This window comes from Streptomyces sp. NPDC042002 (assembly GCF_055588305.1).
This window is the reverse complement of the sequence record NZ_JBVJCT010000042.1, coordinates 15,449-69,870: the sequence shown is the minus strand read 5'-3', so window position 1 is coordinate 69,870 and position 54,422 is coordinate 15,449. Positions and strand designations below refer to the sequence as shown.

Genomic DNA, 54,422 nt, shown 5'->3' with positions numbered 1-54,422 from the left:
CTAGACACCCCCCCCCGCCCCCCCCCCCACCCCCCCCCCCCCCCCCCCCCCCCCCCCCCCCCCCCCCCCCCCCCCCCCCCCCCCCCCCCCCCCCCCCCCCCCCCCCCCCTCCACCCCCCCCCCCCCCCCCCCCCCCCCCCCCCCCCCCCCCCACACCGGTGTCCGCCGGTGCGCGGATGCCGTCGGACGAACCCGGTGACGTACGAGGTGAAATGGGGCCGGCGCGGTCGCCCAAGGGCAACGTCACGTACGGGGTGACCCGGCCGGCCAACGTCTCCCGTAGTCGGCGCGCTCGCTGGACCGGTCAGGCGCGGGCGAGGTAGCTGCGCACGGTCGTTCCGGAGTCCTCGGTGTGCAGACGGACGAGGTCCGAGATGAAATGCACGAGGAACAGGCCCCGTCCGCCGATCTGATCGGGGCGCACGGGATGCCTGCCGGCCAGCGGATCGCTCAGCCGCCCCCCGTCATGGACCTCGCACACGATCCGCTCGCTCTCGGCCCAGATCCGCAAGGTCCCCGAACCGCCCCCGTGCACCACGCTGTTGGTCGTCAGCTCCGCGACGACGAGATTCAGGTCCTCCAGCCGGGCCGGTGACATCCCGCGCTCCCGGGCCTCGCTCATCGCGAAGTCGCGGGCGGTGGGCAGGAGTTCCGCGTCGAAGCGGACCGTCGCCGCTCCCGGGGGATGGTGCAGCGTCTCGTTGTAGCGGGCCAGCACACCGTCCGGGTCGTAGGACGGGCTGACGCTCTGGTGCCCTCCGCTGATCACGACGGGGTGCGTGGCGTGGGCGTCGGCGATCACGTCGTGGGAGAGGGCTCGCGCGTCGTAGGGGCAGAGGATCGTCACGTCCCGTCCGTCGAACGCCGTGTTGATCAGGGCTTCGTGCTGGACGCAGGCCGGGTACTCCACCGCCGTACGGCCGTCCCAGATGGGCTCGCCGATGATCCGGACATGGACGCCCTGATGGGTGTCGGCGAACGCCCGCAGGACGGAGGGGATGATGCGGCCCGGATTGCGGCCGGCCTGTGTCATGTCGATCCAGCGGACGCCGGCGCCGAGCGGTCCCAGCGCGCCGCGGATGAGCTCCAGCCGTCGGGCGGGAACGGCCACCGCCACCGGCTCCCCGGCGGCTACGGCGTCCGACACGAAACGCGTCGTCCCTTCCACGTACTCACGGTCGCCGCGATAGATGAGCGCGGGGTGGACGAAGGGTTCGCCGCGAAGTGCCGCCGCCGTCATGCCACGACCACCGCGCCCCCGAGCCCACGCCCGTGTCCCGCGAGCGGTCCCGCTTCGGGGCACACCGAGGGGACGAGCGTCTGCGCTCGGTCCACTCGCTGCTCCATGACCACGGACTCACCCCGGAACCCATTTTACGTGGCCGCCGCCGCCTGCGATCGGGCCCCCCGGCAGCCGCGGCCGCACCGCGCCGACGGCGCCCTGCCGTCACCTGCCCGGGCGCCGCGGGGGAACCGCTCGGGCCCCGACCGAAAATTGACGCCGCCGCCCCGCATCCGACCAGTGTTCCTGGACAGAAGTACACCTGCCCCGGCGCCGGAGGGGAGGCGGGACGTCGCGTCCCGAAGAATTTCGGCGACTGGGTGGCATGAGCGGTGTGAAGCAGGGCAGACGGGCCCTGTCATTATTTCCTTCGGACGATTTGGGGTGGACGGCATGGCGGCCGTGGCGACAGCGAAGGCAACGAACACGGCATACCAGGCAGCGACGGCCGAGGGGGGCGTCCTTCCGCAGATCGACGAGCCGCTGAAGATCAGCCCGAAGGACGCGCGCGAACTGTCCCGCCAGTTCTTCGACCGGCTCTCCGTCCTGGAGGAGGGCACGCACGAATACCAGTACGCGCGCAACACCCTCATCGAGATGAATCTCTCCCTCGTCCGGTACGCGGCGGCGCGCTTCCGCAGCCGCAGCCAGGGTGAGATGGAGGACATCGTCCAGGTCGGCACGATCGGGCTCATCAAGGCCATCGACCGTTTCGAGCTGTCCCGCGAGGTCGAGTTCACCTCCTTCGCGGTTCCGTACATCGTCGGTGAGATCAAGCGCTTCTTCCGCGACACGAGCTGGGCCGTCCACGTGCCGCGCCGGCTGCAGGAGGCCCGCGTGGAGCTCGCCAAGGCGACGGAGGAACTGCGCACCCGCCTCGGCCGTACGCCCACGACCCGTGAACTGTCCGAGCTGATGTGCCTGACCGAGGAAGAGGTCATCGAGGCCCGCAAGGCGTCGAACGGCTACAACTCCTCGTCCCTCGACGCCGCGCTCACGGCCGACGGCGGCGCGGACGGCGAGGCCGTCCTCGCGGACTTCATCGGCGAGGAGGACGCCTCGCTGGAACTGGTCGAGGACTTCAACTCGCTGGCCCCGCTGATCGCCGAACTCGACGACCGTCAGCGCCGGATCATTCACCTGCGTTTCGTCGAGGAGCGCACCCAGGCGCAGATCGGCGAGGAGCTCGGTATCTCGCAGATGCATGTCTCCCGGCTGATCACGCGCATCATCAAGCGTCTGCGCGCGGGGCTCCTCGACCCCGCGGTCGCCTGACACCCCCGCACGGAACGGCCCGTACGACGGTCCCGTCGCCCCGCCCAGGACTCCGGTCCGAAGCGGGTCGGCGGGACTTCGCGTGCCCGGTCCGGACGGCCCCGGACCAAAAGGGTTCTGTGTATCCCCTTCACTCGCGGTTATTCCTGTCACCGGCAAGATTTTTGGGCCGTCGAAGAGTTCGTCCTCACGCTTTGTTCACCACCTGCCTTCTGGGTTAGCCTGCGGCGTATTTTCTTAACGGGACGACCCGTGATCTGCGGGAATTCCACGGGCAGCGAGGGGGCCGTCCGTGGGCCCGGCAAGGTTCCGAGTTCCGTGACACGGGACTCCTGGGGAGCGGAACGAGGGTGAGCATGACAAGGGCAGCGAGCGAGACGTCCGTACGGACGCCGGGCGAGCAGGAACTGCGCCAACTGCTGGCCGGCCTCACCGCCGTGCGTGACGGCGACTTCGGCACCCGGCTCCCCGACGAGGCGGGTGGTCTGCTGGGCGACATCGCCACCGTGTTCAACGGCATGGTCGACCAGCTGTCGCTGTTCACCTCCGAAGTGACACGAGTCGCGCGCGAGGTGGGCACGGAGGGGACCCTCGGCGGCCAGGCGGAGGTGCCGGGCGTCTCCGGCACCTGGGCCGACCTCACCGACTCCGTCAACGCCATGGCGGGCAACCTCACCACCCAGGTCCGCGACATCGCGCAGGTGGCCACGGCGGTCGCCAAGGGCGATCTGTCCCAGAAGATCGACGTGCCCGCCCGCGGCGAGATCCTTCAGCTGAAGGAGACCGTCAACACGATGGTCGACCAGCTGTCCGCGTTCGCCGACGAGGTCACCCGCGTCGCCCGCGAGGTCGGCACGGCCGGCAACCTGGGCGGACAGGCGCAGGTCCCCGGTGTCGGCGGCGTCTGGCGCGACCTCACCGACTCCGTCAACCTGATGGCGGGCAATCTCACCGCCCAGGTCCGCAACGTCGCCCAGGTGACCACGGCGGTGGCACAGGGCGACCTCTCCCAGAAGATCACCGTGGACGCCCGCGGCGAGATCCTGGAGCTGAAGAACACCATCAACACGATGGTCGACCAGCTCTCGGCGTTCGCCGACGAGGTCACCCGCGTCGCCCGCGAGGTCGGCACCGACGGACGTCTCGGCGGGCAGGCCGACGTCAAGGGCGTCAAGGGCACCTGGCGCGATCTCACCGACTCGGTGAACTTCATGGCGGGCAATCTCACCGCCCAGGTCCGCAACGTCGCCCAGGTGGCCACGGCGGTGGCGCAGGGCGACCTCTCCCAGAAGATCACCGTGGACGCCCGCGGCGAGATCCTGGAGCTGAAGGAGACCATCAACACGATGGTCGACCAGCTCTCGGCGTTCGCCGACGAGGTCACCCGCGTCGCCCGCGAGGTCGGCACGGCCGGCAACCTGGGCGGACAGGCCACGGTGCGGGGTGTCTCCGGCACGTGGAAGGACCTCACCGACAACGTCAACGTCATGGCGTCGAACCTGACCGGTCAGGTCCGCTCCATCGCGCAGGTGGCGACCGCGGTGGCCCGCGGCGACCTGTCGCAGAAGATCACCGTCGAGGCCAAGGGCGAGGTCGCCGCCCTGGCCGACGTCATCAACACGATGGTCGACACGCTGTCCGCGTTCGCCGACGAGGTCACCCGCGTCGCCCGCGAGGTCGGCACCGAGGGACGCCTCGGCGGCCAGGCACACGTGCCCAACGTGGCGGGCACCTGGAAGGACCTCACCGACAACGTCAACTCCATGGCCAACAACCTCACCGGGCAGGTGCGCAACATCGCCCTGGTGACGACGGCCGTGGCCAAGGGCGACCTGTCCAAGAAGATCGACGTCGACGCCCGCGGCGAGATCCTCGAACTCAAGACGACCATCAACACCATGGTCGACCAGCTCTCCGCCTTCGCCGCGGAGGTCACCCGCGTGGCACGGGAGGTCGGCAGCGAGGGCAGGCTCGGCGGTCAGGCCGAGGTGGAGGGGGTCTCGGGCACCTGGAAGCGGCTGACCGAGAACGTGAACGAACTCGCCGGCAACCTCACGCGCCAGGTCCGCGCCATCGCCGAGGTCACCAGCGCCGTGGCCGAGGGCGACCTGACCCGGTCCATCACCGTGGAGGCCTCGGGCGAGGTCGCCGACCTGAAGGACAACATCAACTCCATGGTGGAGTCGCTGCGGGAGACCACGCGCGCCAACCAGGAGCAGGACTGGCTCAAGACGAATCTGGCCCGTATCTCGGGTCTGATGCAGGGCTACCGCGACCTGGACGTGGTGGCCGACCTCATCATGGACGAGCTCACCCCGCTGGTCACCGCCCAGTACGGCGCCTTCTACCTCGCCGAGGAGACCGCGAAGGGCACGGAGCTGCGGCTGGTCGGGTCCTACGGCTATCCCGACGAGGACGGACGTCCCACCCGTATCCCGCTGGGCCGCTCGCTGGTCGGGCAGGCCGCCCGCAGCCGCCGAGCCATCACGGTGGACGAGGTTCCGCCGGGCTACGTGACCATCTCCTCGGGCCTGGGACAGACGGCGCCGACGGCCCTGGTGGTGCTGCCCATCGTCGTCGAGGAACAGGTGCTCGGTGTCATCGAGCTCGCCTCGGTCACCCGCTTCAAGCAGGGCCACCGGACCTTCCTGGAACAGCTGATGGAGACCATCGGCGTCAACGTCAGCACCATCGTGGCCAACGCCCGCACCGATGAGCTGCTGGGCGAGTCGCAGCGGCTGACCGCCGAACTCCAGGCACGGTCCGAGGAGTTGCAGGTCCAGCAGGACGAACTCCAGCGCTCCAACGCCGAACTGGAGGACAAGGCCTCGCTGCTCGCGACCCAGAACCGCGACATCGAGGCGAAGAACCTCCAGATCGAACAGGCCCGTCAGGAACTCGAAGCACGGGCCCAGCAGTTGTCGCTGGCGTCGAAGTACAAGTCCGAGTTCCTCGCCAACATGAGCCACGAACTGCGGACCCCGCTCAACAGTCTGCTCATCCTCGCCCAGCTGCTGGCGCAGAACCCCTCACGGAATCTCACGCCGAAGCAGGTCGAATACGCCGGCATCATCCACTCCGCGGGCTCCGACCTGCTCCAGTTGATCAACGACATCCTCGACCTGTCGAAGGTCGAGGCCGGCAAGATGGACGTCACCCCCGAGCGTGTCCCGCTGCGCCAGCTCCTTGAGTACGTCGAGGCCACCTTCCGCCCGATGACCTCGCAGAAGAGCCTGGAGTTCACGGTCAGCACGGCCCCCGGGGCCCCCGTCGACCTGCTCACCGACGACTCCCGGCTGCGCCAGGTGCTGCGCAACCTGCTGTCGAACGCGGTGAAGTTCACCGAGCGGGGACGCGTCGACCTGCGGATCGAACCGGCGGCCGACCAGGAGATCCCCGCGGGCGTACGGCGTGGCGACACGATCGCCGCCTTCCGGGTCAAGGACACCGGGATCGGCATCCCCGAGCAGCAGCTGGAGACGATCTTCGGCGCGTTCCAGCAGGCCGACGGCACCACGAGCCGCAAGTACGGCGGGACCGGTCTGGGGCTGTCCATCACCCGGGAGATCGCCCACCTGCTCGGCGGAGCGGTCACCGTCGACAGCACCCCTGGAAAGGGCAGTACGTTCACGCTCTTCCTGCCGGTCGCCCGGCCCGACTTCGAGGCGCTGCTGGCCGGCGGCCGCACGTCCGACGCGACGCCGGACGAGGGTGCCCTGGCGCGCACCGAACCGCGGCGCGCCATCGCCGGTTCGATCAGTCTGCCCCGCCAGCGACGACGGCGGCTGCTGGTCGTCGAGGAGCGGCCGCGGGGTCTGCTCACGCTCGTGGCCGAGAGCGCGGTCGGGGACGTGGCCCGCAGCCGGGACGAGGGCGACGCGCGGGAGAGCGTCGACGTCATCACGGTCGTGGGAGCGCAGGAGGCGGCGAGCGCCCTGGCGGCGGAGCCCTGGCACTGCGTGGTCCTCGAACTCGGCATGCCGGAAGGGGAGACGGCCCGGTTCCTCGAAGCGGTGGAGGGCGACTCGGCCCTGGCGACGGTTCCCGTCCTCGTCCACAACGGCAGCCGTGTCGACCTCGCGCAGGAGCAGGCGCTGCAGTCCCGGTCCGGAGCCAGGTCACTCGAATTCCTGTCCAGCCTGGACGAGTTGCGCGAGCGCATCGCGCTGCACCTGTCCGCGGAGCAGCCGGGCGACGTGGTCCCGCTGGTCCGCGCCGAGGAGGCGAGGACCCGGCCCGCGCAGCCGATCGACAACGCCTTCCAGGGCCGTACGGTGCTCGTCGTCGACGACGACGCCCGTAACCTCTTCGCGCTCAGCGGGATCCTGGAGCTGCACGGATTCCAGGTGCTGCACGCGGAGAACGGCAGGAAGGGCATCGAGACGCTGCTGAGCCGGCCGGAGGTCGCGCTGATCCTGATGGACGTGATGATGCCCGAGATGGACGGGTACACCGCGACCGCCGAGATCCGCAAGATGCCCCAGTACGCCGGTCTGCCGATCATCGCGGTGACGGCGAAGGCCATGCCCGGCGACCGGGAGAAGAGCCTGTTGTCGGGTGCCAGCGACCATGTCACCAAGCCGGTCGACACCGACGACCTCATCGCCTGCGTCCGACGCTGGCTGGGTGCCTGACATGGCGCTCCTCACCCACCGCAGCGGCCGCGGCGGGGCTCCCGCCGCGGCCGTCCCTCCCCCGCCCTCCACAGGGTCCCGCCGAGGAGCGGCAGCAGCGTGAACATTCCTGAGACAACCGAGGCGGACGCCGCCGAGTCCGGGGGGACCGTCGCGGACGGCGAACAGCCGGGCGTGGCCGGGACGTCTCCGGTGGGCCGGCTGGCGGCCACCGTCGAGCGGCTGCGCCGCGAGGTGCGGACCGCCCAGGTGGAGGCCGACGGGCGGGCCCTGATCGAGCTGGCCAAGGGCATCCTGGTCGAGCGGCTGGGCTGCGGGCCGGCACAAGCCGCCCGCCAGCTCGCCGAGTTGGCCGAACAGGCCAAGGTGCCGCAGCTCCAGCTCGCGGTCGAGATCATCAACCAGGCGGCACACGACCGGCTTTCGGAGGTGACCAACACCTTCCTCGCCGTCACGGCGGAGCGCACGCCCGAGGACGACGCCCCCGCCGTGCGGCTGCGCGCGGCCGAGAGCGGCGCGCTGGCGGCCAACGACACCCAGGCGGTGGCCGATTCGCTGCTCCAGCACGCGCTGACCCCGCTCGGAGCCGTCTCGGTCGCCATCTGGGCGGCGGGCGCCGACGGTTCGCTCTCCCTGGCGGGCAGCGCCGGTTTCTCGGCGGCCGAGGCCAGGCGCTGGCGCTACGTCCCGCCGGGCGTCGCGACGATGGCCCGCCGGGCGCTGTCCGAACGTACGGCTCAGTGGGCGCGCTCGCTGGCGAGCACCGGGCTGCCGTCCATCGGGCACGGGGACCATCCGGACGGCGGAAGGGTCGCGGTACCGGCCGGCTCCGGGGGCCGTATCCACGGCGTCCTGGAGATCGCCTGGCCGTCCGTCCTGGAACCTCAGCCCCCGCAGGTCGTCCGTCAGGTCGAGGCGCTCGCGGAGCTGTGCTCGCACACGCTGGAGACCCACGCCCTTCCCGGCGACTGCCATGACGTGCGGGGGACGACCGATGTCTCCGAACTGATCGACCTGGTCGACGGGTTGTACGATCCCGCCCTGGTCCTGGTGCCCCATCTCGACGACCAGGGACGGCTCGCGGACTTCCGCATCCGGCATGTGAACGGACGGTTCCTCGATCCGGCAGGCAGGCCCCGCGGCACCGTCCACGGGGCGCTGCTGCTCGAGGCCTATCCGCTGGTCGCCGGGGACAGCGGCCTCTTCCAGTGCATCGAACGGGTCTACGCCACCGGGGAACCGTTCCGGGCGCGGCGCATGGACCTCACGGCGCTGGTCGACCAGGTGCCGCTGTCCGCCGTGGCCGACATCAACGTCAGTCGGCACGGCGGAACCGTGCTGCTCATATGGCGGATCGAGGACGAGGCAGCGCGGCTGGCGAGTCTCCTCCAGCACGCCCAACGGCTCGGCAGGATCGGCGGCTTCGAGGAGAACCTGCTCACCGGCGAGACCATCTGGAACGACACGCTCTTCGACCTGTACGGCCGCTCCCCCTCGGGCGCTCCCGTACCGCTGGAGGAACTTCCCGCGCACGCCCATCCCGACGACGCCGTCACCATCGGCCGCTTCCTGCGCACGGTCCTGCACCATCGCCGGCCCGCCACGGCCGCGTTCCGGCTACAGCGTCCCGACGGCGTGACCCGGCACATCCGCATGGTGGCCGAGCCGGTGCTCGACGCCGACGACCGGCTGTTCGTGGTCCGCGGGGCCTACCAGGACATCTCGGCGCAGTACTGGACCGAGGTCGCGCTGGCCGTCACCCGTGACCAGCTGGCACACACCGAACAGCAGGCGCACGAGCGCAACCGGCTGACCCTTCAGCTGCAACACGCGATCATGCCGCCGACCCAGGCGCCGTTGCGGGCTCCGGGGCTCGATGTGGCGGTGCGCTACCGTCCGGCCGAGACCGAACAGCTCGTCGGCGGCGACTGGTACGACGCCGTCGTCCTGCCCTCCGGCCTGGTCCTCCTGTGCGTCGGGGACGTGGCCGGTCACGGGATCGAGGCGGCGACCAGCATGGTGGTGCTGCGCAACGCGCTGCGCGGACTCGCCGTGACGGGCGCCGGACCGGGCCAGCTGCTGTCGTGGCTCAACATCGTGGCGCACCATCTGACGGGCGGGGTCACCGCCACCGCGGTCTGCGGGATCTACGATCCGCGGCGCCGCGTTCTGCGCTGGGCCAGGGCCGGACATCTGCCGCCCGTTCTGGTCCGGGACGCGGACGCCAACCCGCTTCCGCTGCTCAAGGGCATCCTGCTCGGCGCCGTCCCCGAGGCGACGTTCGAGGAGGACGAGGTGCAACTGGCCGTCCACGACACGCTGTTGATGTACACCGACGGCCTGATCGAACGACGTGACCGCTCGGTGGAGGTGTCTCTGCGCCAACTGCTCAACGCGGCCCGTACGACGTCCAGGACCCTGGACCATCAGCTCGACCGGCTCTTGACGTACAGCAGGTCCGACACCGACGACGACACCTGCATCGTGGGCATCCAGGTCCAGTAGGACGGGACGGGGCCGGGCACGTCGAGCAGGCGAGGGCCGGACCCGGGTCAGCGAACAGGGACCAGGGTCCGGGCCCTGGCGCACGAATGCGGCCCCGCCGGCAGCCGGGGGGGAGTGACTGCCTGCGGGGCCGTGCAGCTCGGGTTCGCCAGGGGGGTAGCTCCCTCGAGCTGTCTCAGGATGCTGCTGCCCCGGTCCCGGCGATGCATGCACACGGGTTTCCGGCCGGGATTCCCCTCGTATGGCCGAGTAATCGGCTCAGAACTGCTCACGCAGGGCACGCAGCAGCGGCTCCAAGGAGGCCACGACGAGCTGCGGGGGAACCCCGGCCTCGTGCAGCACCCTCGCTCTGGCCTCGCCGCGGGCGTATCCGAGGAAGCGGACACCGGCCCGGTGTGCCGCCTCGTGGTCCGCGGGGGTGCCGCCGATCATCAGCGAGGCTTCCGGCACCGCCCCCATCTCGTTCAGGGCTCGTTCCAGGGTCGCGGGGCTCAGGTCCGGGGAACGGCCGTATATGTGCGGAGCGAAGCGGGGCGTGAGCCCCCTCGAGTCCAGGTACGAGGTGACGGTCCGGGCCGAGCTGCCGGTCGCTACGGCGAGCTTCGCCCCGACCGCCGCCCAGGTGTGGATCAGCGGATCCGCGTAGGCCGTCGGCAAGGCGGTGCGAGACGCCTTCAGCTCGAAGCGAGTGAGACGCTCCTCCAGTTCGGCCATCAGCTCGCTGCCGGGCTCGCACCGGGCCACCGCCACCAGCGCGCCGTACGGGTCCCTGCGGCCGCGTTCTTCCTCGGTGAGCGCCGCGTACAGGCCCCGTTCCTTCAGCCACTCCTCCTGCGCCCGAGCGACGGCCTCCGCCGAGCGCCCTGAGAACAGCTGACAGATCGGGCCGTCGAAACCGAAGAGGACATACCGTGTCCGCGCGACCAGTTCCCGGACGTTCTCGCTCCCACTCGTCACGACCTTGGTCTGTCCAGTCCCGGCAGTCACTAAGCGAGCGAGTGTCGGCCAGTCCCTGTACGCCGTTCCGGCAGCGGCATCGGCTCATGCTCCGACGCCGGGGCAGGACAGGTCGATCGGCTGTCAGTGGGCCATGTCCGCGAGGTGGGGTACCACCCGGGTCAGCCGCACGACGCCCCACAGGACCACCCCGGCCCCGATCAGCTCGGGGAGCAGCCACCAGCCGGTGCGGATCGTCTCGCCGAAGAGGATGACCCCGAGCACCAGGCTCAGCGTCGCGTCGCCGATGGTCAGCGCGGGCTGCGAGGCGACCAGAGGGCCCGCCTGCAGGGCGTTCTCCAGGAGCAGGACCGCGACGATCCCGGTCACGACGAACCCGTACGTCTGCCACACGCCGAGGAAGGCGACGAACCCGTCGTCGTCGAGCGTACCCACGGCCGATTTCAGGAGCGCGGCGGTCAGCGCGTTGCTGATGGCCGACGCCGAGCCCAGCACGGCGGCGCGGAACAGCGGCGGGCGGCCCGGACGGGCGACGACGACCGCGACCGCCACGGCACCCAGACACAGGATCAGTGCCGGGATCCAGCGCGCCATGGCGGCGTCGGACCGTGCTCCCGAGGGAGCGGCCGAGAGGAGGACGAGACCGAGGCCGGCCACCACGCCGGCGACGGCCCACCATCCCGCGCGGGACAGGCGGCGGTGCAGCAACGGGATGGCGATCATCAGGGCGAAGGGCAGTTCCAGGATGAACAGGGGCTGTACCAGGGACAGCGGTCCGTTCGCCAGTGCCAGGGCCTGGAAGAGCGCGGCCCCGGCCACCCCGGCGATGCCGATGAGCCACGGAGGCTGCCGGGCGAGCTGGAGAATGAGCCGCAGTCCGCCGCCTTCGGCGACGCGGGAGGCCGCCTTGCGCTGGAACGCCGTGCCCATCGCGTTGCTGGCGGCCCCGAGGAGCGCGAACAGCACGGCCAGTCCCGTCACCCCTCCACCATGCCCCGGGACGGCCGCCCGGGCCTGCCGGCCGGACGACGCGATGCCGGGTCGGGCCCGTCGTGGAGAGCTCGGCCGGACGTCGGCCGGATCTCGGCTGGGTCTCTTGCGGAGCGGACGGCTCCCCGGGATGAAGTCGGCGCCAGTGCTTGGGAAGCAGGCACGCACCGCGTGATGTCCGCGGGCCGCGCGGTCGCGCGCCCCGGCCGTGCGGCGGCGGCCCGCTCCGCCTTCCCCGGGTGTTCGGGCTGCCGATGGAGACCGACGCCGTCAGTGAGGATGCCGTACACCATGAGTCAGGAGTCACAGCTCCCGCCCGCCGCCGACGGGCGTGTCCCCGAGCAGGACGCGGACTCCGCCGGCCTGCGCCATGAGATCGTCCGGCTGCGGGAGCAGAACGCCGACCTTCAGGAGCGTCTTCAGGCGCACCCGGCGATATCGCTGGCCCAGGGCGTGCTGATGGAGCGCTACCGGCTGACCGCGCCCGAGGTGTCCTTCGCCCTGCTGCGCGAGGCGTCGCAGCGGTTCAACATCAAGCTGCACACACTGGCGGACGCGGTCGTACGGACCCCGTACAGCCCCGACGGACCGGCTCGCGCCGCGGAGGGCACCCGGACACCCCCTCCCCCGCTGCCCGGCCTGCGGACCGCCGGGGCCGATCGCACCCACCAGGGCGAGGTACTGAGCGCGGCCCTGAACCGGGTCCTCGACATCACCCAGACAGGCATGGGCAATGTCCAGCTCGCCGAGGGAGGGCGGTTGCGGATGGTGCGGCACTCGGGTCTGGAGCGCGAGTTCACGAGCTTCTTCGCGTTCGTCGACTCGCCCACCACGTCGTGCGCCCAGGCCGCGGAGGACCGCCGGCAGGTCACCGTCCGTGACGTGGCGACCGCCGATGTCTTCGACGAGGGTTCCCGGCGCGTCATCCTGCGGGCCGGCAGCCGGGCCTGCCACAGCGTGCCCCTGGTCAACCGTGCCGGGGTGCCGATCGGTATGGCCTCCTCCCACCACGAGCGGCCGCTGCCCGGGTTCACCCGCGCCCAGCTCCGCGCCCTGGAGGCCACCGGCCTCATGGTGGGCCGCTGGCTCTCCTGGCACCGGCACACCGTCGTACTCGACGCACTCGCCCATCTGCACACGGCGGCGACCGAGGAGCGCTGAACGCCCCGAGTCCAGCGCCCCGAATCGGAGAACGTGCCGGACCGGCGTTCAGTCGGCTTCAGCCGGCTTCACTCGACGGTGACGACCACGGAGTGCCGGCCGTCGGCGCCGTCCGGAATGGTCCGGGTGCGTTTGTCGGTCTGTACGTGACCGGTGCGGTCGGTGGCCCGGACCGTGAGGGTGTGGCCGCCGCTGGTGGCCCGCCAGGGGAAGGACCACTGCCGCCAGGTGTCGACGGTGTCCTCGGCCGCCAGGTCGGCCTCCTGCCACCGCCCGTCGTCGACCCGCACCTCGACCTTGTCGATCCCGCGGTGCTGGGCCCAGGCGACCCCGGCGACCATGACGGTGCCCGCCTTGGGCCGCGCGAACGGCTTGGGCGTGTCGATGCGCGACTGGGTCTTGATCGGCGCCCTGCGCGCCCACTTCCGCTTCACCCAGTACGGGTCGTACGCGTCGAAGGTGGTCAGCTCGATGTCCTTGATCCACTTGCACGCGGACACATAGCCGTACAGCCCCGGGACGACCATCCGCACCGGGAAGCCGTGCTCGAACGGGAGCGGCCGGCCGTTCATCCCCACGGCCAGCAGAGCGTCACGGCCGTCCATCACGTCGTCCACGGGACTGCCGATCGTCATCCCGTCGACCGAGCGCGCCACCAGCTGATCGGCCGGACCGCCCCGGGACGGCGGCCGCACCCCGCATTCGGCGAGCAGGTCGGCCAGGCGCACTCCGATCCAGCGGGCGTTGCCCACATAGGGGCCGCCGACCTCGTTGGACACACAGGTGAGCGTGATGTCCCGCTCGATCAGCTCGCGCCGCAGCAGCTCGTCGAACGTCAGGGTCATCGGGCGGGTCACGCCCTTGCCGTGGATCCTCAGCCGCCAGCCGGTGGCGTCCACCCGGGGAACCACCAGGGCGGTGTCCACCCGGTAGAAGTCGGCGTTCGCCGTCACGAACGGGCTGACGCCTGGCACGCGGACCTGCGCCCCCCTGGGAATCGGCGCGGCCGGGGACGCCACGTCGGGCAGCACCAGGTCCGCGCGGGAGGCGACCGCCTTCCGGCCACGGGAGCCGTTCAGCGACCTGCCCAGTGCCCCGGCCCCGGCCGATGCCGCGGCGGCCGCGGTCGCGGCCACGATGAAGCCGCGCCGGTCCCAGCCGGACTCCCCGGACCTCGACGTGGTGGCCGGGCCGGCAGTCCCGTCGGCCGTCACGGGGTCGTCCCCGGCCTGACCGGAACCCGGCCCGGAATCCGGCGCGGGCGGTGCGGAATCCGGCGCGGAGGGTGCGGGCCTGGCGGTGACGAGCCGGCCGGTCAGGACGTACAGGAGCAGTGCGCCGCACAGGGCTCCGGCCACCGACGGCAGGGCGTCGGTCCAGCTCGTGGAGTCGGGACGGTTGACCGCGGCCGCGCCGCCGATCACACCGAAGAGGAGCACCCCCAGTGCTCCGGCGCGACGGTGGCGCACCGCGAGCACACCGAGCACACAGGCGAACAGCGCGAGGGCGGCCAGGATGCCGAGCTGGAGAACGAGCTTGTCGTTCGTGCCGAAATGACGGATCGCCCAGTCCTTCACCGCGGGCGGCGTGCGGTCGATCGCGGCGCCCCCGACCGCCACGACCGGGCCCGCTTCGGGCCGAACGAACGCGGACACCAACTGGGCGACGGCGAGGGCGGCGAGTCCTGCGAGAACCCCGCTCAGGGCGCCCAGCGCGTTCCGTACCCAAGTCGCCGGGGCATCCACATCGTTCTGTGCTGTCGTCACGGTCGGAATCCGGATCCGGAGGTCCGGCGGATTGGTCGCTCACCTGATCCGATGAACTGTCGCCCCGGACCAATCCGTGCGGGACTTCGAAGCGCCGGCCCCGGCTCGCGCTGATCGGCCCGCCCGTCGGCGCGTCCAGGACGGCGGTGGGATGAACGACCGTGGACTGGGCAACCGCCCTGTGGAGCCCCGTCACCTCATCCCCGTGGTGGCGGGGCTCTGTGCGGGGCCGATCGGAATGCGCGGCGGCGCGGAATGGAGGAGCGTGGTGGCTGAAGGAGGAGTGCCATGGCCACGAAGGCCGCGCCCGGTCAGCGGGACGACCACCGGGGATGGCTGCGCGGCTCGCCCCCTCCACGCTGGGTGCGGCTGCTTCCGCCTGTCCTGCTGGTAGGCGTCTGCGTCGGTGAGCTCGCGAGCAGCCATGCCCTGGACATCGGCTTCCTGCTGGGCGCCATTCCCTCCCTGGCCGTCCTCTCCTACGGGCCCCTCGCGACGGCCGCCTTCGGCGCGATCGTCGTGTTCCTGCTGACCATCCCCACCCTGCAGCTCAACCATCCGGGCAACGCGGACCTGCTCACCATCTGCTTCATCTCCGTGCTCAGCGTGTTCGTGTCCCTCGTCCGCAGCCGCAGGGACGCGCATCTGGTCACCGTGCGGTCGGTGGCGGAAGCCGTCCAGCTCGCCGTTCTGCCGCCGCTCCCCGAACAGGTCGGGCCGGTCCGCTGCGTGGGGCTGTACCGGGCCGCGCAACGGGAGACGCTGGTCGGCGGCGACTTCTTCGACGTACGCGACGGGCCTTTCGGAGTCCGGGCCGTGATGGGCGATGTACAGGGACACGGACTGTCGGCCGTGGGGACGGTCGCCTCGCTTCTCGGGGCGTTCCGGGAAACGGTGCTGGACCAGAGCGATCTGGAGGCGGCCGCGGCCCGGCTCGACCGCAGGCTGGTGGTGGACTCGTCCGCGGTCGATCACGCCGAGTTGTTCGCCACCGCGCTGCTCCTGGAGTTCCCGCCCGGCGCCGACACGGTGCGGCTGGTGTCCTGCGGGCACCCTTCCCCGTTGCTGCTGCGCGGCACGAAGGCCCTCGAACTCGACACCGAGCGGGGGTCCCCGCTGGGGCTGGGGTTCTTCGAGATGTCCCCGCCGCGCGGGCGCACCGTCGACCTGGAACCCGGCGATCGGCTGTTCCTGGCGTCGGACGGTGTGAGTGAGAGCCGGGACGAGGCCGGCGTCTTCTACCCGTTGCCGGATCGGCTGGCCGCGTTCGCCGAGGAGCCTTCGGACACGCTCGTCGACCGTGTGTGGCGGGACCTCGTCGAGTTCTGCCCCTCGATCCGCGACGACGTCTCCATCCTGGTCCTGACGCCACGGCTCCGAAGCGAGGACGGCGACGGCAACGACGGCAACGGTGCCTGACGGAGACGGCGGGGTCGGGCGATGGTCATCCGACCCCGCCCCCTCCGTCTCCGTCTCCGTCAGGTCGCCGCGATGTCCAGCGCCGCGATGTACCCGAACGTCATCGCGGGACCGATCGTCGAGCCCGCGCCCGCGTAGCTGTGGCCCATGACGGCCGCGCTGGCGTTGCCCGCCGCGTACAGGCCGGGAATCACCGTGCCGTCGGGGCGCAGGACGCGTGCGCGGGCGTCGGTGCGCAGGCCGCCCTTGGTGCCCAGGTCGCCCGGGACGATCCTGAAGGCGTGGAACGGCGGGAGCCACAGCGGGGCCAGACAGGAGTTCGGGAGGACCGCGGGGTCCGTGTAGTAGTGGTCGTAGGCGCTGTCGCCGCGATGGAAGTCCGGGTCCGTGCCGCTCAGGGCCAGGCTGTTGAAGCGGCTGACGGTGGTGCGCAGGGCGGCCGCGGGGACGCCGATCCGGCCGGCGAGGTCGTCCAGGGTCCAGGCCTTGTACGCGGCGCCGGACGTGTACCAGGAGTCGGGGAACGTGAAGGTCGGCGCGACGTCCTTGAACAGGTAGCGGTTGCGGTAGTTCTGGTCGACGACCAGCCAGGCCGGGATGTCCGGAGCGCTCGGGTTCCGGTCGTACATGGTGTGCACGACGTCGCTGTAGGGTCCGGCCTCGTTGACGAAGCGCGCCCCGCCGGCGTTGACCAACAGGCCGCCGGGCAGCGTGCGTTCGGCGAGGCAGAAGTAGGGCTGGTCGGGCAGCGGGACGGCCGGGCCCCACCACGCGTCGTCCATCAGGTCGAGCGCCGCCCCCGCGCGTCGGCCCGCCTGGATGCCGTCACCGGTGTTCTCCTTGGCGCCCACCGTCCAGGCGGTCCCGATGGGCTGCCGCTGGAACTCGGCGCGCATGGCCGCGTTGTGTTCGAAGCCGCCGGAGCCGACGATGACCCCGCGCCGGGCCCTGACCAGGCCGGACGTGCCGTTCTGGGTGACCACCGCGCCGGTGACGGCGCCGCCTTCCACGAACAGGTCGGTCAGCGGAGTGTTCAGCCACACCGGGACCTGGGCGGTGAGCAGGCCCGCGCGCAGCCCGGCGGCGAGCGACTGGCCCATGGTCAGCGGCTGCTGGCCGAGCAGGGCCGCGTTGGTGCCCCGGGCGAGGCACTCGGTGGCGACGGCCGCGCCCTTCGCGCTCACCGCGGCGAGGGTGAGCCACTTGTAGTCGGCGCTGAAGACGACCATCCCGGCCGGGACCGCCATGTACGCCGGGTTCAGGTGGGCGAGTTCGGCTCCGAGAATGTTGCCGTCGAGCTGGTCGGGCTCCATGGACCGGCCGCCCGGGAGGCCGCCGGGGAGCTCCGGGTAGTAGTCGCTGTACCCCTCCATCCAGCGGAAGCGCAGCGGGCTGTTGGCCAGGACGAAGGAGATCATGGCCGGTCCGTTGCCGAGGAAGGCCTGTTGACGGGCGGCGGAGACGTCCGGGCCGACCACGGCCGCGAGGTAGGCGGCGGCCTTCGCCGGGGTGTCGGGGACGCCGGCGGCGAGGATGACCGGGTTGTTGGGGATCCAGACTCCCGCGCCCGAGCGTGCCGCCGAGCCTCCGAAGGTGGCCGCCTTCTCCAGGACCACGCAGCTCAGCCCGTGTTTCGCGGCGGTCAGCGCCGCGGTCATCCCCGCGGCTCCGGAGCCGACCACGACGACGTCGTACGTGCCGAGCAGGGGCAGGTCGGCAGCCTCGGCGGGCCCGGCGGCCGCGGTGACACCGGCGGCTCCGGCGGCTCCGGCGGCTCCGGCGGCGAGCGCGAGAGAGGCGCCCGTGGCCGCGCCGAGCACCCGGCGCCGTGACGGGCCGGGTGCCGGGAAAGATTCGGTACGTCTGGCGGGGTCCGCGCTCGGGGACATGGCAGGGCGCTCCAGCAGGGCGAGGGAATGGGAGGCGTTCCGTGCTCCGGGAGCCGACAGGCCCCCGCCGTACCGGTTCTGATGCAGCGTCAGGAAATGTCGCGCGAGGGTCTTGTGAAGTCAAGGGCAAGCGGATCAGACCTCGCCGATCACCCCAAGATCGGACACAAGTTACCAACCGGTATGTAGTGACTTAACAAGCCGGCAACAGTAGAACCTGTTCCCACTCATCGAGAGTGAGGAGTGTCGCATGGGCGACATCAACCAGCGCAACGAGGATTCCAGGGGTGTCTCGCGCCGACGATTCATTGCTGGAACAGGTTCTATTCTTGGAGCAGTGTCCCTCGCCGGCCGCGCCGTCGCGGCCCCGGCCCAGATCGCCACGGCGGCCTCGTCGATCCCTTCCGGAGCACACGTCCCCGTCCTGGTGATCGGCACCGGATACGGCGGCTCCGTCGCCGCCCTTCGCCTCGCCCAGGCGGGCGTCGACGTGCAGATGGTCGAGATGGGCATGGCCTGGGACACCCCGGGCTCCGACGGCAAGATCTTCGCCAACACGACCAGCCCGGACCAGCGTTCGTACTGGCTGCGGACCAAGACCAAGCAGCCTCTCAGCAACTTCCTCGGCTTCCCCATCGACAAGGACATCCCCCGCTACACCGGGATCCTGGACGCCGAGGAGATGGGCCAGATCATCGTGTACCAGGGCCGCGGCGTCGGTGGCGGATCGCTCGTCAACGGAGGCATGGCGGTCACCCCCAAGCGGGAGAACTTCGGCGCCATCCTCCCGTCGGTGAACGCCGACGAGATGTACGCGACCTACTATCCGCGCGCCAACGCCGGGCTCGGCACCGGTCTCATCGACCCGGCCTGGTTCGACACCACCGACTGCTACCAGTACGCGCGGGTCGGCCGCAAGCAGGCCCAGCGTTCCGGTTTCCCCTTCGTCTTCGTGCCCGACGTCTACGACTGGGACTACATGAAGCAGGAGGCCGCGGGCACCGCCACCAAGTCGGCGCTCGCCGGGGAGATCCTCTACGGCAACAACTACGGCAAGAAGTCGCTCCAGAAGACCTATCTCGCCCAGGCCACGGCCACCGGCAGGGTCACCATCTCACCGCTGCACAAGGTCACTTCGGTCTCCCCCGCGGCCGGCGGCGGCTACACCGTCCTGATCGACCAGCTCAACACCAACGGCGACGCCACGGCCTCCAAGACGGTGACCGCGGACCGGGTGTTCTTCGCGGCCGGAAGCGTCGGAACGAGCAAGCTCCTGGTCAAGCTCAAGGCGACCGGCGCGCTGCCCGGCCTCAACGGCGAGATCGGCCAGGGCTGGGGAGACAACGGCAACGTCATGTGCGGCCGGGCGAACCAGATCTGGGATCCGACCGGCTCGCTCCAGGCCAGCATCCCCTGCGGCGGCATCGACAACTGGACGGCGGGCGGCGCCTTCGCAGAGGTGGCACCGCTGCCCACCGGGATCGAGACCTGGGCCTCGTTCTATCTGTCCATCACCAAGAACCCGAACCGCGCGCAGTTCTCCTGGAACGCCGCCACCGGCACCGTCGACCTCAACTGGCAGACCGCCTGGAAACAGCCCGGCATCGACATGGCCAAGTCGATCTTCGACAAGATCAACGCGAAGGAGGGGACGATCTACCGGACCGACCTCTTCGGCGTGTACAAGATCTGGGGCGACCACCTCACCTACCACCCGCTCGGCGGCGCCGTGCTCAACAAGGCGACCGACAACTACGGCCGCCTGAAGGGCTATTCGGGCCTGTACGTCATCGACGGCGCGCTGATTCCCGGCAACACCAGCGTCAACCCGTTCGTCACGATCACGGCCCTCGCCGAACGGAACATCGAGAACATCATCGCCGTGGACCTCTAGCGAGTCCGGGCCGCCCGAGCGGCCCGGATCCGCTCAGTGGCCCGGTTTCGCCGTGCGGCCCAAAACCGCTCAGTGGGTCGGCAGCACGCACACGGTGTCCAGGCCAAGGACATGGTTGAGCCGGCCGAAGGCCAGCCAGGAGCCGATGCTCATGGTCAGCTCCACGATCTCCCGCTGGCTGTACCGCGCGGTCATCCGGGTCCAGAACTCCTCGTCCAGACCGTGATGGTCCAGGGCGTACCGCTCGGCGTACTCGGCGGCCAGTCGTGTCCGGTCGTCGAAGGCGTCGGTGGTACGCCACTGGGTCACCGCGTCCGCGAACTCCTCCTCGACCTTCAGGCCCTCCCGCTCGGTGCGCCAGTCGAGGCAGAACAGGCACCCGTTGATCTGCGCGACGCGCAGGCGGGCGGCCTCGAACTCGCGCAGGCCCAGCGTCGTGTGCTCGTACACCGACAGGGAGAAGTTCGCGGCGGCCATGCCGATGCCGGGCACCATCTCGCCCCACACGTATCCGATCGGTTCCTGTCCCTCGGGAATGTCGATGTGCAGGGTCATGGTCACTTCCTTCCGAGTCGGCCGGCCGCGGGACGCAGCGGGACGTCGAGTGCGTCGTAGAGCCCTGGTTCCGCGTCCACCAGCCAGTCGATGGCGCCGACCAGGCGGCCGACCGCGGTGGCGTTCCCGCCGGCGGAGCGGTTGTCGCCCTCGTCGGTGGCCGCGACGGTGACCTCGATGCGCGGGCGGCCCTCGATGATCACGCGGTGTGCGCCGTCCCCGTCGGGCGGTGTGGGCCAGTCCGGTGCGCAGGACGCGTGGATGCGGGTGACGTGCTCGATGACGATCCGGGGCTCTCCCCCGACGATCCCCTGTACCTCGAAGCGCACGGCGCCCTGGGTGCCGGCCGCGAACTCGCCCATGGTGCGGGTGCTCACGGTGTCCGTCAGCGGGCGCCGCTCCAACGTCTCGCGGATGTCGTCGAGTTCGACGCCGAGGGCCCGCGCCATGAGCCGTATCTGGCCGCCCCACACCATGGTGGGGATCGACGGGGCGAGCATCAGGGGCTCGTAGTCCATCGGCTGCCCCATACCGACCAAGTACCTTACGGATTCCTCCTGTTCGTACGTGGAGTAGTCGAAGATCTCCTGACAGCGGATGGCGTCGACCGTCGTTCCGAGACCGCTGACGAGCAGGGGCAGTACGTCATTGCCCCAGCCCGGATCGACTCCGGAGACGAACAGGGAGCCACCGCCGTCCGCTACGGCGGCGAGCATGGGGTCCCGGAACTCCGGTGGGGCGTTGCGCTGGTCGTAGAGCGGATAGAGGGCGGGCGTGACGACCACCGCACCGGCCCGGATCGCCCTGCCGATGTCGGCGAGGGCCTCGTCGGGGCGGATGTCACCGGTGGCCGCGTAGACCACGGCTCCGGGGCCCGCTGCCAGGACGGCGCCGATGTCGTCGCTCGCCGCGACGCCGAGGCCGTGGTCCAGCCCGGCGAGCTCGCCCGCGTCGCGGCCGACCTTGTCGGGGTCGTGGACGAGCACGGCCGCGAGTTTCAGCTTCGGATGGGCCTCGACGGCGCGGATGGCCGCGCGGCCGACATTGCCGGTACCCCAGACCACCGTGGAAATCATGCGGCGGAGGGTAGCGAGACGGCCTCGAGGTTCCTATAGCCGTGACCGGGGAAAAGCTGGATCACCCCCTAAGCTCGAAGCATGGCCAAGTACTTCGACGTCCACCCGGAGAACCCGCAGCGGCGCATCATCAGCCAGGTGGTGGAGATCGTCCGCGGCGGCGGGCTGATCGTCTACCCGACGGACTCCTGCTTCGCGCTCGGCTGCGCGCTCGGCAACCGGGACGGGATCGACCGCATCCGCTCGATCCGCCAGCTCGACGAACGGCACCACTTCACTCTGATGTGCGAGGACTTCGCGCAGCTGGGGCACTTCGTACGGATCGACAACAAGGTCTTCCGTACGGTGAAGGCGGCGACTCCGGGCAGCTACACCTTCATCCTCCCGGCGACGAAGGAGGCTCCGCGCAGACTGCTGCACCCGAAGAAGAAGACGGTCGGGGTGAGGATTCCGGACCATGTCGTCGCCCAGGCGATCCTGGCCGAACTCGGCGAGCCGCTCCTGTCGAGCACCCTGCTCCTGCCGGAGGAGGACAAGCCGCTGACCCAGGGCTGGGAGATCAAGGACCGCCTCGATCACGTGGTGGACGCCGTCATCGACTCCGGCGACTGCGGCACCGAGCCGACGACCGTCATCGACTTCTCCGGCGCCGAGCCCGAACTCGTACGCCTGGGCGCGGGTGACCCCTCCCGGTTCGAGTAGGTCCTGAACGGCGTGCGGCGTGGGTCCTCCGCGAGGAGGACCCACGCCGCTGCCGTTGTGGGGGGATGGGGGGTTCTGCCGGTCAGCTGGTCGTCAGGGCGGTGTCATCCACGACGAAGCTGGTCTGGAGCGAGGAGTCCTCGACGCCGCTGAACTTGAGCGCGACGGTCGTGCCGGCGAAGGAGGACAGGTCGAACGTCTTCTGGGTGTAGCCGGTGGCCTTGTTGAGGTTGGAGTAGGTCGCCAGCGTGGTCGATCCGGCCGTGACCGTCAGCTTGTCGTACGCGGAGCTGGTGGTCGTCTCGGCGGTGTCGATGTGCAGGTAGAACGTCAGCGTGGCCTTGCAGCCGCTGGGAACGGCCACCGACTGGGACAGCGTGTCGGTGTGGGTGGAGCCGTAGCCGTTCAGCCACGCCTTGTAGGAGCCGCCGTGGGCCGCCTCGCCGGTGTCGGTCGTGATGACCCCGCTGGACGCGGTCCAGGTGGTGTTGCCCGACTCGAAGCCGGGGTTGCCGAGCAGCTGCGCCGAGGTGCAGGTGCCACCGCCACCCGAGGTACTGACCGTCCAGGTGAAGGACGCGGTGCCGGTCGCGCCGGTGCTGTCCGTCACGGTGACGGTCGTGCTGTACGTCCCCGCGGTGGTCGGCGTGCCGGTGATGGCGCCCGTGGAGCTGCTGATCGACAGACCGGTCGGCAGTCCGGACGCGGCGTAGGTCAGGGAGCCGCTGTTGGTGCTGCTGGCCGAGACCTGAAGGCTCACCGCCGTGCCGACGGTGGAGGACTGGCTGCCCGGGTTGGTGACGGTCACACCGCTCGTCGGCGGGGTGACGTGGCTGCCGACGGCGATGCCGGCGAACGCGTTCGCCACGCCCGCGTACTGGGCGGAGCTGGCGCCGTACAGCGCCGTCGCCGCGTTCAGCGCGGCGGTGCGGGCACCCGCGTAGTTGGTGCTCGACGTCATGTACGTCGTCAGCGCCTTGTACCAGATCTGCAGGGCCGCGGCCCGGCCGATACCCGCGACGGCCACGCCGTCGGAGGTCGAGCTGTTGTAGGTGACGCCGTTGATGACCTTGCTGCCGCTGCCCTCGGAGAGCAGGTAGAACATGTGGTTCGCGGGGCCCGACGAGTAGTGGACGTCGAGGTTGCCGACGCCTGAGTACCAGCTGTCGGCGGAGCTGCCGTCCTTGCTCGGCTTGTCCATGTAACGCAGCGGCGAGCCGTCGCCGTTGATGTCGATCTTCTCGCCGATGAGGTAGTCGCCCACGTCGGTCGAGTTGTTGGCGTAGAACTCCACGCCGGTGCCGAAGATGTCGGAGGTCGCCTCGTTCAGACCGCCGGACTCACCGGTGTAGTCCAGGCCCGCGGTGTTGGAGGTGACGCCGTGGCTCATCTCGTGGCCCGCGACATCGAGCGAGGTCAGCGCGTGGGTGCTGCTGGTGCCGTCGCCGTAGGTCATGCAGAAGCAGCTGTCGTCCCAGAAGGCGTTGACGTACGCCGTGCTGTAGTGGACGCGGGAGTAGGCGGCGACGCCGTTGTTCTTGATGCCGCTGCGGCCGAAGGTGTTCTTGTAGAAGTCCCAGGTCATCTGGGCGCCGTAGGCGGCGTCCGCGCCGGCGGTCTGGGTGTTGGAACCCGCGCCGGTGCCCCAGACGTCGTCGGTGTCGGTCATCAGGGTGCCGGTGCCGGAGGTGCCGTTGTTCAGCGAGTACGTCTTGTGGCCGCCCCGGGTGGAGTCGGTCAGCTGGTACGTCGAGCCGGACAGCGTGGTGTTCAGCGTGACCGAACCGCTGTACTGGGTGTTGCCGGTGCCGGTCTCGATGCCCTCGTACCGGGTGAGCTCCTTGCCGGTGACGGCGTCGGTGACGACGTGCAGCTTGCTCGGCGTACCGTCGTCCTGGAAGCCGCTGACCACGGTCTCCCAGGCGAGCCTGGGGGTGCCGGTGCCGGCCCAGATGACCTTGCGGGCACTGTCGGTCGAGGGCTTGTCCGCCTTGAGCGACTTGGCCGCCTTGAGCGCCTGGGCCCCGGCGGTCGCCTTGGTGACGGTCGGAGTGGTGCTCGCGACCTTGATGGTGTGCTTGTTGTTGAAGGTCGTGCTCACCGTCCCGGTGGCCTGCGAGGCCGGCGGGGTGTGGACCACGACGTCGCCACCGAGCACCGGGAGGCCGGCGTAGGTGCGCTCGTAACGGGTGTGCAGGGTGCCGTCGTTGTCCTTGACGACGTCCTTGACGACCAGCTTCTCCTTCGGGCCGAGGCCGAGGACGCCGGCGGTCGCGGTGGTCTGCTTCGATGCCTTCGTCAGCAGCGCCACGTGCTGGGCCGGGGTGAGCTTGGCCTCAAGTCCACCGGTGCGCAGGGGGGTTGTGTGGGGGGCGGGCTTGGCGACTGCCGGGACCGTCTGTATACCGACGGCCAGGAACGCGGCGGTGGCTACCAAGGCTCCGGCCGCGGTCGCCTGACGGGGGAAACGTCTCACTCGTACTCCTACTGCTTCGGCCGCGGTCGGCGGCCGGTGACAGACCGGGCAGACGGGATGTGCTGTCCGGGAAGAGCTGAGCAGGGGCGTGCGGGAACGCGACCGAGGGCAGGACGTGGGGCAACCTGCCCTACAGGTGGAGGAAGGATCGCACCCTTGACCTAGGCATGACATGCGCTTGATGCCAATCGAGGGTTATCCCTACGCCCACGCGCCGAAACCCCCGCCTCGCCCGAAACCCCTGTCCCGCGCCGTGCTCCCGGGCACCGACGCGAACGGTCGACGCGGCGCTACCGCCGAATCCGCCTTCCCTCAAGGTGAGTCGCTCTCCGAACCATCCAACCCGCCGACCCGGCGGACGGATTCACCGAACCAGCCGACGCCGCCTCCCCGACGCACGATCTCCCTGAAGCGCCCGACACGGCCTCCCGGACGCACGGCTTCGCCGAACTCCCCGCGGCGGCTTCCCTGTTGGGTCGCCGCCGGGCAACCGCGTCAGGGCCGGCCAGCTCCCGGCACCTCGACCCGTGCGGCGAGCACCTGACCGGAGCCGGGTGTCACCATCTCGGACTCCGTCATGCCGCGCCAGGTGGCGGCCACGATGAACAGCGTCCTGCGGTCATGGCCGCCCAGGACGCAGGCGAAGCCGCCTCGGTCGAGGTCGATCCGGTCGAGTACGGCACCGCCCTCGGCGACGCGCACACAGCACCGGCCCGGCACATCGGCGTACCAGACGGCGTTGTGCGCGTCGACGCAGATGCCGTCCGGGGTACCCTCCCCCAGTTCGGCCCAGACACGGCGGCCCGACAGAGTGCCGTCCGCGCCGATGTCGAAGGCGACCAGGCCGTGCCGGTAGGAGTCGGCGACGATCAGGGTGGAGCCGTCGGGCGTCACGGCCATCCCGTTCGGGAACGCGATGTCGTCGGCCACCTCGCGCACCGAACCGTCCGGGGTGACCAGCGAGACCGAGCCCGGTCTGGCCGCCTCGCCGGTCATCGGGTCGAAGTCCGCCCGGTTGACGTAGGTGTTCCCGCGGCCGTCGACCACGATGTCGTTCCAGCCCGGCCTGCCCAGGTCCGCGTACGTGCCCAGGGAGCCGTCGGGTTCCCGGCGGAGCAGCAGACCGTCCGGGGAGGAGACGATGAGCATGCGGCCGTCGGGAAGCCGGTCGGTGCACAGGGGCAGCGACGCCACCCGGGCGACCACCTCGCCGCGGCCGGCCGCCGGATCGAGGGCGAGGACCTCGCCCGCGGTCCAGTCGGAGAAGTACAGCCGGTCCCCGTACCAGCGCGGCGACTCGACCAGCCCGCGTCCGTCCAGCAGCGTCCTTGCCTCGTACGTCCTCATCACAGCCTCCGTTCCTCACCGGCACGGCGCCGGTGTCCCACCTACCGGACGAACGGGGACCGGCCGGATCGACCGGTCCCCCACCGGCGAGCCGGTCACCCGAGGGCGTCGCGCGGCTCGTCCGCTCCTGATTCTCGACGGGCCGCGATGATCGTCGCGTCGTTGAATGACGGAGTCGGAGGTGTCGTCTTCCAGCAGGAGCAGCCCATGTCGGCGACGCAGGCCAGTCCACGGGGCGGAAAGAACAGGCCCGGGAGACTGCAGCGGCTGGGTGAGTGGTGTGCCCGCCATTTCGTGATCGTCATCGTGGCCTGGCTGGTCGCGCTCGCCGTGCTGCAAGGGCTCAATCGCTCGTTCGGCGGAGACTACTCGGACAATTTCACGCTTCCCGGGGTGCAGTCCACCGAGGGGCTGGACGTTCTCAAGGAGCACGACCCGGCGGCCGGCGGCTACAGCAGCCAGGTCGTGCTGCGCGACACGCAGAAGCCCCTGACGTCGCTGAGTTCCCAGATGAACCAGACCGTCGGTGATCTGCAGAAGCTGCCGCACGTCCTGTCGGTGCAGAATCCGCTGCCGCCGCCGGGCTCGCAGCCGCCCTCGGGGCAGTCCCAGCAGCCGAACGTCGGACCCCTGTCGGACGACGGGAAGACCGCCTACATCACCGTGCGCTTCGATGTGCAGCCCTCGACCCTCGGCGACGACTATCTCCACGGTGTGGACAGCGCCGTGAAGCCGCTGCGGTCGGCGGGCGTCGACGTGGAGTACGGCGGCCCGCTGGGCGAACTGGCCAGGCCCGCCGCGAACGACCGGATCAGCGAGGCCATCGGCTTCGCGGTGGCGATCGTCGTCCTGCTCGTCGGGTTCGGCAGTGTCATCGCGGCTGGTCTGCCGCTGGTGACCGCCCTGATCAGCGTGATCGGCGGTCTGGCCTGCCTGGGCCTGCTGGCCGCCGCGTTCACCTTCGCGACCGTGTCACCGACGCTCGCGACCATGATCGGCCTGGGCGTCGGCATCGACTACGCCCTGTTCCTGATCACCCGTCACCGGCAGAACCTCTTCGACGGCGTCGATCCGGTACGGGCGGCGGGCCGCGCCACCACCACCAGCGGGCGCGCCGTCCTCGTCTCCGGCTGCACCGTGATCATCGCCCTGGCCGGGCTGTCCGTCTCCGGTGTCTCCTTCATCAGCAAACTCGGCCTCGCGGCGGCCGTGACCGTCGTCTCGGCCGTCCTCGGCGCGCTGACCCTCGTACCCGCCCTGCTCGGGCTCGTCGGCAAGAACGTCGACCGCTTTCACGTACGCAAGCCGGTCGCGGAGACGGACGCCGAGCCCGGGACGCCCGCGCACGGCACCTGGCACAACTACGCCCTGCGCGTGCAGCGGCATCCCTGGCGGTTCCTGACCGGTGGCCTGTTCACCGTGCTGGTGCTGGCCATCCCGCTGTTCACCATCCAGCTCGGGCACATCGGCGACGGCGCCGATCCCACCTCGTTCACGGACCGGCGGGCGTTCGACATCATGTCGGACGCCTTCGGGCCCGGCTCCAACGGTCCGCTGACCGTGGTCATCGACCAGACCGACGTTCCGTCCGACCAGCGGTCCGCGCTCGCCTCGCAGGCGCAGAAGACGATCAACGGTGTGTCGGGCGCCGCCGCGGTCACGCCGCTGACGACCACCAAGGACGGGGACGTACTGGTGGGCACCGTCTTCTCCAAGGTGTCCCCGCAGAACCGGTACACCACCGACCTGACGAACCGTCTGGTCGACACCACGCTGCCGCAGGCGGTGTCCGGCACGAAGGCCAAGGGTTACGTCACCGGCACGACGGCCGCCCAGGTCGACTTCCGCAACATCGTCGCGAGCCGGCTGCCCCTGATCATCCTCGTGGTGGTCGCGCTCGCCTTCATCATCATCCTGATGGTGTTCCGCGGGCTGCTGGTCGCGTTGAAGGCCGCGGTCCTGAACGTGCTGTCCATCGCCGCTTCGTACGGTGTCGTCGTCGCCGTCTTCCAATGGGGCTGGGGCGGACCGGCGCTCGGGGTGTCGGGCAAGGTGCCCATCGAGAGCTATGTGCCGATGATGATGTTCGCGATCATCTTCGGGCTCAGCATGGACTACGAGATCTTCCTGCTGTCGCGGGTCCACGAGTTCTGGCTGCGCACCGGGGACGCCAAGGGGAGTGTCGCGCACGCCCTGGAGATCACCGCCCGCGTGATCACCTGCGCCGCCCTGATCATGGTGAGCGTCTTCGCCGCGTTCATCCTGAGCGACAACATCGTGGTCAAGATGCTCGGACTCGGACTCTCCGTGAGCGTCCTGATCGACGCGACGGTCGTACGGCTGCTGCTCGTGCCGGCCGTGATGACCCTGCTCGGGGAACACGCCTGGTGGACACCGCGCTGGCTGGACCGGATCCTCCCGCACATCGACCCGGAGGGCGAACAGGACTCGGCCGTCCCGGACCCCACGGGACCTCCGGCCGCCGGGTGACACCGCCCGGGTGATCGCCCGCCCTCCACCGCCGCGCGCAACCGGTCAGGTGATCGGTTCGGCGGCCGGATTGATCGGGGACTGATAGGCGCCGCTGGCCAGCATGCGGACCTCGCCCGCCGGACTGATCTCGGCGCGGAGAATGCCGGTGGGATCGCTGTACACCGGGTTCCCGCCCGGTCCGCTGGTGGTCGTCCGTTCGACGACCACCTCATCCGTCACCATCCGCGAATCGGGTCCGGGGTGGGTGAAGGTCAACCGGTAGCGGTCCACGGTCGTCATCTGGGCCTCCCGCGCCTAAGCGACAAATCCGGGTGAAAAGATACGTCTCCATCATGCGGCCGGACACCCCCGCGAGCAGCGTCGCCCGCGCCCGACCGGCACACCGACCGGCAGCGGGAACGGGCGGCGACACCTCACTGCGCGTGACGCCCCTCGCCACCAGGCGCCGGGCAGTGTAGACATAGCACATGGTCGGACTATTGGGTCGAACCCGGGCTCAGTCGACCCGCCGCCCCAGCACAGCGCACCATCAACGTGGGTCACACGAAGGCAAGCACAGGCACGGCCCGTCCAACGGGCTTCGTTCCGCTCTCAGCCTGCGCAGCGTCGCCGGACAGGTGTTCGTCCTGCAAGTGGTGATCGTGCTGCTCCTGGTCGTCGCCGCGGTGGTCGCGCTGGTACTCCAGGTGCGCCACGACAGTACCCAGGAGGCCCGCAACCGCTCGCTCGCCGTCGCGGAGACCTTCGCCAACGCGCCGGGCACGCGTGCGGCGCTCAGCGCGCCCCACCCCACGGCCCTGCTGCAGCCCAGCGCCGAAGCCGCCCGCAAAGCCTCGAACGTGGACTTCATCGTCGTGCTGAACACCGACGCGATCCGCTACACCCACCCCAAGCCCGACCGGATCGGAAAGAAGTTCGTCGGGACCACGGCACCGGTGCTGGCGGGGCACTCCATCACCGAGCAGATCAACGGGACGCTCGGACCGCTCGTGCAGGCCACGGTCCCCATCAAGGCACCCGACGGCAAGGTCGTCGGCATGGTGTCGGCCGGAATCACCACGGCGAAGGTGGGTGGCGCCGCCAACCGCCAGCTGCCGCTCCTGCTGGGCGCCGCCGCCATCGCGCTCGCTCTGGCGACCGCGAGCACCGCGCTGGTGAGCCGGCGCCTGCTGCGCCAGACGCACGGTCTCGGCCCGTACGAGATGACCCGGATGTACGAACACCACGACGCGGTGCTGCACTCCGTCCGGGAGGGAGTGATCATCGTCGGCGCGGAGGGGCAGCTGCTCCTGGCCAACGACGAGGCGAACCGTCTGCTCGGCCTCCCCGCGGACGCCGAGGGACAGCATGTCCAGAAACTCGGCCTCGACGCGGCCACCGCCGAACTGCTGGCCTCCGGACGCGTCGCCACCGACGAGGTGCATCTGGTCGGGGACCAGCTCCTGGCCATCAACCAGCGGCCCACGGACCTGCAAGGCGGCCCGGCGGGCAGCGTCGCCACGCTCCGTGACTCGACCGAGCTGCGCGCGCTCTCCGGCCGGGCCGAGATCGCCCGCGAGCGGCTCAAACTCCTCTACGACGCCGGTGTGGGCATCGGCACGAGCCTGGACGTCACGCGGACGGCCGAGGAACTGGCGGAGGTCGCCGTCCCGCGGTTCGCGGACTTCGTCACCGTGGACCTGGCGGACGCGGTCCTGAACGGGCAGGAGCCGGACGCGGGCGCCGGCCTGCGCCGCACCGCCTCCGGCGGCATCCGCAAGGACGCCCCGCTCTATCCGGTCGGCGAGCACATCGGGTTCGTGCCCTCCACGCCCCAGGCCCACAGCCTGCGCACCGGCGAGGCCGTCGTCGAACCCGATCTCGGCGGCGCCCCGGGCTGGCTGGCCCAGGACCTCCAGCGCACCGCGCAGGTCGTCGACTACGGAATCCACTCCCTGATCACCGTCCCGCTGCGGGTCGGGCCCCTGGTCATGGGGGTGGTGAACTTCTGGCGCTCCGAGAAGCCCGACCCGTTCGACGTGGAGGACCTGGCGCTCGCCGAGGAGCTGGTCGCCCGCGCGGCGGTCTCCATCGACAACGCGCGCCGCTACACCCGCGAGCACAGGATGGCCGTGACGCTCCAGCGCAGCCTGCTGCCCCGCACGCTGCCCGATCAGAGCGCCCTCGACCTCGCCTACCGCTATCTGCCGGCGCAGGCGGGGGTCGGCGGCGACTGGTTCGACGTACTGCCGCTGCCCGGCGCCCGGGTCGCCGTCGTCGTGGGCGATGTCGTGGGCCACGGACTGCTGGCCGCCGCGACGATGGGGCGGCTGCGGACGGCGGTCCACAACTTCTCCGCGCTCGATCTGCCGCCCGACGAACTGCTCGGACTCCTGGACGAGCTGGTCGGCCGTATCGACCAGGACGAGACGGCGGAGGACAGCAGAGCCGCGGTCACGGGCGCCACCTGCGTGTACGCCGTCTACGACCCGACGACGCGGCGCTGCACCGTCGCCCGCGCCGGGCACCCGCCGCCGGCGGTGATCCGTCCGGACGGCAGCGTCGAGTTCCCCGATGTTCCGGCCGGCCCGCCGCTCGGCCTGGGCGGTCTGCCGTTCGAGACGGCCGAGCTGGAACTGGCGGAGGGCAGCCGACTGGTGCTCTACACGGACGGCCTCGTCGAGGACCGGGAGCGGGACATCGACGTCGGGCTCGAACTGCTGCGCACGGCGCTGGCCGGTGCCGACCGCTCGCCGGAGGACACCTGCCGGGCCGTGCTGGACGCCCTTCTGCCGGCCCGGCCGAGCGACGACATCGCTCTGATCGTGGCCCGGACCCACGCCCTGGGTGCCGACCGGATCGCCTCCTGGGAGGTGCCGTCCGAACCGGCCGCCGTCGGCGAGGTGCGTGCCTCGGTCAGCCGGCAACTGGCGCGGTGGGGGCTCGACGAGATGGCGTTCACCACGGAGCTGATCCTCAGCGAGCTGGTGACCAACGCGATCCGCTACGGCAACGGGCCCATCGGCGTCCGTGTGGTGCTGGACCGCACGCTGATCTGCGAGGTCTTCGACGGCAGCAGCACCTCACCGCATCTGCGGTACGCGGCGACGACGGACGAGGGCGGGCGCGGCCTGTTCCTGGTCGCCCAGCTCACCGACCGCTGGGGCACCCGCTACACGCCCGAGGGCAAGGTCATCTGGGCGGAACAGCCACTGCCCTGACGCGGGCGCCCGGGACCTCTCCCGGGAACTCGGGGATCGGAGGATCGGCTCCATCAGGCGGACGCCCGCCGAGCCGAGCAGTCAACGGGCTCAAGTGCCGCTGTCAGGCGTCGGCGGGGAGCGGGCCGGATGCGGCCGGGATACCGGGTGCGGCCGGAACGCCGGAGGCACCCGAGACCGTACGGACGGTCCCTCACGGGTGTCCGGATCCTCCGTCGGTGCCGCGCGCCGACGCGCCCGCCGCGTCAGCGGATCCGTCCGCGGGGGTGAGGGATGCGGCGCCTCCCTGGAGCCGCTCCAGGTCGGAGGGGCGCACCTGGATGACGATCAGGGCGACCAGCGCGGCGAAGACGGCGAAGACGGCGGCGGCGACGAACGCTTCCGAGATGCCGGACGTCAGCACCTGTTCGCTCCAGGGCGCCGGCAACTGTCCTGTTCTGCGGAACTGCAGCCGCTGCGCCGGGGTCGCCGTCGACATGAAGTTCGCGACCTGGCTCGTGGCCTCGTTGCGGCTCGCCGTGCCGAAGACGGTGACCAGCACGGAGAGGCCGAGGGAACCACCGACCTGCTGGGTGGCGTTGAGGATGCCGGAGGCGGCACCCGTCTCCTTGGGCTGGACTCCGGACACCGCCATCAGCGTCAGCGACACGAACTGCAGCCCCATGCCGAAGCCGAAGACCACGGTGGGTCCGAGGATGCTGCCGAGATACGTGCTGTCGACGTCGGTCAGCGTCAGCCAGCCGAGGCCCAGGGCGGCCAGGATCGCGCCCACCGTCATGAAGGGTTTGGGTCCCCACCGGGGCAGCAGGTTCGAGGCGACTCCCGCGCCGATCGCGATGACCGCGCTCACCGGCAGGAAGGCGAAGCCGGCCTTGAGCGGGCTGAACCCCAGGATGTTCTGCACGAAGAGGGTCAGGAAGAAGAACATGCCGAAGATGGCGGCGGAAAGGCTGAGCATCATCGCGTAGACACCCGCGCGATTGCGGTCGCGGAACATCCACAGCGGCGTGATGGGCTGTCTCGACCTGCGTTCGACGGCGATGAACGCGATCAGGAACACCAGGGCCGCCCCGAAGGACGCGAGGGTGACGGGGTTGCTCCAGCCCTTCTCCGAGGCCCTGATGAAGCCGTAGACCAACAGCACCATGCCCAGCGTGGAGGTGAGCGCGCCCAGGAAGTCGAAGTGGCCCGGGTGTCGCTTGGACTCCTTGATGTAGCGGGGAGTGGCGAGCACGATCAGCAGGCCGATGGGGATGTTCACGAAGAAGACCCAGCGCCAGTCGAGCCACTCGACGAGGATGCCGCCCGCGAGCAGCCCGATCGCGCTGCCGCCCGCGGAGACGGCGGCGAACACGCCGAACGCCCGGTTGCGCTCGGGCCCTTCACGGAAGGTGGTGGTGATCAACGCCAGGGCGGTGGGGGACGCGATGGCTCCGCCGACGCCCTGTAGCGAGCGGGCCGCGAGCAACTGCCAGGATTCCTGGGAGAGTCCGCCGAGCAGCGACGCGAACACGAAGAGGAGCACGCCGAACATGAAGACCCGGCGTCTGCCGAGGATGTCCCCGGAGCGTCCGCCGAGCAGCAGCAGACCGCCGAAGGTCAGCGTGTAGGCGTTGATCACCCAGGAGAGGTTCTCGGTCGAGAAGCCGAGCGAGGTCTGGATGTGCGGCAGCGCGATGTTCACGATGGTGATGTCGAGGACCACCATCAACTGACACGAGGCCAGGATGAAGAGCGCCATACCGCTGCCTCGTCCCCGCTGCGGGGACTCGGCAGACTCGGAGGATGTCACGTGATCGGCCGTCATGGGGGATGGCCCTGCATCTCGGGTCGGCGGTGAACGTGGATGTTCACTCCACCGACGTTAAGCCTGACCGCCCGGCCTCACCAATCGATCATCGGGCCCGGCCGCCCCGCCAGGGTCGCCGGCTCACCTGGCCAGCCGGCCGAGCAGCGAGGACGCGGACAGGACGCCGAGGGCGGCGGCCACCACCAGGACGCCGTAGTCGAGGGCCAGGTGCGCCGGTGTGCCGAGCAGCAGGCCGCGCAGGGCGTCGACTTGGTAGCTCAGCGGGTTGACCCTGCTGACGGCCTGGAGCCAGCCGGGCATGATGGCCACCGGATAAAGGGCGTTGGAGCCGAAGAACAGCGGCATGGTGATGGCCTGGCCGATGCCCATCAGCCGGTCCCGGGTGAGCACGATGCCCGCGATCGTCATCGACAGGCAGGAGAAGAACGCCGAACCGAGCACGACGGCCACGGCCACTCCGAGGAGCCGCAGCGGGTTCCAGGTCATCGCCACCCCGAGCAGCGCGGCGATCACGACCACCACCACGGCCTGGATCAGTGCCTTCACCCCGGCTGCGAACGCCTTGCCGGTGATGAGCGCGGAGCGGGGTGTGGGGGTGACGAGGAGCTTGGTGAGGATTCCGGCGTCCCGCTCCCAGATGATCATGATGCCGTAGAAGATGGCGATGAACATAGCGGACTGGGCGATGATGCCGGGCGCCAGATAGTCGAGGTAGGGGATCCCGCCGGTGGGGATCGCGTGGATCCGGGTGAACGTCTCGCCGAAGATCAGCAGCCACAGGGCCGGCTGGATCGCCCGGGTGTAGAGCTCGGTGCGGTCGTGGCGGAGTTTCTGGAGCTCGACCGTGCACATCGCGGCGACCCGGGCGGGCAGCACGCGCCAGCCCGTCCGGGCCCTGGGCGGGATCACGAGCAGGTCGAGGTCTCCGGGACGGACGCGCTCAGCCGACCCGGGAAGCGGTACGGCGGGTGCTTCGGACATCGCTGAAGTCTCCTGAATGGTCGTCGAGTCCACTGCCGGCGACGTCACGGAAGACGTCCTCCAGCGTGGGCAGTTCACCGTCGCCCGTGGTTCCGCGGCGCTCCCCGAGGCCCGTCCTCAGCTGCCGAGGTGTGCCGAGCGCGCGGACGCGTCCGCGGTGCATCAGCGCGACCCGGTCGCAGTACTGGTCGGCCTCGTCCATGTAGTGGGTCGTCACGAGGACGGTCATGCCGGTGGCGGCCCGTACGGCGTTGATGTGATCCCACACGCTGGTGCGGGCGATCGGGTCGAGGCCGATGGTCGGCTCGTCGAGGATCAGCAGCCGGGGCGCGCTGACCAGTGCCTGGGCGAGTTCCAGGCGGCGGACCATGCCTCCTGAGTACGTCTTGGCGAGCCGGTCGGCCGCGTCGGTGAGGTCGACCGCGGCGAGGGCCTGCGCGACCCGGGCCGCCCGTTCGCGCCGGGGCACGTCGAAGACGCGGGCGAACAGGGCCACGTTCTCCCTGCCGGTGAGCCCGGAGTCCGCGGACAGTTGCTGCGGTACGTAGCCCAACAGGCGCCGCACGGCCATGCGTTCACGGGTGGCGTCGTGCCCGAAGACACGGACCTTCCCGGCCGGGACCGGCAGCAGGGTGGTGATGCAGCGGAGCGCGGTGGTCTTGCCCGCGCCGTTGGGCCCGAGCAGTCCGAACACCTCGCCGTCACGGACGGCGAGGTCGAGACCGTCGACGGCGGTGGTCTCGCCGAAGGCGTAGACGAGTCCGGCACAGGACACGGCGTCCGCGCCGGCACCCCTGACCGACGACTCGTCACCGCCCGGAACGACACGACCGGCCGACGGATCGCCACCGTCCCGGACAACAGGCGTGACCGCCAGACCGTCACCGCCCCAGGCCGCACGGCCGGCCGACGGATCACCGCCGCCCGGGACCGCAGGCGTGACCGCCAGGCCCTCGCCGTCCCGGGCCGCGCGATCAGCCGACGGATCGCCGCCCTCCGGGACCGCAGGGGTGACCGCCGGGCCGGCGCCGTCCGGGACCGCCACCGACGCCGTGGTGGCGGTGTCAGCGGCGCCGTCCGGAGCCGACGCTGTCACGTCCGTGCCCTCGGCGCTCCTCCTGGCGGCCGGGACCGGTGTTCCGGCGGCGGCCTCCGCCGCGTCGCCGCTCGCGGCAGTCCCTCCACCGTCGGCCGCCGGACTCCCCCGCCGTGCGGGGGGCGTCCGTCCGCTCTCGTGCCGTGTCATGTCTCCTCGGCCTCCTCGTGCAGGTTCGCCGCCAGCTTGCGCAGGGCGGGAAGGGCCGCCGCCAGGGCAGCGCGGTCGGCGTCGTCGAGGCGCGCCACCTGGCTCCGTACGAGCACCGCGCGCCGCTCCCGCCAGTCACGCAGCCGGGCATCGGCCGCCTGTGTGGACACCAGGCGGGCGGCGCGCCGGTCCGCCGGATCGGTCTCGCGGACCAGATAGCCGTCCCGGGCCAGCTGGTTGACCAGCGTCGAGACCGAATTGCCCGCCAGGTAGAGCTCCTTGGCGGCCTCCGACACACCGATGCCGGGCCGGTCGACGACCAGCCGCAGCAGGTCGACCTCGGCACCGCGCAGCCGCGGCCCGCTCGTGCCGACGCGCAGCCGCCGTCTGATCAGCCGTTGCAGTCCGGCCAGGGCGTCCGCCAGGGCCTCGGGGAAACTCTCCGACTCCGACTCCACGTCTCGAAGATATCTCTGTGTCAGAGGTAATACGGGAAAGGGAAGGTCAAGAGCTCGCAAGCACCGGCCGGGGGCCGCCGTCGCGGGCGAGGGACGAAGCGCGAGGTGTGCACCTCGATTCGGCGGGTAACCGGTGATCTGCTCGCCGGCGTCCCCAGCGCCGGATGGAACCCGACGGGTCAGGACCCCTTGGAGGTAACCGTGCCGGCCGAACCAGCTCCTGTGTCCATCGACGTGACGTTGTGCGGCGAGGGCATCGCCCTGGTGACCGTCGCGGGGGAACTGGACGTCGAGACGGCCCCCGAACTGCGCGACCGGCTCGCCGACGAGATACGCGGTGGCCGGCGGCATCTGCTGCTCGATCTGTCCGCGGTGCCCTTCATGGACTCCTCCGGCCTCAACGCGCTCCTCAAGGCGCACGACGCGACCGGACGCGCCGGAGGGAGCGTGTGCCTGGTGTCACCGGCGCCCGTGGTCCGGCGGATTCTGGATCTGACCGGCGTCAGCCGCACGATCGCGTCGGTGGACGGCGTCGATGCCGCGCTCGCCCACGTCGGCGAGGGGGTCTGAGATGGCGCGACGGGAGAGACGGTCCACCCCTGTGGGGCGACCGCGCCGGGCGGAGCATCGGTGGGCGGACCATCCGTTGGCGGACCGTCGGCGGCCGGTTCCGGACCCGATCCCACGCGCCGGTCAGGCCGAGCGGGCGTCCGTCGCGGCGCCCTCGCGAACCTGTGCCGCCGCGGCGGCGCAGAAGGCCGCCAGCCCGTCCACGAGTGCCGTCCGGTCGCCGGGCGGCATCTGCGCGAGGACCGCTTCCACGGCCCGCTCACGACGTGCGCGCAGCTCCGTGAGGAAGGTCCGGCCGCGGGGGCTCAGGAACAGCCGCAGCTCCCGGCGGCTGATGGCGCTCGGTGTCCGCTCGATGAACCCCACGGCCTGCAGCCGGTCGCAGAGCCTGCTGGTCGAGGGAGGCGTCGAGCCGAGCGCGTCGGCCAGCGTCCTCAGGTTGATGCCCTCGTCGTGTTCCAGGATGAACAGCACCCGAAGCTGGGACGTGGAGACGGGAGCCGTCGAGGCGCGCCCCCAGAGGATCTCCAGCAGCTCGGCCGCCTCAGCGGTCACGCGAGCCACCTCACCGGGCTGCGGACGCGGGCCGGAGGAAGTCACCGTCTAACTCTCCCAGTCTTCCAGGGCACTGTCAGCCTGTCGGCGCGACGACAGGAACAAAGCGATAGATACCGGCGCCGCCGCAGGGACCGGCTCCCCCGGAGCGCGGACCCGCCAGGCGTGGACCCGGCATCGTACTAGTCGAAGAATGGCGTATCCGACATCGTGAACAGATTCCTGGCCGCGGAGCGGGCCTTGCGCACCGCGGCCCCCCACCAGTTGCCGGACGCGGTCCGTGACGTGCTGTGCGGTCACTACGCGGCCGGGCGCGTCGAACTCCTCATGGCCGACTACGGGCTCACCGTGCTCCAGCCCGTGTCGGTCCTTCCGCACACCCTGGAGCCCATCTCCGCGCACGGCAGCCCCGAGGGCCGGGCCTTCGGGGCGCAGGAACCCTTCGTCGAGGAGCGGGGCGGCGAGGGCGTGCGAGCACACCTCCCGGTGACGGTGCGCGGCGACCGGCTCGGCGTGCTGTCCGTCACCCTGCCGTCCACGGCGTGCGACAAGGAGACGCTCACCGAGCTCGCCGACATCGCCCAGATCCTCGGCCACGAGGTGCTCGTGGCCGAGCGCGACACCGACCTGTACCTCCGGGCACGCCGCAAGGACCGGCTGACGCTGGCCGCCGAGATGCAGTGGCAACTGCTGCCCGGCCGCTCCTGCGCACGGCCCGAGTACGAACTCGGCGCCCAACTGGAGCCCGCCTACGCGATCTTCGGCGACAACTTCGACTGGTCGGCCAGTGCCGACCGGCTGCTGCTGTACGTCACCAACGGGATGGGCGAGGGGATCGAGGCCTCGCTGCTGACCAGCCTGGGCATCAACGCCCTGCGCAACGCGCGGCGCGCGGGCATCTCCCTCGAGGACCAGGCGGCTCTCGCCGACCAGGCGATCCACGCCCACTACCGCGGCGGCTCCCATCTGTCCGTGCTCATGCTCGACTTCGAGCTGTCCACGGGGCGGACGCGGGTGATCGACGCGGGCTCGCCCCGGATGCTGCGCCTGCGTGGCCGGACCGTCGAACGCGTCGATTTCGAGGCTCAGTTGCCCCTCGGCATGTTCGAGGAGACCGACTACTTCGCTCAGGAGTTCCACGCGGAGCCCGGCGACCGGATGCTCTTCGTCAGCGACGGAGTCCACGCCGTCGCCGGGCCCGGCGGGGAGACGTACGGGGAGAGGGCTCTGGCCAGGGCGATCACCGCCACCCGGCTGCTGCCCGCGACAGACGTGCCCCGCGCCGTCCTCAGGGAGCTCACCGGTCACCGGGGCGGGCCGGGACCGGAGGACGACGCCCTCGTGGTGTGTCTGGACTGGCACGGGCCACCGACCGCGCGCCGGCTCGGTGACCAGCCCCGGGCGACGCGCGAGCCCCGGCCGGCCGGGCCGATACCCCGCGCGATCCCCGTCACGTGAGCGGAAGTCGTACCCGCTCGGACCATGATTACAGTTGTCGTACGACAAGTGATCGCGCCGGACGGCGGATCCCTGATGTCGGCACGGCGCACGGACCTAGGAGAAGAACACGTGGCGGACCACCAGGCAGCGGTACAGCAGGAGTCGTCGGCCCAGGAGGTCGGTGACTTCCTGCGTCGGCGCCGCGAGCAGATCGCCCAGCGCTGGGCCGACGAGGCGCTGTTCCGCACCGTCTTCACCGTCTCCCGGGACGAGGCCGTGGAGGCCGGCCGGGCCGTCGTGGAGGCGCTGGCCGCGGTCGCGGCCGCCGGCCGGGTCGAGGATCTCGGGGCCGCCGGGTTCGCCACCGTCCGCGACCAGCTGGGACGCATGGCTGCCTCTCGCGCGCGGACGGGCGCCACCTCCGCCCGGATCGCCGACGAGGTGGCGGCGCTGCGCCCCGCGGCCTCCGAGCTGCTGAGCGCCGATCTCGCCGACAGGCCCCGCGAGTTCGCCGAGGCGTGCGCGGTCACGCTGACCGCGCTGCTGGGAACGCTCCGCCTGGTCGTGCTGGAGACGGCGCTCAGCGCCGGGCAGGAACTCATCGACCGGCAGCGCCTCCAACTCCTTGAAGTGGCCACGCCCGTGATCAAGCTGTGGACCGGTGTCGTCGCCGTCCCGCTGATCGGCACCCTCGACAGCGCTCGCAGCCAGGTGGTGATGGAGAGCCTGCTCGACGCCGTCGTCGCCCAGCAGGCCCGGTTCGCCATCCTGGACATCACCGGGGTGCCGACCGTCGACTCCCTGGTGGCCCAGCACCTGATGAAGACCGTGGCCGCCGCGCGTCTGATGGGAGCGGAGTGCGTCGTCTCGGGCATCCGGCCCGCCATCGCGCAGACCATCGTCCACCTCGGCATCGACCTCGGCTCGGTGGTGACGCGGGCCAGCCTCGCCGACGCCCTCGCGTACGCCCTGCACCGGCAGGGCATCGCCGTCGTCGAGCAGGACCACTCCGGCCTGAGCGCGCGGTGAGCGCCCCGATCGCCGGCTCCTCGGGCGCCCAGGTGCCCGTGCTCAAGCTCGGCACCGTCCTCCTGGTCACGTTGCAGGGCGACCTGTACGACGAGGCGGCCGAACAGTTGCAGCGCAACATCGGCGAGGCCATCGCGGCCAGTTCCGTCACCGGTGTGGTCATCGACATCTCCGGGGTGGAGATCGTCGACTCCTTCCTGGGACGCGTGTTCGCCGAGGTCGCGGCACACGCGAAGCTGCTCGCCGCGCAGACGGTGGTCGCGGGCATGCGCCCCGCCGTCGCCATCACCCTGGTCGAACTGGGCCTCACCCTGCCCGGGTTGCGCACCGCGCTCAACGCCGAGGAGGCCATGCGACTGCTCTCCCCGGCCTCGACGCCCCTTCACCACAGCCCAGCACGCCAGGAGAGCCCGTGACGGACACTTCCGGCCGTGTCACCGCCTGCCTGCCGATCCGCTCCGACATGGATCTCGCGTGGGTGCGCCAGCATGTGCGCCAGGCAGCCGCCCAGCTCGGTTTCGGACTCGTGGACCAGACCAAGCTGGTCACCGCGGCCAGCGAACTCGCCCGCAACACCCTGGTGCACGGCGGAGGAGGCCAGGTCGAGTCCACCGTCCTGGAGTCGGGGGCCGCGCGGGGGCTTCGCCTGACCTTCTCCGACCAGGGGCCCGGCATCCCCGACATCGAGCGGGCCCTCGGCGACGGCTACACCTCCGGCGGCGGTCTGGGCCTCGGGCTGGGCGGAGCCCGTCGCCTGGTGCACGAGTTCTCCATCGACAGCCGTCCGGGCGAGGGCACGGCCGTGACCGTGATCTGCTGGACCGCGGCTCCCCCGCGTCCCCGTGAGGAGCGCCGATGACGCGCGTCTGGGACGTACCCGTCCACGACTCCACCCGGGTCCGTGACGTCCGGGTCGCGGCCGAGGACGCCGCCGCCCACACCGGGCTCGGCCGCGACCGTACGGCCGTCGCCGCGCTCGTCGCCACCGAGCTGGCGACGAACCTGCTCAAGCACGGGGGCGGCGGACAGATACTGATCGACACCGTGGACGCGGACCTCGCCGACCCCGGCACCGGACGCGGCCCGGCCCTCCAGATAGCGGCGATCGACCACGGCCCCGGCATCGCCGACCTCACGACCGCGTTGCGCGACGGGTTCTCGACGACGTCCTCGCTCGGCGCGGGGCTCGGCACCTGCCGCCGTATCGCCGACCACTTCGAGGTGCACACCGTGCCGGGCCGGGGCACCATCGCGCTGGCACGGGTCCACGCGGCCCGCAGGGACCGGCCCGGACACCGCTTCCCCGCCACGGGCGCCCCGGTGCGCGCGGGAGGCATCAACATCCCCCTCGCCGCCGCCGCGTACTCGGGAGACGCCTGGGCCTGTGTCCGCTCGGGCGAGCGGATCACGCTGCTGCTCGCCGACGGTCTCGGCCACGGCCCATCCGCCGCGAAGGCCTCCGGAGCCGCCGTGGAACAACTGCACCACCTCGCGCATCTGCCGCCCGCGGAACTGCTCGGAGCGCTGCACACGGCACTGCGCGACACCCGGGGGGCCGCCGTCGCGGTGGCCCGGCTCGACCTCGCGACCGAGCACCTCGACTTCGCGGGGATCGGCAACATCGGAGCACGGCTGCGGTCCGGCGACAGCTGGCGTCCGCTGCTGTCCCGCCCCGGGATCGTCGGCGCCCACCGTCCGGCGCGGCTGCCGCAGTGCCGGCTGCCGTGGACCCCGGACAGCCTGCTCGTGCTCCACAGCGACGGCCTGCCCAGCCGCTGGACTCCCCCGCCCCTCGCCCCGCTGACCTCCTGGGACCCCGCGGTCACCGCCGCCGTGATCGTGCGGGATTCCAGCAGTGCCGCCCGCCCCGTACGGGACGACACCACCGTGGCCGTACTGACCCCCACCCCGCAGGATCACCGATCATGACCCATACCTGGCAGATCACCACGGTCGACGAGGCCGCCCGCGCCCGCATCGCCGCCGCCCGGCTCGCCGCGGCGCACGGCGTCTCCACGGTGGAGCGCACCCGGCTGGTCACCGAGCTGAGCGCGCAGCTGCGGCAGCGCCTGGTCAAGGGAGGCAGCTGGCTGCTGACCCTGCGGACGACCGCCTCCGCCGGGGCGCAGCGCCCCGGCCGGCTCACGGTCACCGTCGACGCGGAGCCGACCGGGGCCGGGGTCAACGGGGCGGGGGTGAACGGGGCCGGGAACAGGCCGAGTTGGCAGGCGACCGTCGACGTCCCGGAGCCGGGCCACGACAACGGCGCCGACACGGCCCGGGCACCGCGCGACCGTACGCCCTTCGCCGACGCCCTGCTCAGCGCCGACGAGGACACCTCCCGGGTGCTCGACCGGCTCGCCGAACAGGAGCGGTTGCTCGCCTTCCACCGGGAGGAACTGCACCAGACCAACCAGGGTGTGCTCGCGCTGCACGCGGAACTCGACGCGGCCGGCCGGGTCCAGCGCGAACTGTTCGGCGCCGAACGCAAGGCCCGTACCGAGGCCGAGAGCGCCCGGCGCAGACTGACCTTCCTCGCCGACGCCAGCGCGGCCCTCACCGCCTCGCTCAACCACGAGGAGATCCTGAACCGGCTGCCGCGGCTGCTCGTGCCGGACTACGCCCGCAGCGTCGACGTATGGCTCTTCGCCGACGACGCCAAGGCCCGCGGGCACGCCGCCCGTCCGGCGGCCGCCGTAGCCGCGGCCCGCACCGGCCGCCCGCAGTACGCCGCCGACCACCCGAGCGGTCTGCCCGGCGTCGACGACCAGCCTCCCTCCGCGCTGAACCCGGAGCAGCCGCTGCTGTGCCTCCCGCTGCCGAGCCGGCACACGCCCCTCGGTGTGGTGACGCTGACGCCGCCGCGGGAACCATGGAGCGCGGACGACGCCGTGATGCTCGTGGAGCTCGCCCGCAGGGCCGGCATCGCGATCGACCACGCCCAGCGCTTCGAGCACAACCGGGACATCGCCGAGACCCTGCAACGCGCCCTGCTCACGGATCTCCCCACGACACCCGGGCTCAGCCTGGCCGCGCGCTACCTCCCCGCCACCCACGGTCTGAACATCGGCGGGGACTGGTACGACGCGTTCCGCCAGCCCGACGGGGGCCTGGTCGCCGTCATGGGGGACGTCACCGGCCACGGGCTGCACGCGGCCGTCATGATGAGCCAGCTGCGCACCGCGCTGCGGGCGTACGCCGTCGACGGCGGCACCCCCGGCCGGCTCCTCACCCGCCTGCACGTGTTCCTGCACCATCTCCAGCCCGATCTGTACGCCACCGCGGTCATCGCCCGCTTCCACCCGGACGAGACCACCGTCACCTGGGCCGCCGCCGGGCACCCGCCACCGGTGCTGCGCACTCCGGACGGCGATGTACACGTCCTGGACGCGAGACCCGGTGCCATGCTGGGCATCCCGCTGCACCAGGAGATCCAGGACCACACGGCGCGGCTTCCGCCGGGATCCACGCTCGCGCTGTACACGGACGGTCTGGTGGAGCGGCGGGCCCAGGGCATCGACCCGGGGATCCGGCGACTGGCCGAGGCACTGTCCGGTGAGCGCGCTGCCGATCTGGACCACGATCTGGAGGGCGCCGCCGACCGGATCCTGGATCCGATGCTCCGCGACTCGCAGCGGGACGACGACGTCTGTCTGCTGCTCTGCCACTTCGGCGGGCCGCACCGCGCGGACGGCTGACTCCCTCGTGGGCCGCTGGCTCAGTCGTGGGGGGGGCGGTCGCGGCCGGATCGCGCGTGGCCCTCGTTCCCCAAGGCGTCAGAAGGGCACGACAGCCCGGACCGTCTTGCCGTCCGGGCGGGACAGCACGGTCAGTTCGGAGGTCAGCCGACGTACCAACGGCCAGCCGAATCCGCCCTGTCCGGTCAGGTCGATACGCCGCGGACGCGGCGGCTCGGGGTCGTCGTCGGAGACCGAGATACCCACCCCGTGGCCCACGTCCCAGAGATCCAGACTGCACAGCCGTCCGCGCGCGTGACGCACCACGTTCGTCACCAGTTCCGAGACCACGAGGGTGACGGCCTCGGCGGCCTCACGCGGCACGGGGCGGGGCAGGCCGCCCAGAAACACCCGGACCATCCGCCGGGCGTGCACGGCCGCCTCCGGATCTCGCTCGAGCCTCGCACCGGGAACAGGACCGAAGTCGCAGGGCGGTTCGACGGTGGTCATCCCTTCACCTCCCATGCCGCGCTTCCCGCCCGTACGCCGTACGGCGGCGCCACTCCGTGTCCGTCCAGAGTGCCGGGCAGGCTGTCCGCCCTTGTTCCCGGACCGCCGGACCCCATGTCACGGGTCAGCTCACCTTCACACCTCGGTCACAGGAGCCCCGGCCGGCCACCGGTCTCGCGGACCACGTGGGCGGGGCGGGGTCACGCGCGGGCGTGCCGCGTCAGGTGGGGCGCTCGCCGGTTTCGCAGACCTTGCGGGCGATCTCCCGCAGTTTGATGTTGTGGTCCTGGGAGGCCTTCTTCAGCACACCGAAGGCGTTCTCCTCGCTGAGGCCGTGCCGCTCCATCAGAATGCCCATCGCCTCACCGATCTCGTGGCGGGTCTCCAGGGCGTCGCCGAGCTGCGCGTGCGTACGGGCCGCGGAGAAGGCGACGGCGGCGTGCGAGGCCAGGATCCAGCCGGCGCGCTGAGCCGTCTCGTCGAACATGTTCGGACGGCGCGAGTACACGTTGAGGGCGCCGAGTTCGTCCTCGTCGGTGAACAGCAGGAAGCCCATCATGCTGCCCATGCCCAGTTTCCTCAGTTCGGGGGCGAGGCGGGACCACTTCTCGTGCGGCCGGCGCAGGTCCTCGATGGCGTAGAGCTGCTGCCGGTCGGTCACGGCGTCGAAGCACGGTCCCTCCTGCAGGTCCTGCTGGATACGGTCCGCCATGCGCACGACGTCGCTGGTCGCGGCCAGCGCGCTCACCTCACCGCGGCGAACCGTGAGAATGCCGCTCTCGTCGCACCCGTTGATCAGTACCGTCGCGTGGTCCACGATCCGGTCCAAGGTGGCCTGCACCGAGTCCTGGGCCAGCAGGTCCCGCGCCATGTCCGCCAAGGCGACGGCGAACTTCTCCCAGACTTCGCCGGACTCTTGCGCCATGGGCCACCCGCTCATTCGTCGAAAAGCAACCAGCCTTCACCTGGGATTCCATCTTGCCACCCCGGTGCACCCCCGCGAGCCGATCGGACGACGCCGGTCCATCGACCGGAGGCGTTTGCGGCCACACCGCGGGCTCGCCCCGTGCGACCGATCCGGCGTCCACGGGATCTTTGCATGCTTCGCCCGTTTCATCCGGGCGATCAAGGGTGACCCGAGGGGGGGCGAACCCCGAGAACGCGTCCACTTCGATCACAGGAGGCACATATGGACAACTGGCGTGATTCCGCGACGTGCCGCAGCGTCGACCCCGATCTGTTCTTCCCCATCGGCAACACGGGCCCCGCCCTGCTGCAGATCCAGGAGGCGAAGGCCGTCTGCGCGGGCTGCCCGGTCCGCGACGAGTGCCTGCGCTGGGCCCTGGACACGGGTCAGAGCGTCGGTGTCTGGGGTGGTACCAGCGAGGCCGAACGGCGTGCGCTGGCGCGGCGCCGCTCCCGTAGGCGCTCCCAGTCCCACGACACCCCGGCGTAGGCGGAACGACGGACGGGACCGGGCCTCACCAGGGGGCCGGGTACGTATCCAGGTGACCGGGTCGCGGCGCGGCGGGAGACGTTCCGCCGACGAGATCCGAACGAAGGGCACGATGGAAATCGATCCGAGCCGGAACAAGAAGCCGTCGTACGAGGAGATCGGGGCCCTCACCAGCGCGTTCGGCGGGCAGCTGCGCAACGTGACCGACGCGCGGCTGGCCGCGGACGGCTATCTGCGTGCCCTCGCGCGAACGTCACCGCCCTCGGCGGCCGAGCACTGGGACGACATCCTGCTGGTCGTCACCGAGCTGGCGGCGAACACGGTCCAGTACGCGCCCGGTCCCTTCGAACTGCGGATGCGTCCCACCTTCGACGGTGTGCACGTGACGCTTCGCGACGGCAGCACCACCCGGCCCGCGCCACGCCGCTTCCGCCCCTCCCAGGGCGGAGGCGGCATCGGCTGGCATCTCATCCAGGCGCTCTGCGACCAGGTGAGCGTGATCGTGCGGCCCGACGGCAAGGACATCCACGCGTTCCTGCCCTGGTGACGGACCGCTCCGCCGGTCCGCCCACCGGTACACCCGTGCCGCACGCACAGGTGTCGTCGCGCCCGCCGGGGGCACCCGGGCCCGATGAGGCACGTCCCGTCGCACGATCGAGGTGGAGCATTGAGTCCCGAACCCGAACCCGAACCGTCCGAGCGGGAGCACGCCGTATGGGAGCGGGTGGGCCGCGCCGCCACCGGGATGAACCATCACGAGGCGAAGGCGGCCTTCGAGGACGCCCGGAGGGCGGCCGAGGACCGTTCACCCACCGGACGGCAGGCGCTCGACGCGCGGGCGGAGGCGGACGAGTGGGAACGGATCACCGACACCCTGGCCGACCACGCCGGAGAGTACGACCCGGCCGCGGACCCCTTCGTCCAGGGCCGGCTCGCGGCCCTGACCCACCGCGCTCAGCGAGCGGCGCAACGCCGCTGAACGCAAACCTGCCCCCAATGTCAGTGCCCTGCGCCACAATGATCATCAGCCCGAACGTCACCGCCCCGGCGATGCGTGATCCGACCCGTCCTTCGAAAGGCCGCATGCACATGACGCCGACCTCGCACCGCCGTGCCGCGAGCCCCGCCGGGAGGCCGGTGACCATACTGCGGCCGCTTCCCCGCACCCACACCCCACTCAGTGCCGAGGGTGCCGAGGTCCTGCGTCTGATCACCCAGCGGCGGTTCCCCGTCCGCCTCACCGTGCACGCGAACGGCCGCCGCCGGTACGGCTATTGGCTTCCCCTGGACTCCGCCACCGGGCGCGGCGGCTGCTACGTGGCGCTGCCCACCGGCGAGTGCGACGCGCTGTACGCGGCGGGCCGGATCGTGCTCGGTGACCCGCTGGTCGACCCCGCGAAGACCACGTATGCGGTCCAGGCGGCGGCGCGGGCCGCCGTCACGACGGCCGCGAGCGCGTCCCGGGCCGCCCTGACGGCCTGACGGTCCGCGTCCCGGGCCCGGCGAACGGGGTTCTCGCGGCGCGGTTCAGCTCCTCGCGCCGGCCGAGAGCGGCACCACGGCCGTGATGCGCTTGCCTCCGGCCCGCAGGTTCGAGATGACGACATCGCTGGCGAGGGTGCAGACGATCATCCATCCGTGGCCCCCGACCCGCATGCGACCGGTGTCGTCGATCTGCCGCACGGACACGGGCAGTTGATCGCTTCGGTCGCTGACGGACAGGCGGACCGCCCGCTCGGTCGGTGTCACCTCGAACGCGGTGACACCGCCACCGTGCAGCATCGCGTTGGTGACCAGTTCGGAGGCGACGAGCAGGGCGTCGCCGACGGCCTCGTCATCGTCCCGCGCGGGACCGCCGGACCGCCCCGCGAGGGCGTGCCTGACCGCCTGCCGTGCGTCGGCGGGACTTCCGGTTCCCGTCGAGACCACCTGCCGTGAAACGGCCACCGCGCCGCCGGTGGCGGACCTCTGGTCCTGCCCGCACATTCTTCGCTCCTCCTCCGAGGCCAGGAATTCCGCAGGGCCCGCCGCACAATCCCGCGGCGGGCCCTGTGTTCTACGGCTGACCGTGAATCGAATCCCCAAACCAGGGCGTTCGCATATTCCCCGGACTTTTCCCGACGGCTGAAATCCCGGCCCCTGCCCGGACCGGTCCCGCGGGCGGTTCGAAAGCCCTTCGATCGGACAGCGCCGACGCGTCGGCCTTCTCCCGGTACGGGCGTTCGGTCCTGGGGACCGTCGCCGCCCGCGCCCCGGAACGGCACGCGATAGACACGGCCCACCCGTATCACGGGCATTTACCCTCCAGTAATATCCGCGGCAGGCCCCCGGAGGAGGAACCGTGCCACGGTCCGAACGATCGCCCTTGTTGCTCGCAGGCCTTCTGGCCACCGCGGGCGTCGCCCACTTCGCCGTTCCACGGCAGTTCGACGCCACCATCCCGAGCGCTCTCCCGGGAGCGCCGCGGACCTGGACGTACGCGAGCGGTGTCGCCGAACTCGCCCTCGCGGCCGGAGTGGCGCTCCCCCGGACGCGCCGGGTGGCCGCACTGGCCACCGCCGCCTTCTTCGTCGGTGTCTTCCCCGCCAATGTCCAGATGGCCGTGGACTGGCGTCATCGTCCCGCGCCCCTCAAGGCGGCGGCTCTGGCGCGGCTCCCGCTCCAGGTGCCGCTCGTCCTGTGGGCCCGCGGAGTCGCTCGGTCCGGAAAGGGACAGTCATGACATCTCAGGTGAACGTGGGCGACCAGGTCGAGGACTTCACGCTGCCGGACGAGACCGGGACGAACCGGAGCCTGTCCGAGCTGCTGGCCGACGGACCCGTGGTGCTGTTCTTCTATCCCGCCGCCCTCACCAGCGGCTGCACCGCCGAGGCCTGCCACTTCCGCGATCTGGCCACCGAGTTCACGGCCGCCGGCGCGCGGCCGGTCGGGATCAGCGGTGACGCGGTCGAACGGCAGCAGGAGTTCGCCGACCGCCACACGCTCGGCTACCCGCTGCTGTCCGATGTCGACGGCACCGTGCGGGAGCGGTTCGGGGTGAAGCGCGGCTTCACGCTGGCCCCCACGAAGCGGGTCACCTTCGTCATCGCGCAGGACCGCACCATCCTGGAGGTGGTCCGCAGCGAACTGCGCATGAGCGCCCACGCCGACCGCGCTCTCACCGCCCTGCGCGAGCACCGGGGCTGAGGCGTCCAGGGCGCGGTGACACGCGCCCGCGTTGAGGTAAACGGGCCCCGCCCCCATGCGGATGGAGGGCGGGTCCCGTTCACTTCGCCTCATTCTCGACACCGGCCGCGCCCGCCAAAAGGGAGTGCGACGCAGCAAATACGCGAAACGGGACACACCCCGTGCGCGTGGCGCGCCTCCCGTGCGTGGCACGCGCCCTCCCGCGCGGTGTCCGCCTGCCCGCGAGGCGCCCTGCCGGGTGCGCGGGCGGACGGTCATGCTGGACCCGACGAGCCGAGAGCACGATCCACGGAGGCCCCATGACGCACCAGGTCACACCTCTCGAAGTGAAGCCGGCGGCCGGACACATCGGCGCCGAGATCACGGGAGTCGACCTGGCGGAGCCGCTGACGGACGAGACCGTCGCCGCGATCCGGGCGGCGGTGCTGCGCTGGAAGGTGGTGTTCTTCCGCGGCCAACGGCTCGGCCACGCCTCGCATGTCGCCTTCGCGCGCCGGTTCGGAACACCGGTCCGCCTCCCGTCCCGCGGCAGCGCCTCGCCCAAGGACTTCCCCGAGGTCGAGACGACGGCCGACCGCCTTGAGCTGGGCGGGCGGTACGGCATGGACCACGAGGAGTGGCTGCGCAGGCGCCGCCCTTCGCTGCTGCGCGGATGGCACTGCGACCACGGCGCCCGGGTCGATCCCCCGGCCGCGACGATCCTGCGCGCCGAGACCGTGCCGCCGTACGGGGGTGACACGACCTGGTCGAACCTGGCCGTGGCGTACGCGGGCCTGTCGGCTCCCGTGCGCGCCTTCGCCGACGGCCTGCGCGCCGAGCACCGGCTGGGGGTCGGGTACCAGACCCGGCCGGGCGACGACGCGTACGCCCGTCATCTGCTGGACCGTCAGATCGCCACCGACCACCCGCTGGTGCGGGTGCACCCGGAGACGGGCGAGCGGGTGCTGTTCGTCAACGGCTACTACGTCGAGCAGATTCTCCAGGTGTCCCGGCCGGAGAGCCGGGCACTGCTGGAGATGCTGCTGGAGCAGGCGACCCGGCCCGAGTACACGGTCCGCTTCCGGTGGGAGCCGGGCAGCGTGGCCTTCTGGGACAACCGGGCCACCATCCATCTGGCACCGGGCGACACCGCCCATGTCGACCACCCCCGGGTCATGCACCGGGTGATGCTGGCCGGTGATGTCCCTCAGGGGGTGGACGGGAAGCCGTCGGTGCCGATCGTGGGCAGCGAGCCCGGCCGCTGGTGAGCTCGGGCCGTACGGCCCGAGCCGGGCGTCGTCAGAAGATGCCCTGCCCCGGGACCAGGATTCCGCGCGGGTCGTAGGTGTGCCGGGCGGTGACCAGCCGTCGGTACGCGGGGCCGAAGTGCTCGCGCCAGTCCGCCGCGTCGAACGGGACCGAGCCGACCGGGTAGTGGGTGCCGCCCGCCGCGTGGACGGTGTCGTAGGCGGCGCGGTTGGCGGCGAGGAGACGGTCGACGGTCGCGGTGTCGTCGGGCGGGGTCGTACGCAGGACGGCCAGCAGATAGGACACCGGGTCGTCGGGAGTACGCAGCAGCGGGGTGTGCAGGCTCTCGCGCAGCACCGGGTACAGAAGGACGACGCCGGGGCCGAGGTCGGCCGGGGTGAGGTCCTCCAGCAGGGAAGCGGCCAGCGCCTTTGCCGAACGGCCCGGCAGCAGCAGGTTCAGCCAGGGATGGGCGAAGGCCCACAGACCCGCTTCCTTGAGCGCGGCGACTCCGGCCGCGAGCCGGTCGAGGAAGTCGTAGTAGCCGAGGTCGCTCGTCTGCACGCCCGCGGGGTCGTGGCGCAGTCCGCGCAGCAGCGTGGTGTCGTCGGGGGCCGGACCGGCGGGCGGCCCGTAGGCGACGGCTTCGAGGACAAAGGCGTTGAAGGCCCCGTCGGCGTCGGGGGTCACCTGGCCCTCGACATAGTCGAAGCGGCCCTCCTCGACGAGCAGCCGCTGGTCGTCGAGGAAGGTGCGCAGGTCGTCGTACGGAAGGAGGTAGTGGCGTACGGTCTCGGGCGCGGGGACCAGGCGCAGGGTGGCGCCGACGATGATCGCGCACTGGCCGAGTCCGGCGAGCACCGCGAGGAACAGGTCGCGGTGGCGGGTCGGGGAGCAGCGGACCAGGTGGCCCGCGCCGGTGACGACCTCGAGTTCCGTCACGTTGTCGACCTGGGCGCCCCGCTGGTGGGTCTGGCCGCCGATGCCGCCGACCGACAGGGTGCCGCCGACGGAGAGTTCGAGATAGTCGGTGAAGGTGGGCGGGGTGAGTCCGTGCGCCAGGGTGGCCCGGGCGACCTCGCTCCACTTGGCGCCCGCGCCGACGGTGACCGTCGTACTCCCCGGCCCCACCGGACCGATGGAGGCGAGCGGTGTGGTCTCGATGACCAGACCGCCGTCGACCTGCGCCTGCCCCTGTGTGGCGTGGCCCTGACCGCGCGGTGCGACGGACACGCCGTGCTCGTCGCAGAAGCGGACCATCGCGACGATGTCGTGGACCGAGCCCGGTCGCAGCACGGCGACCGGACGCCGGTGGACGATGTGGCCGAAGTCGTCGGCGTCCGCCGTGAGCGAGGCCTCGTCGGTGTGGACGCTCCCGTCCAGCCGCGGGAGGCCGGCGAGCGGCCGGCCGGTGGCGGAGGCCGCCCAGCTCCGGGTGAAGGGATCGAACCCGACGACCGCGGCGCCAGCGGCGGCGAGGCCCTGCAGTGCGGTACGTCGCGAGGGTGTCCGGGGCATGCGCTCCTCCTGGGGCGGCCGCGTCAAACGATCAACTGGGGCCGAGTGTAAGGGACTTGAGGGACATCCGGGCCCTTTGATCCGAACGCGGTCCCTGGTGCGCGAGTGCCGTCGGAAACGGCCGCGTCCGCCGCCCCAGGAGGGACGGCGGACGCGACGTGAACCAGCGACTCGGGTCAGCTCGCCGAGGAGGAGCGCTCCGGCTCGTCCCCGTCGACGGGCGTACGGCTGTACCCCTGGAGTTCGAGCGGGCTGTTCGCCTTCGCGGGACGGTTCTCGGAGTTCTGTCCGCCCAGGTTCTGGCGGACCGAGTCGAGGATGGTCAGACCCTGGGCGACCAGACCGGCCGCTATCTCGCCGAGGCCGTCGGCGCCGTTGAGGACGTTGACGTTCGCGCCGGCGAGACCGCCCGCCGCCTCCTTGACGATGAGGGGGAGCTGGTCGATCAGCATCCGGTCGAGCGCGACCCGGTCGTGCGACGCCGCCGCCTCGGCCTGGATCTTCATGCGCTCGGCGTCGGCGATGGCGAGCACCTTGATCCGCTCGGCCTCGGCCTCGGCCGGCCTGACGATCTCGGCGACCAGCTGCTGCTGGCGCAACTGGGCCGCGCGCTGGGCGAGTTCGGTCTGCGCGGCCAGAACCTCCTGCTGCGCGTGGGCCTGGGCGAGCGGGCCCGCCTGGGCGGCCTGGGCCTGCGCCCGGTCCACCTCCGCCGAGTACTCCGCCCTCACGATCGCGGTCTGCCGGGCGTACTCGGCCTGGTTGCGTGCCGCGACCTGCTCCGCCTCGACGGAGGCCTGCGTGGCCTGCGCCTGGGCGATCTGGGCCTGGCGCTGGATGGCCGCCTTGTGCGGCGCGGACATCGCGTCGATGTAGCCGGTCTCGCCGTCGTCGATCGACTGGATCTGGAGCGAGTCGACGATCAGGCCGATCTTCGCCATCTCCAGCTTCGAGGTGTCGAGCACCTCGGCGGCGAGCTTCTGCCGCTCGGTGACGATCTCCTCGACCGTCATCGAGCCGATGATGGAACGCAGATGGCCCGCGAAGATCCGGCCCGTCAGGATCGACATCTGACCCTGGTCGGACAGGAACCGCTGCCCCGCGTTGATGATGCTCTCGGTGTCGTTGCCGACCTTGAACGCGATCACGGCGCGGACGTGCAGCGAGATGCCCTGCTTGGTGACACAGGTCTCGGTGACCTCCGCCTCGCACATCGACAGGGTCAGAAAGCGGGTCTTACGGAAGACGGGCAGCACGAACTTGCCGTGCCCCGTCACCACTCGGAACGGCGCGCCCCCCAGTCCCCGCCTGCCACCCGAGATCAACATCGCCTCATCGGGAGCGGGTACGCGATAACCGAACATGCTTCTCCTTCTCAACCGGCGCCGACGGCGTCGCCGTCCAGCGCGTCCAGCGGATCGACCCATTCGATGACGTCGACCTCACGGCATCCCCTGGATTCGATGACCAGCACGGTCGCCCCCTTCGGCAGGGGTTCCCGAGACCAGGCATGGAAGGTCTCGGATCCGCCTCTCACTCGCACCAGGACCTCGCCGGGACCGGCGGATCCCCGGGTGCCGATGAGCAGTTCCCCCGTGCAGCCGATCACGGCTTCGTCCTCCACCACAGCCGGCCACCCCCCATCACTCTGAATCTGTGTCCGACCTTAGACCCAGCCCTTTCCGGGCGCGCACGCCCCCCGTCCGTCGACAGCCCCTCGGTGGGGTACGCGCCCGGGCCTTACAAGGAGTGTGGGCTCAACTCTTGGTGAAGCGATAGGTCTTGCTGTCGGTCAGTACACAGAAGCCCGGCGACACCACGATCACGCGCAGGGTGGCGGAGCGCCGGTCGTAGTCGATGCCCTCCACCTCGAAGGTGCCCGAGCAGGAGCTGCGCAGCGGGAGCTGGCGCAGCGCGGTGACGTGTCCGGAGACGTCGGCCGTGCCGTTCGGCTCGCCGGACAGGTCGATCTGCAGCAGCGGCTTGGTCATGCCGAAGAGCGTGCCGGCGGGGTCGTCGGACGAGCACAGCAGCTGGGTCGCGGTGACGAAGTCGCAGCCCTGTACGTCCCGTACGGCGTGGTCGAGGTTGATGGTGGACGCCTGCGGAAGGTTGGCGGAGGGCGAGGTCGCCGGGTTGACGCCGGGGGTCGGGAACACCAGGAGCCGGTTCATCGTGCCGTACTCGCCGGACACCATCCACGAACCGCTCGGCGCGATGGTGACGAAGGAGTTGTTCAGCGCCTCTCCGGCGCTCAGCGTGTGGACGTACTCCGACCAGGTGCCGCCCGGCGCCTGCACGCGGAACATCTTCGCGTTGCCGGAGTCGCTCTGGTACGGCTCGACGTAGTAGCCGTTGTAGGAGGCGTCCGGGTCGCCGACGTGGTTCCAGCCTCGGCTGCTCACACTGGTGGGGATCGTGCCGACGCCCGTGTAGTGGTTGGGGCTGCCGGCCGGGACCTCGACGGAGGTCAGGCCCTGGCTCTCGGTCAGCGGGTCGGCGCGGTCCGAGCCCACCTCGTTCCAGGTGTCGGCGGCCGAGGCGGGCGCGCCGGTGGCCACGGACAGGACCGCGGCGGTGGTGAGGGTGACGACACCGGCCAGGACCGCGTGACAACGTTGCCGTGCGGGCTTGCGCATGAAATGTGCTCCTCGATGGGGGGTGACTGATCGGCGCACAGTCTGGCCTGCCCTGATGGTCATGTACAGACCAATGAATGGACGCCGGGCATCGCCTCCTCGTCCAGGAGCCTCAGCCGGCCCGGGCGGCACGAGGGTTCCCACCACCCGCGCCACCCCGCAGGCGCGACCCGCCCCAGGCCATCGGCCCGGTCACCGCCGACACCGAGCCCGGAGTCGCCGCCGACACCGACACCATCGCCGTCGCCGTGGGTCCCGTCGGCGCGGACCCTGGCCCCGCGCCCCGCGCCCCTTCCGTCCACCGCGCGGCGCCGACACCCTCACGCGCCGTCACCCGCGGCTGCTTCGCTCCGGGACTCCGGTCGGCCACTCCCCCGAACGCGCCCGAGCCCGGGGGGGTCGCGCGGGGGGGGGGGGGGGGGGCGGGGGGGGGGGGGGGTGGTGGGGGGGGGGGAGGGGGGGGGGGGGGCGAGAGGAGAAGGGAGGCGGGGGTTCTTAT

At 71.2% G+C, this 54,422-nt stretch carries 45 protein-coding genes; 23 read left to right on the top strand and 22 right to left on the bottom strand.

Annotation, left to right across the window (positions count from 1 at the left end; all coding sequences use genetic code 11):
• Positions 1 to 304 precede the first annotated feature (304 nt).
• Positions 305 to 1,240 carry an anti-sigma factor RsbA family regulatory protein gene (locus ACZ6KY_RS36400; protein WP_469314540.1) on the bottom strand — a complete coding sequence of 312 codons (936 nt, stop codon included), beginning with the start codon at positions 1,238 to 1,240 and terminating at the stop codon, positions 305 to 307.
• Positions 1,241 to 1,675: 435 nt separating this feature from the next.
• Between ACZ6KY_RS36400 and ACZ6KY_RS36395 the strand changes: the two genes are divergently transcribed.
• The 3 genes from ACZ6KY_RS36395 to ACZ6KY_RS36385 all read left to right on the top strand — a co-directional run bounded on the left by ACZ6KY_RS36395 (position 1,676) and on the right by ACZ6KY_RS36385 (position 9,696).
• Positions 1,676 to 2,557: an RNA polymerase sigma factor SigF gene (locus tag ACZ6KY_RS36395; RefSeq protein WP_469314539.1), complete on the top strand. Its 882-nt coding sequence runs from the start codon at positions 1,676 to 1,678 to the stop codon at positions 2,555 to 2,557.
• Between the two features lie 356 nt (positions 2,558 to 2,913).
• Positions 2,914 to 7,191 (top strand): HAMP domain-containing protein, encoded by a 4,278-nt coding sequence (locus ACZ6KY_RS36390; RefSeq protein WP_469314538.1) that lies wholly within the window; start codon positions 2,914 to 2,916, stop codon positions 7,189 to 7,191.
• A gap of 174 nt (positions 7,192 to 7,365) precedes the next feature.
• On the top strand, positions 7,366 to 9,696 hold the full coding sequence (locus tag ACZ6KY_RS36385; protein ID WP_469314544.1) for a SpoIIE family protein phosphatase: 2,331 nt from the start codon (positions 7,366 to 7,368) through the stop codon (positions 9,694 to 9,696).
• Positions 9,697 to 9,954: 258 nt separating this feature from the next.
• Here the strand turns inward: ACZ6KY_RS36385 and ACZ6KY_RS36380 are convergent, their stop codons facing one another.
• Together ACZ6KY_RS36380 and ACZ6KY_RS36375 are read right to left on the bottom strand one after the other, a co-directional pair.
• Positions 9,955 to 10,683, bottom strand: a complete 729-nt coding sequence (locus ACZ6KY_RS36380; protein WP_469314537.1) for an HAD family hydrolase — start codon at positions 10,681 to 10,683, stop codon at positions 9,955 to 9,957.
• 93 nt (positions 10,684 to 10,776) lie between these two features.
• Positions 10,777 to 11,634, bottom strand: coding sequence for a DMT family transporter (locus ACZ6KY_RS36375; protein WP_469314536.1), 858 nt, complete (start codon positions 11,632 to 11,634; stop codon positions 10,777 to 10,779).
• Between the two features lie 300 nt (positions 11,635 to 11,934).
• Here ACZ6KY_RS36375 and ACZ6KY_RS36370 point away from each other — a divergent pair, with 300 nt between their 5' ends.
• Positions 11,935 to 12,804 (top strand): GAF domain-containing protein, encoded by an 870-nt coding sequence (locus tag ACZ6KY_RS36370; RefSeq protein ID WP_469314535.1) that lies wholly within the window; start codon positions 11,935 to 11,937, stop codon positions 12,802 to 12,804.
• 68 nt (positions 12,805 to 12,872) lie between these two features.
• On the opposite strand, the gene ACZ6KY_RS36365 is transcribed toward ACZ6KY_RS36370, so the two are convergent.
• Complete coding sequence (locus tag ACZ6KY_RS36365; protein WP_469314534.1) at positions 12,873 to 14,570, bottom strand: sulfite oxidase; 1,698 nt, start codon at positions 14,568 to 14,570, stop codon at positions 12,873 to 12,875.
• 288 nt (positions 14,571 to 14,858) lie between these two features.
• On the opposite strand from ACZ6KY_RS36365, the gene ACZ6KY_RS36360 reads away from it, so the two are divergent.
• Complete coding sequence (locus ACZ6KY_RS36360) at positions 14,859 to 15,989, top strand: PP2C family protein-serine/threonine phosphatase (protein ID WP_469314533.1); 1,131 nt, start codon at positions 14,859 to 14,861, stop codon at positions 15,987 to 15,989.
• A 59-nt stretch (positions 15,990 to 16,048) separates the two neighbouring features.
• Here ACZ6KY_RS36360 and kstD read toward each other — a convergent pair whose 3' ends face one another.
• Positions 16,049 to 17,878: a 3-oxosteroid 1-dehydrogenase gene (gene kstD, locus ACZ6KY_RS36355; protein ID WP_469314532.1), complete on the bottom strand. Its 1,830-nt coding sequence runs from the start codon at positions 17,876 to 17,878 to the stop codon at positions 16,049 to 16,051.
• A 250-nt stretch (positions 17,879 to 18,128) separates the two neighbouring features.
• Here kstD and ACZ6KY_RS36350 point away from each other — a divergent pair, with 250 nt between their 5' ends.
• Positions 18,129 to 19,772: a GMC oxidoreductase gene (locus ACZ6KY_RS36350; protein WP_469314531.1), complete on the top strand. Its 1,644-nt coding sequence runs from the start codon at positions 18,129 to 18,131 to the stop codon at positions 19,770 to 19,772.
• Positions 19,773 to 19,841: 69 nt separating this feature from the next.
• Here ACZ6KY_RS36350 and ACZ6KY_RS36345 read toward each other — a convergent pair whose 3' ends face one another.
• Both ACZ6KY_RS36345 and ACZ6KY_RS36340 read right to left on the bottom strand, forming a co-directional pair.
• The gene (locus ACZ6KY_RS36345) at positions 19,842 to 20,321 is read right to left on the bottom strand and encodes a carboxymuconolactone decarboxylase family protein (protein ID WP_469314543.1); all 480 of its coding nucleotides are present in this window, start codon (positions 20,319 to 20,321) and stop codon (positions 19,842 to 19,844) included.
• An 8-nt stretch (positions 20,322 to 20,329) separates the two neighbouring features.
• Entirely contained in the window at positions 20,330 to 21,403 is a 1,074-nt protein-coding gene (locus tag ACZ6KY_RS36340; RefSeq protein WP_469314530.1) for an NAD(P)H-dependent amine dehydrogenase family protein, read from the bottom strand.
• Between the two features lie 81 nt (positions 21,404 to 21,484).
• On the opposite strand from ACZ6KY_RS36340, the gene ACZ6KY_RS36335 reads away from it, so the two are divergent.
• Positions 21,485 to 22,105 (top strand): L-threonylcarbamoyladenylate synthase, encoded by a 621-nt coding sequence (locus ACZ6KY_RS36335; RefSeq protein ID WP_469314529.1) that lies wholly within the window; start codon positions 21,485 to 21,487, stop codon positions 22,103 to 22,105.
• An 82-nt stretch (positions 22,106 to 22,187) separates the two neighbouring features.
• On the opposite strand, the gene ACZ6KY_RS36330 is transcribed toward ACZ6KY_RS36335, so the two are convergent.
• Positions 22,188 to 24,581 (bottom strand): M4 family metallopeptidase, encoded by a 2,394-nt coding sequence (locus ACZ6KY_RS36330; protein ID WP_469314528.1) that lies wholly within the window; start codon positions 24,579 to 24,581, stop codon positions 22,188 to 22,190.
• 495 nt (positions 24,582 to 25,076) lie between these two features.
• Positions 25,077 to 25,928 (bottom strand): SMP-30/gluconolactonase/LRE family protein, encoded by an 852-nt coding sequence (locus ACZ6KY_RS36325; protein WP_469314527.1) that lies wholly within the window; start codon positions 25,926 to 25,928, stop codon positions 25,077 to 25,079.
• A gap of 207 nt (positions 25,929 to 26,135) precedes the next feature.
• Between ACZ6KY_RS36325 and ACZ6KY_RS36320 the strand changes: the two genes are divergently transcribed.
• A complete protein-coding gene (locus tag ACZ6KY_RS36320; RefSeq protein ID WP_469314526.1) occupies positions 26,136 to 28,418 on the top strand; it encodes an MMPL family transporter in 2,283 nt (760 codons plus the stop codon).
• Between the two features lie 45 nt (positions 28,419 to 28,463).
• On the opposite strand, the gene ACZ6KY_RS36315 is transcribed toward ACZ6KY_RS36320, so the two are convergent.
• Positions 28,464 to 28,700: a DUF6296 family protein gene (locus ACZ6KY_RS36315; protein ID WP_469314525.1), complete on the bottom strand. Its 237-nt coding sequence runs from the start codon at positions 28,698 to 28,700 to the stop codon at positions 28,464 to 28,466.
• 188 nt (positions 28,701 to 28,888) lie between these two features.
• Between ACZ6KY_RS36315 and ACZ6KY_RS36310 the strand changes: the two genes are divergently transcribed.
• On the top strand, positions 28,889 to 31,621 hold the full coding sequence (locus ACZ6KY_RS36310) for a SpoIIE family protein phosphatase (protein ID WP_469314524.1): 2,733 nt from the start codon (positions 28,889 to 28,891) through the stop codon (positions 31,619 to 31,621).
• A gap of 193 nt (positions 31,622 to 31,814) precedes the next feature.
• Here ACZ6KY_RS36310 and ACZ6KY_RS36305 read toward each other — a convergent pair whose 3' ends face one another.
• The 4 genes from ACZ6KY_RS36305 to ACZ6KY_RS36290 form a co-directional block, all read right to left on the bottom strand.
• Positions 31,815 to 33,362, bottom strand: a complete 1,548-nt coding sequence (locus ACZ6KY_RS36305) for an MFS transporter (RefSeq protein WP_469314523.1) — start codon at positions 33,360 to 33,362, stop codon at positions 31,815 to 31,817.
• Between the two features lie 189 nt (positions 33,363 to 33,551).
• The gene (locus ACZ6KY_RS36300) at positions 33,552 to 34,412 is read right to left on the bottom strand and encodes an ABC transporter permease (protein WP_469314522.1); all 861 of its coding nucleotides are present in this window, start codon (positions 34,410 to 34,412) and stop codon (positions 33,552 to 33,554) included.
• Positions 34,372 to 35,187 carry an ATP-binding cassette domain-containing protein gene (locus ACZ6KY_RS36295; RefSeq protein ID WP_469314542.1) on the bottom strand — a complete coding sequence of 272 codons (816 nt, stop codon included), beginning with the start codon at positions 35,185 to 35,187 and terminating at the stop codon, positions 34,372 to 34,374. The genes ACZ6KY_RS36300 and ACZ6KY_RS36295 overlap by 41 nt, the downstream gene beginning before the upstream one ends.
• A 467-nt stretch (positions 35,188 to 35,654) precedes the next feature.
• A complete protein-coding gene (locus ACZ6KY_RS36290; RefSeq protein ID WP_469314521.1) occupies positions 35,655 to 36,116 on the bottom strand; it encodes a MarR family winged helix-turn-helix transcriptional regulator in 462 nt (153 codons plus the stop codon).
• Between the two features lie 222 nt (positions 36,117 to 36,338).
• Between ACZ6KY_RS36290 and ACZ6KY_RS36285 the strand changes: the two genes are divergently transcribed.
• Entirely contained in the window at positions 36,339 to 36,686 is a 348-nt protein-coding gene (locus tag ACZ6KY_RS36285) for an STAS domain-containing protein (RefSeq protein ID WP_469314520.1), read from the top strand.
• Positions 36,687 to 36,809: 123 nt separating this feature from the next.
• Here ACZ6KY_RS36285 and ACZ6KY_RS36280 read toward each other — a convergent pair whose 3' ends face one another.
• Positions 36,810 to 37,241, bottom strand: a complete 432-nt coding sequence (locus ACZ6KY_RS36280) for a MarR family winged helix-turn-helix transcriptional regulator (RefSeq protein WP_469314519.1) — start codon at positions 37,239 to 37,241, stop codon at positions 36,810 to 36,812.
• Between the two features lie 210 nt (positions 37,242 to 37,451).
• On the opposite strand from ACZ6KY_RS36280, the gene ACZ6KY_RS36275 reads away from it, so the two are divergent.
• From ACZ6KY_RS36275 to ACZ6KY_RS36250, 6 genes are all read left to right on the top strand, one after another.
• Positions 37,452 to 38,699 (top strand): PP2C family protein-serine/threonine phosphatase, encoded by a 1,248-nt coding sequence (locus ACZ6KY_RS36275; RefSeq protein ID WP_469314518.1) that lies wholly within the window; start codon positions 37,452 to 37,454, stop codon positions 38,697 to 38,699.
• 111 nt (positions 38,700 to 38,810) lie between these two features.
• Positions 38,811 to 39,710 carry an STAS domain-containing protein gene (locus ACZ6KY_RS36270; protein WP_469314517.1) on the top strand — a complete coding sequence of 300 codons (900 nt, stop codon included), beginning with the start codon at positions 38,811 to 38,813 and terminating at the stop codon, positions 39,708 to 39,710.
• Positions 39,707 to 40,126, top strand: a complete 420-nt coding sequence (locus ACZ6KY_RS36265) for an STAS domain-containing protein (RefSeq protein WP_469314516.1) — start codon at positions 39,707 to 39,709, stop codon at positions 40,124 to 40,126. The genes ACZ6KY_RS36270 and ACZ6KY_RS36265 overlap by 4 nt, the downstream gene beginning before the upstream one ends.
• Positions 40,127 to 40,173: 47 nt before the next feature.
• The gene (locus ACZ6KY_RS36260; RefSeq protein ID WP_469314541.1) at positions 40,174 to 40,569 is read left to right on the top strand and encodes an anti-sigma regulatory factor; all 396 of its coding nucleotides are present in this window, start codon (positions 40,174 to 40,176) and stop codon (positions 40,567 to 40,569) included.
• Positions 40,566 to 41,639 carry a SpoIIE family protein phosphatase gene (locus ACZ6KY_RS36255; RefSeq protein WP_469314515.1) on the top strand — a complete coding sequence of 358 codons (1,074 nt, stop codon included), beginning with the start codon at positions 40,566 to 40,568 and terminating at the stop codon, positions 41,637 to 41,639. The genes ACZ6KY_RS36260 and ACZ6KY_RS36255 overlap by 4 nt, the downstream gene beginning before the upstream one ends.
• On the top strand, positions 41,636 to 43,408 hold the full coding sequence (locus tag ACZ6KY_RS36250; RefSeq protein ID WP_469314514.1) for a PP2C family protein-serine/threonine phosphatase: 1,773 nt from the start codon (positions 41,636 to 41,638) through the stop codon (positions 43,406 to 43,408). The genes ACZ6KY_RS36255 and ACZ6KY_RS36250 overlap by 4 nt, the downstream gene beginning before the upstream one ends.
• A 78-nt stretch (positions 43,409 to 43,486) precedes the next feature.
• On the opposite strand, the gene ACZ6KY_RS36245 is transcribed toward ACZ6KY_RS36250, so the two are convergent.
• Together ACZ6KY_RS36245 and ACZ6KY_RS36240 are read right to left on the bottom strand one after the other, a co-directional pair.
• On the bottom strand, positions 43,487 to 43,897 hold the full coding sequence (locus ACZ6KY_RS36245) for an ATP-binding protein (RefSeq protein ID WP_469314513.1): 411 nt from the start codon (positions 43,895 to 43,897) through the stop codon (positions 43,487 to 43,489).
• Positions 43,898 to 44,117: 220 nt separating this feature from the next.
• Positions 44,118 to 44,822, bottom strand: coding sequence for a GAF and ANTAR domain-containing protein (locus ACZ6KY_RS36240; RefSeq protein ID WP_469314512.1), 705 nt, complete (start codon positions 44,820 to 44,822; stop codon positions 44,118 to 44,120).
• A 264-nt stretch (positions 44,823 to 45,086) separates the two neighbouring features.
• Here ACZ6KY_RS36240 and ACZ6KY_RS36235 point away from each other — a divergent pair, with 264 nt between their 5' ends.
• The 4 genes from ACZ6KY_RS36235 (at position 45,087) to ACZ6KY_RS36220 (ending at position 46,835) form a co-directional block, all read left to right on the top strand.
• A complete protein-coding gene (locus ACZ6KY_RS36235; protein ID WP_469314511.1) occupies positions 45,087 to 45,353 on the top strand; it encodes a WhiB family transcriptional regulator in 267 nt (88 codons plus the stop codon).
• A 112-nt stretch (positions 45,354 to 45,465) separates the two neighbouring features.
• A complete protein-coding gene (locus tag ACZ6KY_RS36230; RefSeq protein WP_469314510.1) occupies positions 45,466 to 45,900 on the top strand; it encodes an ATP-binding protein in 435 nt (144 codons plus the stop codon).
• A gap of 120 nt (positions 45,901 to 46,020) precedes the next feature.
• Positions 46,021 to 46,332, top strand: coding sequence for a hypothetical protein (locus tag ACZ6KY_RS36225; protein ID WP_469314509.1), 312 nt, complete (start codon positions 46,021 to 46,023; stop codon positions 46,330 to 46,332).
• A gap of 158 nt (positions 46,333 to 46,490) precedes the next feature.
• Positions 46,491 to 46,835 carry a hypothetical protein gene (locus ACZ6KY_RS36220; RefSeq protein ID WP_469314508.1) on the top strand — a complete coding sequence of 115 codons (345 nt, stop codon included), beginning with the start codon at positions 46,491 to 46,493 and terminating at the stop codon, positions 46,833 to 46,835.
• A 45-nt stretch (positions 46,836 to 46,880) separates the two neighbouring features.
• On the opposite strand, the gene ACZ6KY_RS36215 is transcribed toward ACZ6KY_RS36220, so the two are convergent.
• On the bottom strand, positions 46,881 to 47,339 hold the full coding sequence (locus ACZ6KY_RS36215; RefSeq protein ID WP_469314507.1) for an ATP-binding protein: 459 nt from the start codon (positions 47,337 to 47,339) through the stop codon (positions 46,881 to 46,883).
• Between the two features lie 355 nt (positions 47,340 to 47,694).
• On the opposite strand from ACZ6KY_RS36215, the gene ACZ6KY_RS36210 reads away from it, so the two are divergent.
• The 3 genes from ACZ6KY_RS36210 (at position 47,695) to ACZ6KY_RS36200 (ending at position 49,786) form a co-directional block, all read left to right on the top strand.
• Positions 47,695 to 48,075, top strand: a complete 381-nt coding sequence (locus tag ACZ6KY_RS36210; protein ID WP_469314506.1) for a DoxX family protein — start codon at positions 47,695 to 47,697, stop codon at positions 48,073 to 48,075.
• Positions 48,072 to 48,539, top strand: coding sequence for a peroxiredoxin (locus ACZ6KY_RS36205; RefSeq protein ID WP_469314505.1), 468 nt, complete (start codon positions 48,072 to 48,074; stop codon positions 48,537 to 48,539). Before ACZ6KY_RS36210 ends, ACZ6KY_RS36205 begins: the two co-directional genes overlap by 4 nt.
• 299 nt (positions 48,540 to 48,838) lie before the next feature.
• Positions 48,839 to 49,786 (top strand): TauD/TfdA dioxygenase family protein, encoded by a 948-nt coding sequence (locus tag ACZ6KY_RS36200; protein WP_469314504.1) that lies wholly within the window; start codon positions 48,839 to 48,841, stop codon positions 49,784 to 49,786.
• 31 nt (positions 49,787 to 49,817) lie between these two features.
• Here the strand turns inward: ACZ6KY_RS36200 and ACZ6KY_RS36195 are convergent, their stop codons facing one another.
• The 4 genes from ACZ6KY_RS36195 to ACZ6KY_RS36180 form a co-directional block, all read right to left on the bottom strand.
• Entirely contained in the window at positions 49,818 to 51,284 is a 1,467-nt protein-coding gene (locus ACZ6KY_RS36195; protein WP_469314503.1) for an FAD-binding protein, read from the bottom strand.
• A gap of 176 nt (positions 51,285 to 51,460) precedes the next feature.
• Positions 51,461 to 52,648 carry an SPFH domain-containing protein gene (locus ACZ6KY_RS36190; RefSeq protein ID WP_469314502.1) on the bottom strand — a complete coding sequence of 396 codons (1,188 nt, stop codon included), beginning with the start codon at positions 52,646 to 52,648 and terminating at the stop codon, positions 51,461 to 51,463.
• 11 nt (positions 52,649 to 52,659) lie between these two features.
• Complete coding sequence (locus ACZ6KY_RS36185) at positions 52,660 to 52,911, bottom strand: hypothetical protein (RefSeq protein WP_469314501.1); 252 nt, start codon at positions 52,909 to 52,911, stop codon at positions 52,660 to 52,662.
• 130 nt (positions 52,912 to 53,041) lie between these two features.
• Positions 53,042 to 53,923: a hypothetical protein gene (locus ACZ6KY_RS36180; RefSeq protein ID WP_469314500.1), complete on the bottom strand. Its 882-nt coding sequence runs from the start codon at positions 53,921 to 53,923 to the stop codon at positions 53,042 to 53,044.
• Positions 53,924 to 54,422: the final 499 nt, after the last annotated feature.

What these genes read in the sequence shown, in the direction of transcription:
- ACZ6KY_RS36400 (WP_469314540.1), bottom strand. Translation starts at nt 1,240, where the DNA reads ATGACGGCGGCGGCACTTCGCGGCGAACCCTTCGTCCACCCCGCGCTC.
- ACZ6KY_RS36395 (WP_469314539.1), top strand. Translation starts at nt 1,676, where the DNA reads ATGGCGGCCGTGGCGACAGCGAAGGCAACGAACACGGCATACCAGGCA.
- ACZ6KY_RS36390 (WP_469314538.1), top strand. Translation starts at nt 2,914, where the DNA reads ATGACAAGGGCAGCGAGCGAGACGTCCGTACGGACGCCGGGCGAGCAG.
- ACZ6KY_RS36370 (WP_469314535.1), top strand. Translation starts at nt 11,935, where the DNA reads ATGAGTCAGGAGTCACAGCTCCCGCCCGCCGCCGACGGGCGTGTCCCC.
- ACZ6KY_RS36360 (WP_469314533.1), top strand. Translation starts at nt 14,859, where the DNA reads ATGGCCACGAAGGCCGCGCCCGGTCAGCGGGACGACCACCGGGGATGG.
- kstD (WP_469314532.1), bottom strand. Translation starts at nt 17,878, where the DNA reads ATGTCCCCGAGCGCGGACCCCGCCAGACGTACCGAATCTTTCCCGGCA.
- ACZ6KY_RS36350 (WP_469314531.1), top strand. Translation starts at nt 18,129, where the DNA reads ATGGGCGACATCAACCAGCGCAACGAGGATTCCAGGGGTGTCTCGCGC.
- ACZ6KY_RS36340 (WP_469314530.1), bottom strand. Translation starts at nt 21,403, where the DNA reads ATGATTTCCACGGTGGTCTGGGGTACCGGCAATGTCGGCCGCGCGGCC.
- ACZ6KY_RS36335 (WP_469314529.1), top strand. Translation starts at nt 21,485, where the DNA reads ATGGCCAAGTACTTCGACGTCCACCCGGAGAACCCGCAGCGGCGCATC.
- ACZ6KY_RS36325 (WP_469314527.1), bottom strand. Translation starts at nt 25,928, where the DNA reads ATGAGGACGTACGAGGCAAGGACGCTGCTGGACGGACGCGGGCTGGTC.
- ACZ6KY_RS36320 (WP_469314526.1), top strand. Translation starts at nt 26,136, where the DNA reads ATGTCGGCGACGCAGGCCAGTCCACGGGGCGGAAAGAACAGGCCCGGG.
- ACZ6KY_RS36315 (WP_469314525.1), bottom strand. Translation starts at nt 28,700, where the DNA reads ATGACGACCGTGGACCGCTACCGGTTGACCTTCACCCACCCCGGACCC.
- ACZ6KY_RS36310 (WP_469314524.1), top strand. Translation starts at nt 28,889, where the DNA reads ATGGTCGGACTATTGGGTCGAACCCGGGCTCAGTCGACCCGCCGCCCC.
- ACZ6KY_RS36305 (WP_469314523.1), bottom strand. Translation starts at nt 33,362, where the DNA reads ATGGCGCTCTTCATCCTGGCCTCGTGTCAGTTGATGGTGGTCCTCGAC.
- ACZ6KY_RS36300 (WP_469314522.1), bottom strand. Translation starts at nt 34,412, where the DNA reads ATGTCCGAAGCACCCGCCGTACCGCTTCCCGGGTCGGCTGAGCGCGTC.
- ACZ6KY_RS36260 (WP_469314541.1), top strand. Translation starts at nt 40,174, where the DNA reads ATGGATCTCGCGTGGGTGCGCCAGCATGTGCGCCAGGCAGCCGCCCAG.
- ACZ6KY_RS36255 (WP_469314515.1), top strand. Translation starts at nt 40,566, where the DNA reads ATGACGCGCGTCTGGGACGTACCCGTCCACGACTCCACCCGGGTCCGT.
- ACZ6KY_RS36250 (WP_469314514.1), top strand. Translation starts at nt 41,636, where the DNA reads ATGACCCATACCTGGCAGATCACCACGGTCGACGAGGCCGCCCGCGCC.
- ACZ6KY_RS36245 (WP_469314513.1), bottom strand. Translation starts at nt 43,897, where the DNA reads ATGACCACCGTCGAACCGCCCTGCGACTTCGGTCCTGTTCCCGGTGCG.
- ACZ6KY_RS36240 (WP_469314512.1), bottom strand. Translation starts at nt 44,822, where the DNA reads ATGGCGCAAGAGTCCGGCGAAGTCTGGGAGAAGTTCGCCGTCGCCTTG.
- ACZ6KY_RS36235 (WP_469314511.1), top strand. Translation starts at nt 45,087, where the DNA reads ATGGACAACTGGCGTGATTCCGCGACGTGCCGCAGCGTCGACCCCGAT.
- ACZ6KY_RS36230 (WP_469314510.1), top strand. Translation starts at nt 45,466, where the DNA reads ATGGAAATCGATCCGAGCCGGAACAAGAAGCCGTCGTACGAGGAGATC.
- ACZ6KY_RS36215 (WP_469314507.1), bottom strand. Translation starts at nt 47,339, where the DNA reads ATGTGCGGGCAGGACCAGAGGTCCGCCACCGGCGGCGCGGTGGCCGTT.
- ACZ6KY_RS36205 (WP_469314505.1), top strand. Translation starts at nt 48,072, where the DNA reads ATGACATCTCAGGTGAACGTGGGCGACCAGGTCGAGGACTTCACGCTG.
- ACZ6KY_RS36200 (WP_469314504.1), top strand. Translation starts at nt 48,839, where the DNA reads ATGACGCACCAGGTCACACCTCTCGAAGTGAAGCCGGCGGCCGGACAC.
- ACZ6KY_RS36195 (WP_469314503.1), bottom strand. Translation starts at nt 51,284, where the DNA reads ATGCCCCGGACACCCTCGCGACGTACCGCACTGCAGGGCCTCGCCGCC.
- ACZ6KY_RS36190 (WP_469314502.1), bottom strand. Translation starts at nt 52,648, where the DNA reads ATGTTCGGTTATCGCGTACCCGCTCCCGATGAGGCGATGTTGATCTCG.
- ACZ6KY_RS36180 (WP_469314500.1), bottom strand. Translation starts at nt 53,923, where the DNA reads ATGCGCAAGCCCGCACGGCAACGTTGTCACGCGGTCCTGGCCGGTGTC.